Here is a 45,928-nt window from a genome sequence, read left to right on the forward strand (position 1 = left end):
GGCCCTATGAAGTAGGTAACACTTCGGGTCATTCGAACGCGACACGCCGTCCAGACACACATTTTGTCGTTTAACCCCGAAACGCCACGCCCGCGACCCCAGACGAATTCGTTGAGGGTGCGGTGCGTGGCGGGAAGGCGTGCGGGGTTACGGTCTTAGATGACCTTTTCCACCTGGTCGAAGTCGACATCGACCGGGGTCTCACGACCGAAGATGGACACCAGGACGCGCAGCTTGGCGTTTTCGACATCGACCTCGGAGATCGTGGCCGCAACACCAGCAAACGCGCCGGTGAGGATGGTGACGGCTTCGCCGGCCTCGAAGTCGACCTCGGGGGTGGCCTTCTTCTCCGTGAGCGGGGCGGCAACCACCTGCTCGCCGGTGGTGTTCTCCGCGGCGGCGGGGGTCGGGTTCTCCGGGGGCAGCAGGAACTTCGCCACATCGCGGTGCTTCACCGGGGTGGGGTGGCCCTCGTTACCGACGAAGGAGGTGACACCCGGGGTGTCGCGCACGACGGACCAGGAGCGGTCGTCGACCTCCATGCGGACGAGCACGTAGCCCGGCAGCAGCTTGCGCTTGACCTGCTTGCGCTTGCCGTCGCGGATCTCGGTGACTTCCTCGATCGGCACGACCACGTCGAAAATGCGATCCTCGACCTCAAGGGTCTGGGCGCGCATGTCCAGGTTGGTCTTCACCTTGTTCTCGTAGCCGGAGTAGCACTGGATGATGTACCAGGAGCCCGGCAGCTTCTTCAGGTCGACGATGAAGCGGCGCAGACGAGCCTTGTACTCGCGCAGGGCCTGCTCTTCCTCGCTGGAGAGCTCCACCTCAGCCTCGGCCTCAGCGGCCTCGACTGCGGCGGCAGCGGAACCGGCCTCCACGATCTCCTCCGCCACCTCGGCGGCAGCCTCAGTCACGGCAGCAGTCGCCGCAGACTCAGCGATCGCGGCATCAGCCTCCTGCGCGGTCTGCTCCACAGCTTCGTAAGCCTCGACGTTGTCCTCGCTCATGCGACTTGCTCCTTCTAACACGCACTGCCCACCACAGGATGTGGCGGAGAAAAATATTGTTGCCATCCAGCGACAGCTAGCCCCACTGAGCCTACCGGCACACCGCGACCAACACCCACCACACCACGGCCAGACGAGAGAAATCAGACAGCACGCATCCGGGTGGGCACAAAGCTAATCCCGCCCAACCCCAGGCAATATGCCCTGGATTGAGCGGGAAAAGTGTGTATGATTTTTCACGCTAGTCGCGGATGAGAATTTTCTCAACTCCGAGACCGGCCAAGAAATCAACACCTGCGACAAGAGCCGTCACGGCAATCAAGAAAGCCAGCACGATCGTGGTGTACACGACCATCTGCTTCGGAGTCGGCCAGATGACTTTCTTCATCTCGGAGGCCACTTCCGGAAGGAACGTGGCAACGCTCCCACCCGGGGTGGAATCCTCAGCCGGCTTCGCGACCTTCTTCTTCGCCTCGTACGCCTCGGCAGTGGTGGCGACACCAGTCACCTGACGCTTACCGGCCGGGCGGGCGGCGCCCACCTTCTCCGGCTGCTTTTCGTCGGCCACGGCACTCCTTAGCGCTAAACCTTTGTCGAGGGATTTGCAGGGGCGACAGGACTTGAACCTGCAACCTGCGGTTTTGGAGACCGCTGCTCTGCCAATTGAGCTACGCCCCTAGAGGGATGCACCAACAAGGGATCCTTGCGGCACCCGACCCACTATAGCACCGTCGCATGCGAACGCATCCAACCGGACCCAACAGCGAGTCGAAAATTTTTCATGCTGAGACACGAACGCAGCCGCGCCAGAAACCTGGTGCGGCTGGTCTTGTCTCAGTGGCGATGGAGAGAATTGAACTCTCGACACAACGATTATGAGTCGTTTGCTCTACCACTGAGCTACACCGCCGGTGCGCCATGCGCAGGAATTCACCCATGCATGAAACAGAGCCCCCTGACAGAATCGAACTGTCGACCTTTTCCTTACCATGGAAACGCTCTGCCGACTGAGCTAAGGGGGCACAGCCTCTGTGGGGCTGGTCTTTTCTGACCCGCTCCGTTGAAGCCTGAACTAGATTAACCTGACTGTTCCGCAGTTCACAAATTGGCAGGTCACACATTATTTTCGCGCTATTTTTCACCCACTTGCGCACGCACTGCACGCATCACCCACGCACAGCCCCACACCCTCGGCTCCCCGGGCACGCTCCGACAGCGGGAACCCGACTCTCTCTCCCACCACGACGCGGCGCACCCGGCCGCGTCCGCAGCGATCCTGTCCCGCTGCCCCACAGCGCAAGCACGCTTCCTACACCCCGTCCGCACCACCGTTGCCGCGGCCCAGAGTGCCCCTCGCCGGGCGCGCGGCGCGGCGCGTGGCCACTCGCGCACGAGCACTCCCAAGACTCGCGGGAGACATTCCCCCGACGAGTCGACGTGCGCAGCACTTCCCCGCACCCGGCACAGTCCGCACTGTCGTGTCCCACCCTGATCGTCCTGCTGTGCTGCCCCTCAAGCTGTGCGAGAACGTGCCCCTCAGCAGGTTCCGACGACCCTGCGCAGGCTCGGTGCCGTCCGCACATGGTTGGCGCTTGCCCCTGACCCACCCTTGCGCGCCCTTGAACCCCACCCCACACCCGCCACGGGAGTGCGGTTTCCCCGGGCATGTGAAAACCCCGCTCGCATGTCTGCGGGCGGGGTTTATTTGTGGTGCCAGGTGATGGATTCGAACCAACGTAGGCAATGCCGGCGGATTTACAGTCCGCTCCCTTTGGCCACTCGGGCAACCTGGCGTGTACCGGGGTACGGCGATTGATACTACTACGACTGCCACAGCCAAGCGCAAACTCGCTGCTGGTGGCAGGTTTCGTCGTGGCGCTGAAGATTTAGCCGACGCGGGCGACGGTGAAGCGCGCGAGGTCCAACAGGGCAGTGGTGGCGGGCCCGTCGGGCAGTTGCGCGAGGTCGTGCTCGGCGGCGTCGAGGTAGTGGCGGACGTCGGCGAGTGCCTTCTCCCGGCCGGTGGAGCGCTCCAAGAGGTCGAGGGCGCGGGCAACATCGGCGTCGTTGTCGATGGGCCCGGTGAGCAGCCCCCGCAGTTGCTCACCGACGGGGGTGTCTTCCTGCAGGGCGTAGAGCACCGGCAGGGTGAACACGCCTTCGCGCAGGTCGGTGCCGGGGACTTTTCCGGATTCTTCCGGGGAGGAGAAGATGTCGATGATGTCGTCGACGATCTGGAACACCATGCCGATGTTGTTGCCGAAGCTCTGCAGTGCCCGGGTGTGTTCTTCGCTGGCGCCGGAGTGCAGGGCACCCAGGTATCCCGCGGAGGCGATGAGCACACCGGTCTTTTCTTTGATGACGGCGGTGTAGTGGGCGACCGGGTCGCCGTCCTGGGCGCCGATGGTTTCCCGCATCTGCCCGGTGACGAGTTCGCCGAAGGTGTCGGCGAAGTGGGCGACGGTGTCGACGCCGAGTTCTGCCATGAGCCCGGAGGCTTTCGCGAGGAGGAAGTCGCCGGCGAGGATCGCCACGGAGTTGTTCCAGCGGGCGTTGGCCGAGGGCACGCCGCGGCGGCGGTCGGCTTCGTCCATGACGTCGTCGTGGTACAGCGTCGCCAGGTGGGTGATTTCCACGACGACGGCCGCTTTGATGACGTCCTCACTGCAGGGCCGCTGCCCGTAGCAGCTGGCCAGGAGGGCAAACATGGGGCGGAAGCGCTTCCCCCCGGCGTCCAGCAGGTGCAACACCTTATCGGTGACGAAGTCGGCGCCCTCAGCCAGCACGCTGCGGAGTTTCGCCTCCACGGCATCCATTCCGGAAGCAATGGAGGCGTTCAGGTGCTCGTCACCCAGTTCAACCCGGGGGGTGTGGCTCATGTCCGTGGGAATCCTTATGTTGCGTGACATCGCGGTCGGGATAGTTGTGCCGTTAACGGTAGCCCACATCCGCCGCCCCCTGCACCCCGGGGCGCGCACACTTTAGGGAACAATGGTGCCTATGCCCATCCAACCCCCGGTCGACCCCGCCGCACACCCCACGCCCGACTCCCCGCAGTCTCCTGCCCACACCGCCACGGGCACGGAAGCCCGTACCAGCGCCGATGCCGCAGCCATCCCCACAGCCGCCGGCGCCGGCGGGCATGTCCTCGTCGTCGGTGCGGGCCCGGCGGGCAGTGCGGCAGCCCTGCGGGCGGCGCGCGCAGGCTTCACTGTCACCCTGGTGGACCAGGCGGAGTTTCCTCGCGATAAAACCTGCGGGGATGGACTCACCCCCCGGGCGATGCACGCCCTGGAGGAGTTGGGGTTCGGCGCGGAGATCGGCGACGGGTTCCGCACCCAGGGGTTGAAACTGTTCGGCTTCGGCGGGGAGGTCACCTGCCCCTGGGGGGACAGCGCCTTTGGGGCGTATGGTTCGGCGATGCGCCGCACCCGCTTCGATGCACTCCTGGTGGAGCGCGCCGCCGCCCACCCGGCGGTGACATTCCTGCCGGGGCGCAAGGTCCTGCGCCCCGAGTTCGCCGGCGCCCGCATCAGTGCTCTCGTACTCCAGGAGCAGGATGGTGCGGAGCGCCGCCTGCCGGTCACCCACGTGTTGGTCGCCGATGGGGTGCGCAGCACCCTCGGCAAACAGCTGGGCAGGGTGTGGCACAAGGAGCACGTCTACGGCATTGCCGCCCGCTCCTATTGCCGCACGCCGCGGTCCGGGGAGCCCTGGATCCACTCCCACTTGGAGCTCCGGGACGCCGCCGGAGATACCCACCCCGGCTACGGGTGGGTGTTCCCCCTGGGCCCGTCTGAGGGCTACGCCAACGTTGGCTGCGGGGCCCTGTCGACCCTGGCCCGCCCCAGCCACATCAACACCAAGAAGGTGCTGGCCCACTACGCCTCCTCCCTGGCCGCCGACTGGGGTTTCAGCTCCCCGGAGCACGTCGCCAGCGCCCTGCTGCCCATGGGTGGTGCGGTGAGCAACGTGGCAGGGCCGAACTGGATGCTGCTGGGGGATGCGGCGGCGTGTGTGAACCCCCTCAACGGCGAAGGCATCGACTACGCCCTGGAGACCGCCCGCCACGCCGTCGACATTCTCGCCCAGCAGCCCCGCGCCGACTACACCCTGCTGTGGCCGGACGTGCTGCGCGCCCACTACGGGGCGGCGTTCAGCCTGGCGCGCAGCCTCGCCCGGCTGCTCACCGTGGACAGCTTCCTGCCCCGCACCGGACCCCTGGCGCTGCGGGGCCCGCAGGCCTCGATCGTCATGCCGGCCGCCGCCCGCCTCATGGGCAACCTCGTCACCGAGGAGGATCGGGATCTCGTGGCCCGCGCCTGGCGGGCCGCCGGCCACCGCACCGCCCGCGGCCCGCAGCTGTGGGACAGCACCGGGGCATAAAAAATCCCGGCCCCCGGCGACATCGCACACCCCTCCCCCACGGACGCAGACCACCCACGCCCGGGGTCTGGGCGTGGGTGGTGTGCGTAGGGATGTGCGTGGGTGGTGTGCGTGGGGATATGCGTGGGTGTGTGCGCTGTGGCGGCCCGGGGGTCTTGGAAGACCTCTCGGAGTGTTACTCCGCCGGCTTGGTGCCGCTGTGCAGGGCGGTAATGCCGAAGGTCATGTTCTGCCAGCCGACATCCACCCAGCCGCACTCCCGGATCGCGCGCGCCAGGTCCTCCTGGTTCGGCCAGGCGCGGATCGACTCCGCCAAGTACTCATAGGCCTCCGGGTTGGAGGACACCACGCGCGCCACCATCGGCAGCGCCCGCATGAGGTATTCCTTGTACACCAGGGAGAACACCGGCACGACCGGGGTGGAGAACTCCGCGATGACGAGCCGGCCGCCCGGCTTCGTCACCCGCAGCAGTTCTTTGAGACCCGCGCGGAAATCGTGGATGTTGCGCAGCCCGTAGCTGATCGTCACCGCGTCGAAGGTGTTGTCGCCGAACGGCAGGTGCATGCCATCGCCGACGACTTTGGGCACGTCGCGGTGCGCGCCAGCGGCGAGCATCCCCTGGGAGAAATCGCAGGCCACCACCCACGCCCCGGAGGTCGCGAGTTCCTCGGTGGACACGGCGGTTCCCGCCGCGAGGTCCAGCACCCGCTCCCCGGGGCGCAGGTGGAGACGCTCACGGGTGCGGCGCCGCCACACGCGGTCCTGCCCGAAGGACAGCACCGTGTTGGTCAGGTCGTAGTTTTTGCCCACCCCGTCAAACATGCGGGCGACATCAACGGGCTTTTTCTCCAGGTTTGCCTTCGACACGCTCACCCACGTTACACGCGGGTGGCGATGGCGTCCGCGTAGTGGCCGAGCAGTTCCTCAGTGATGTGCGCCCAGGTGCGGCCGGCGACCGCCGCGCGGGATGCCCGGCGCGCCTGCGCGCCGCGCGCGAGGAGCATGTCGACGCTGCCGGGCAGGTCGCGGGTGAAGGTGTCGATGTCGAGGAGTGCGCCGTCGACGCCGTGGCGGACCAGGTCGATGGGGCCGCCGGCCCGGGGTGCGATGGTGGGGGTGCCGGAAGCGTGGGCTTCTTGGATGGTTTGGCAGAAGGTCTCGAATTCGCCGGGGTGGACGAAGACGTCCATGGCGGCGTATGCGCGGGCCAGCTCCTCCCCGTGGAGGGCGCCGGTGAACACCGCATCGGGCAGCAGCTGCTGCAGGCGGGCACGTTCGGGGCCATCGCCGACGATAACGAGGGCGAGGTCGCGCCTGTCGGCGAGTGCGGCCAGCCGGTGGACGCCTTTTTCTGCGGCGAGTCTGCCGACGTAGCCGACGATGGGGGTGCCGTGAGGGATGCCCCACCGGGCGCGGGTGGTGTCGCTGCGTGCGTCTGGGTGGTAGAGCTCGGTATCCACTCCCCTGCCCCACAGGTGGATGTTGCGGATGCCATGGCGGTGGAGGGCCGCCGCGGCGGCGGTGCTGGGCGCCAGGGTGCGGGTGGCCGCGTTGTGCATGGCCCGCGTCCACGCCCAGGAGGCGCGGGTGAGTGCCTGCAGCCGGTAGCGCTGCGCGAAGCCCGCCACGTCCGTCTGGTACACCGCCACCACGGGCAGGCCGAGTGCGCGGGCGCGGAAGATGGCGCGCCCCGCGAGCGCGAACGGGGAGGCGACGTGCACCACGTCCGGGGCGTAGTCACGCATGATGCGTCCTGCTTCCCGGGTGGGCACCCCAATGGGCAGGGAGTTGATCCGCGGCATCATCACCGTGGGCACGCGGTGGATGTCGAATCCGGCGTACTGGGGTATTTCTTCCTGGAAGGGCCGGGCGCCGGGGGCGATGACGCAGGCCTCGTGGCCGGTGGCCCGGAGGTGCTCGAGCACGCGGCAGACGCTGGTGGTGACCCCGTTGACGTTGGGCAGGAATGATTCCGCGACGATGAGCACACGCATGGCAGTCGGGGTACTCCTTCCACTGCGGGCGGGAACGGGGACGGGCGCGACGGGCGGGGTGGTCAGGTGGCGTGGGCGGCGTCGCGGCGGCGCAGCCGCCACAACAGCAGGCCGGCCAGCACACTGCTGGTGGCGGCGACGGAGCCTGCGGGCAGCAGCGCGAGCCGCCAGGTGCGGCCCTCCACCTTGACGAGGTCGGGGTTGGCGGTGGAGTAGTTCACCCACACCAGCTGCCCGGGGCCCAGGTTGCCGGGGTAGAGCACCCCGCCGGGCGGGTTGTGGAATTGGCCGGCGGCGTCTTGGTATTCGATGGTGGTGCGCAGCGGGGTGACCGCGAGGACGCGCGCCAGGGCCCGGCCGTGGTGGGTGGCGATCTGCCGGTCGTTGAGGACGGGGCCGGCGATGAGGCAGGCGGCCACGATGAGGCTGAGGGTGTAGGTGGCCCACACCAGCTGTCGGGCGCGCCTGCGCCTGCGTGCACCTGTCATTTACAGCAGTTTCTCCGCGAGTGCCTGGTGCATCGCCCGCCGGGAGGCGCGGGTGATGCGCGCTTCGATGATGGTGACCCCGTCGCCGGCGTCGATGGTGTCGATGAGGGCCTCGATGAGTTCCTGGAGACTCTCCGCGCGGGCGTACGTCACGCCGAAGCCTGCGCACAGCGACTCGATGTCGGCGGCGTGGGGGGTGGCGAAGCACTGCTCGAAGGCGTCGCGCAGCCCCTCGTGGCCGACCTCCAAGGTTTCGAAGATGCCGCCGCCATCATCGTTGGCGATGACGATGGTGAGGTTCTCCGGGCGGCGGTTGCCCTGCGGGACCAGCAGGCCACCAATGTCGTGCAGGAAGGTGACGTCGCCGACCAGGGCGACGGTGCGCGGCGGGCGCAGCAGTTCCGGGTAGAGGGCCTGGGTGGCCAGCGCCACGCCGAAGGTTTGGCTCACGGTGCCGTCAATGCCGGCCGCGCCGCGGGGCGTGAACGTGTCCACCCCGTCGAAGGGCACGCCCACGAAGCTCATGTCCCGCACCGGATTCGACGCACCGACGACGAGGGTATCGCCGACGGCGAGGGTGTCCGCCACGGCGGCCGCGGCGTGCAGCCCGCTGAATCCGAACTCTTTGCTGTCGAGGACCTCCCGCACGGCCTCGGCGGCGAGCTCGCTCGCAGCCTCGCAGATCTTCAGCCACTGGGAGGGGATGCTGCCGGTGGCCCGCACCCGGGTGGCCACGGCCACGTCCCGCCCGCCGGGGCGGGTGACTTCCTCGCTGCGGGACAGCACCGTGACCGCAATGTCCGGGTCGGCGAGCAGCCGCAGCACCGCCCGATGCAGCGTCGGGTGGCCGACGATGATGATGTGCTCCGGTTTCGTGTCGACGACGTACTCGGCCTGCCCGTCACCGGGGGTGCTGATCTGTTCCTTGGCGAAGATGCCGGCGGCCAGCGGGTGCACCGGGTGATAGGGGGCGGGGGCGGAGGGTTCGGCGATAGTGGGCACGTCCTCCAGGCCGTCGACGCGCCAGGCGTCATCGCCGGCCACCACGAGGGTCTTGCGGCCCAGGTCCACGTCGACGACACCGTAGTCCCGCCCCGTGGCGGGCCGCGGCCGCGCGAGCGCCGGGAATTCGTTCGCTGCGGGCAGCGTCGTGCCGACGAGCGGGTCGTCGAATTCGACGTTGAGGTGAACCCGTTGTGCGCCCAGCACCTCGGCGGCGATCGCGGCCGCGGCCTCCGGGTCGGTGTCGGCGCCGATGGTGGTTTCCACCGCGTAGCCGCGGAACAGCTCGGCCTGCTCAATCGTCTGGGAGGCGCCCGTGTGGTGCAGGCGGGCCGGGCGGTCCGCGGACAACACGACGAGCGGCACGTTCGCGTAGTACGCCTCAATCATCGCCGGCACACAGTTCGCGACCGCCGTGCCGGAGGTCATGATGACGGCGACGGGGCGGCGCTGCACCCGCGCCATGCCGAGGGCGAGGAAACTCGCGGCACGCTCATCGATGCGGGTGTGCACGGTGAGCCCCGGGGCGCTCACCGCCGCCAGCGCGAGGGGGGCGTTGCGGGACCCGGGGCACAGCACCACGTCGCTGATGCCGGCCCGCAGCAGCTCCCCCACGACGGCGGTGGCGCGGGCTTGGGACAGGGGCTGCTGCGGGGTAGAGGTCATGCCTGCAATCGTAGACGCAGAGCCTGATACGACTGCCTTAGGTGCTCCACCCACCAGTTCTGGCGGGCATAGGGGGCCGCCAGGCCCGCCACCCGGGCCGGATCCGGTGTCACCGGCGCCGTCGACAGGCGGCCGCCGACGAGCCGGCGGGGGCGGGCGACGTCCTCGACGAAGAGTCCGCCGGTGCCCAGCCCGCACGCGACGGGCGGCAGGTGGCTCGCCGCCACCAACCCCGCCGACATGCCGACCGCGGTATCCAGGGCGCTGGCGACGGTGATCTCGAAAGGCAGGCGCTCCGCGAGCGCCAGCAGGCGCCGCACCCCACCCAAGGGGGCCACCTTGAGAACCGCGGCATCCACCGCCCCCGTCGCCGCGATCGCCAGGGGGTCCTCGGCCCGCCGGATCGACTCGTCGGCCGCCACCCGGGCGGCAATACCCGTCGCCCCCAGCCAGGCGCGCACCTGGCCGAGCTCCTCCACGCCGGCGACGGGCTGCTCCGCGTAGTCCAGTGGCGCGACCGCCCGGATGAGTGCCTGGGCGGCCGCCACCGAGAGGTTCCGGTTGCCGTCGATCCGGATCTTGGCCTCCGGCAGGAGTGCGCGCACCGCCGCCACCCGGGCCACATCCTGGGCGAAGGTCTGGCCCGGCTCCGCAACCTTCACTTTGACCGTCCGGCAGCCCGGGAAGCGGGCCAGCACGCCCGCGACATCCTCGGCGGGCACGGCCGGGACGGTGGCGTTGATCTCCACGTAGTCGCGGGCGGGGGCCGGCAGGCCCACGTAGGCGGCCTCGAGGGCGCTGGCCAGCCACCACGCCGCCTCCTCGGGCGAGTACTCCACGAAGGGGGCGAACTCGCCCCAGCCGGCCGGGCCGTCAATGAGGACCGCCTCCCGGGTCTCAATGCCCCGGAAGCGCACCCGCATCGGCAACGCCACCACGTGCGCCCGGTCGAGCAGCTCATCGAAATCCAGCCGCGCGATCGTCTCCCGCAGCTCTGCGGCAAGCAACCCCACCACGTGGGCCACGCCCCTTTCCTTCACACACTTCATTCACGCGTGCACGCATGCACCCGACGCCCAGCCCTCAGCGACCCCTCCGGCGGAGATCGACGCAATCGGTGTCGCGCGCCTGCTCCTGCCACACGGGCCAGGACAGCGGGGAGGGCGGTGGGAGTCTGCGCTTATTCCTTAGTCTCCATCCAAACAGGCCCACGGGTGCGGCGGCTAATCCGGCTGCTCGCCTACGCTGGGAGACTATGAGCAATCCTTTCGACCCCACCCAGTGGGCCCCAGTGCCCGGCTTCGACGACCTCACCGACATCACCTACCACCGGCACACAGGTGAGGGCCGCGCCAACGGTATTGTGCGCATCGCGTTCGACCGCCCCGAGGTGCGCAACGCGTTCCGCCCCCACACCGTCGACGAGCTCTACCGGGCCCTCGACCACGCGCGCCGCACCCCGGACGTCGGCACGGTGCTGCTCACCGGCAACGGGCCGAGCCCGAAGGACGGCGGCTGGGCGTTTTGCTCCGGCGGCGACCAGCGCATCCGGGGGCGCTCCGGGTACCGCTACGCCTCCGGGGAGACTGCCGACACCGTCGATACCGCCCGGGAGAAGGTCGAAGGCGGCCGGCTGCACATCCTGGAGGTGCAGCGACTCATCCGCACCATGCCGAAGGTCGTCATCGCGGTCGTGGGCGGCTGGGCGGCGGGCGGCGGGCACTCCCTGCATGTCGTGTGCGACCTGACGATCGCCTCCCGGGAGCACGCCCGCTTCAAGCAGACGGACGCCGATGTGGGCAGCTTCGACGCCGGCTACGGTTCCGCCTACCTGGCGAAGATGGTGGGACAGAAGTTCGCCCGCGAGATTTTCTTCCTGGGCCGCACCTACAGCGCCGAGGAGATGCAGCGGATGGGGGCGGTCAACATCGTCGCCGACCACGCGCAGCTGGAGGAGGAGGCCATCCAGGCCGCCCGGGAGATCAACAGCAAATCGCCGACGGCGCAGCGGATGCTCAAGTTCGCGTTCAACCTCACCGACGATGGGCTCATGGGGCAGCAGGTCTTCGCCGGGGAGGCGACCCGCCTGGCGTACATGACGGACGAGGCCGTGGAGGGCCGGGACAGTTTCCTGGAGAAGCGCGACCCGGACTGGTCCGAGTTCCCCTACTACTACTAAGCGAAAAAATTCACCTGCCGTTCACCTTGCCCGGTTGGGTCGCGCCCCATCATTGCTGGCCCGATCCAACTCACAGGGTTCGCACAGGAAACGGCAGGTGGATTGTGGGCCACAGCCCACCATCGGACGCGACCCAGCACACCCCGCCACCCCCATCCGGGGGAAGGTGGGGTGTCCGAATGTGACCGATTGCAAGCTCTGTGGAGTTTTTTGCCCTCAGCACATCCGGCATACTCGACAGATGTGACCGAGCTGATCATCCTCTCTATTGTCGTGGCCACCGCCCTGGCCTTCGACTTCACCAACGGCTTCCACGACACGGGCAACGCCATGGCAACCTCCATTGCCACCGGCGCACTCAAGCCCAAGGTGGCCGTCGGCCTGTCGGCGACGCTGAACCTCATCGGCGCGTTCCTCTCCGTCGAGGTCGCCACCACCGTCGCCAAAGGCGTCGTGGATCTCAAACGCTTCGACCTCCACATTGAGGCCGACGCCCACAAACTCCTCCTCGTCGTCTTCGCCGGCCTGGTCGGCGGCATCCTGTGGAACCTGCTGACCTGGCTGCTGGGTATCCCCTCGAGTTCCTCCCACGCCCTGTTCGGCGGCCTCATCGGCGCCACCTTCGCCTCCCTGGGCGCCTCGGGCGTGATGTGGGATGGCGTGCTCGCCAAGGTCGTGTTCCCGGCGCTGGCCTCCCCGGTCATCGCGGGCATCGTCGCCGCCGTCGGCACCAAGCTCGTCTACAGCTTCACCACCCGCGTGCAGGAGCAGGAAAAGAACCGCTACTTCCGCTGGGGCCAGGTCGGCTCCGCCTCCCTGGTGTCGCTGGCTCACGGCACCAACGACGCGCAGAAAACGATGGGCGTCATCTTCCTCGCGCTGGTGGCCACCGGCTACCTCTCCGAGGACGCCACCATCCCCTTCTGGGTGAAGGCCACCTGTGCGCTCGCGATCGCGTTCGGCACCTACATGGGCGGCTGGCGCGTCATCCGCACCCTCGGCAAGGGCCTCGTGGAGATCGACTCCCCGCAGGGCATGGCCGCCGAAACCTCCTCGGCCGCCATCATCTTGACCTCCTCCCACTTCGGCATGGCCCTGTCGACCACCCACGTCGCCACCGGCTCCATCATGGGCACCGGGCTCGGCCGCAAGGGCGCTGAGGTGCGCTGGGGCGTTGCCGGCCGCATGGCCGCCGCCTGGGTCATCACCCTGCCCTGTGCCGCCCTCGTCGGCCTGGCCACCTGGTGGGTCGCCCACCTCGTGGGCCTGGCCACCGGTGAGCTCGGCGGCGTGCTCGTCGCCTTCATCATCCTGCTGGCCGCCTCCGGGTACATGTTCCTGCAGTCCCGCAAGGCCCCCATTCACGCCGACAACGTGAACAACGACTGGGACGACGCCTCCGCCGTCGCCGCCGGATAAGGACATCCCCCCATGAACATCCCCGACATGCTGCACAACCTCGGCGAGGTGCTCCTCGCGGGCCTCGTCCTCGGCGCGGGCCTGCCCGCCCTGTTCGCCCTCGGCATCCGCTTTGCCGCCCCCGTCGACGAACTCGACGCCCAGGGCAACGTCATCGGCCACCACCAGCCCAACCCCGTAAGCAGGGCGCTCGGCTACGTGTTCTTCGCGATCATCGCGGCCGCCATCCTCATCGGCATCCTGTGGATCACCAAGGCCGTCATCTACGATTCCTTCGGCCTCGACATCTTCGGCACTGAGGTAGGCGGCGGCAGCCCCGGCCACTAGACTGAAACGTCGAGTACCCACCGCCCACCCTGAGCAGCGAAGGCACCCCGACATGCACGACCATCCCCACGGCAAGAACTACGTCGCCCGCTTCCTGGACTGGTTGCGGGAAGGCTATCCCCATGGGGTGCCGGACGCGGATGCCGGTGCCATCACCTATGTGCTCAAGCGGAACCTCAACGATGCGGACCGCCGCGCCATCGCCAAAGCGCTTATTGAGCAGCGCGGGCTCGCAAAAGCCGCGGAGGCCAGCGACGAGGAAATCCGGGAGCTCATCGAGCGCCTGGAGATGCAGACCCCGGAGCAAAAAGACATCGACCGCATCCAGGACCTGCTGGCGCACCTCTGCGAGCAGGACTAGCAACGCCGCCGCAGGACCGGCCGCAGACTCCGCTTCTCCCCCGGGTGCAGCCTCAGCTGCACCCACGCCCCGACTCCGCGTCGGGGCTTTTTTCATGCTCCGGGGCACTCGCGGGCGGGGGCAGCGCCTCCGGCGCGGCCGTGTCGAGTTGCACTCTCGCGAGAGGTGTGTACAATGGGGCCAACCAAATACTTGAGAAAGACCAACTAAACCGGTTACCCACCATTGGCCGTAACCCTACAGCTGGTCGTTAGAGTCTGAAAGGAGGCCGTTTACGATGGCTTCTTACGTTTCGAAGTTTGTTGCATGGTTCGGTTTCGAGCCCTTCGCCGCCGCCACCCCGCTGGCCGTCCTTGGTGAAGCCAACTAATCCGACTCGAGACACGCCCGCCCCCTTGCTGGGGCGGGCGTTTGTCATTGCTTACAGTGAGTGATTATGTCGCCCCGCCTGCACGCCACCACCTTCCACCCCGCACGGACTGATGCCACACTCGAGGCGCTGCGGGGCGCGCTCAGCGGGGTGGACACCATCCTGCCGCTGCCACCGGGGGACCCCCAGGGGCTGGCGCGGCTGCTGCGGGCGGGCGAGGACATCGACCCGGAGATCGCCGTCGTAGTGCCGACCTCGGGGTCGACGGGCACGCCGAAGGGGGCGCTACTCACCCCGGAAAACCTCATCTCCAGCGCGGACGCCACCCACCAGCGGCTTGGCGGGGAGGGGCAGTGGCTGCTCGCGCTGCCACCCCACCACATTGCCGGCATCCAGGTCCTCACCCGCAGCCTCGTGGCGGGGACTGAGCCTGTCGTGCTCGACGTCTCGGGCGGGTTCTCGGTGCGAGCGTTCGCCACGGCCGCCACGGCCGCTGCCGAGGCAGCCACTGCCTCCGGCACTGCCCTATACACGGCGCTCGTGCCCATGCAGCTCGCCAAGGCGATGGACACCCTCGAAGGTATTCGTGCGTTACGGCTCTTTGAGGCGATCCTCATCGGCGGCGGGCCGCTCGATAAGGACGTGCGGGCCAGCGCCGAGAAACTCGGCATCCGGGTGGTCGCCACCTACGGCTCCTCGGAGACCTCCGGCGGCTGCGTCTACGACGGCCTGCCGCTGCCCGGCGCGCGGGTCCGCATCACCGGCGGCCGCGTCTACCTCGGCGGCCCGATGGTGGCCGCCGGCTACCGCAACCCCATCACGCCCAACCCCTTCGCCGAGGGCTGGTACGCCACCAGCGACGCCGGCCGCATCACGGACGGCCGCCTGGAGATCACCGGCCGCATCGACGCCATCATCAACTCCGGCGGCATGAAAATCCAGCCCGAGGTCGTCGAGGCCACGCTGCGCACCCTTCCCGGGGTGCGGGACGCCTGCGCGGTCGGCCTGCCGGATGCGCGCCTCGGGCAGATGCTCGCGGCGGCGTACACGGGACCTGCGCGCGCCGCGGAAGTGCTGGCCGCCCTCGACGAGCAGCCCGCCTACCTCATCCCCAAGCGACTCCTGCGGCTCGACGAGCTGCCCACCACGGGGCCGGGGAAGGTGGACCGCGCAGCCGTCGCCCGACTGTTCTAAACCGCGGCTGCTCTAAAATGGGGCGTTATGACTGACACACTCGCCGCCTGGTACCAGGGCGCCCGCCCCCACACCTGGGCCAACGCTTTCGCCCCCGTGATCGCCGGCTCCGGGGCCGCCGCTGCTGCGGGCGGCTTCGATCTCGGGCGGGCACTCCTCGCGGCGATTGTGTCCTGGGCGCTCATCGTCGGGGTGAACTACGCCAACGACTACTCGGATGGGATTCGCGGCACCGACGACGAGCGCTCCGGGCCGCTGCGGCTCGTGGGCTCCGGCACCGCCACCCCGAGTGCCGTGAAACTCGCGGCCTTCGCCGCCTTCGGCGTCGCCGGTGCTGCCGGCATTCTGCTCAGCCTCCTCGCGGGCGCGCCCTGGCTCATCGCCGTCGGCGTCGTCTGCGTGCTGGCCGCGTGGTTCTACACCGGCGGCGACAACCCCTACGGCTACCGGGGTTTCGGGGAGCTCGCCGTCTTCGTGTTCTTCGGACTCGTCGCGGTCCTCGGCACCCAATACACCCAAGCCCACACCATCACCGGGGCCGGGGTGCTCTGCGCGGTGGCGGTCGGCTGCTTTAGCTCCGGGGTGAACCTCGCGAACAACATTCGCGACATCCCCTCCGACCGTGAGGCCGGGAAAATCACCCTCGCCGTCACCCTCGGGGACGGGCGCGCACGCACACTGTGGATGCTGCTCGCCGCGCTGCCTTTTGTGCTCACCACCGCGTTCGGGCCCGCCCACCCCGCAGCGTTGCTCGCGGTGGCGGCGCTGCCGCTCGCGGCGGCCGCCGGGCTGCCCATCTACCGGGGGGCGCAGGGCCCGGCACTCATCCCCGTGCTGGGGTTGCTGGGGCGGGCGATGCTCGTCTGGACGATCCTCACCGCCGTCGGCCTGGCCCTCTAGCGGCCCTCTAGCAGCCCTCTAGCGGCCTTCCAGCTGCTCCTTCACCCACGTCTTGTGAGCCTTGCGCTGCGCGTCCCACTCGGCGACCTCCCGGGTCACCCGCAGCCGCAGGGATTTGAAGACAAACATCGACAGCGGGAACGCCACCAGCAGCGCGAGCAGCGCGCTCATCACCAGCGGCACCTGGGCGCCCACCGCCCACGCCACCGCCTGAATCACCACGGTCAACACCACGAACAACAGCAGGCGTGCCGCCCCGTAGAGGGCGATATCGGTGCGGGCTTGGCGCCGCAGGGCGGGGTCTACAATCGGTTCAGTCACCCCCACCACGTTAGTCTGTAAAGCTATGGGACGCCTGATTCTCCTCCTGCTCATCCTCGCCACCGCCTACGCCCTGTGGGTGGCGTTCCGCCCGCGCCCGGTGCCGCCGGCCATCAAGGGACCGGACGATGATGAGGAATTCCTGTGGAAGTTGGAACGCGACGCCCGAAAGAAACGCCAAGAAGACAATTAAGGCTATCCTGTATGTATGTCGAATCTCATGGCCGACGTGCAGACACTCCCCCAAGGGCTCACCCAGCAGGCAGCTGACCTGTTTCGGGCGATCTCCGACCCGACGCGCCTGAAGCTGCTGTACGTAGTGGCGGGCCGCGGGGAGGAACACATCTGCTCCCACGAGCTCGCCGAGGCCCTCCGGCTCGCGCCGCCGACGGTGACGCACCACATGAAACGACTCGTGGCCGTGGGCCTGGTGCACCGCCACCAGCACGGCAAGTGGGCCCACTACCACGTCGACCCGCGCCGCTTCGCGCAGCTCAACGCGCTCATCCGCTCCCTGGCGGTGCCGTGCCGCTTCCTAGAGGACGCTGGCCACCGTGTTGAGGAACTTGAGCACATCCAACCCTAGGGCCTGCTGCACGTCCGTCATGAGTGCGATGAGCGGCCGCAACCGGTCGCCGTCCTGGCTGTCCACGGGGTAGATTTCGCCGGAGCGGTTGAGCTCCGTGAGCTGCTCCGCGTGCTCCTCATCCCAGCCGTAGCGGTAGACGTAGCCGAACCACAGGCGCAGCACATCGACGGCCTCGTGGCCGAAGATGGAGCGCACGAGCTCCATCCTTTGCTCGAAGGGGGTATCCCAGCTCGTCAACTGCTCCCGGACGGGCGCCCCAATCGCCGCCACATCCTCCCCGTCGGGCTGCACATACACCGCGGTGTAATTCTCCCGGGAGAGGTACTCATACCGCGCCGGCAGCGACTCCACCGTCTTGCCGTCGACCACGATGTCGAGGATCACCGGCCCCGCCGGCAGCAGCGGCATGAGCGCGGAGACACTCCCCGAACCTGCCGCGCGGATCGTCGAATGGCCCTGGCCGATGGCGATGCCCAGCATGTTGCGCACCACCACGTCGACGTTCTGCCGCTGCAACTCATCGCGCAGGCCCCGGGACAGCGTCATGTTGAACCAGCCCGGCCCCACCGCCACCTGAGGATTATCCGTAATCGGGGTGATCTGGGATCCCGGGTGCAGCGCCTGGCGCACATCCACATACAAGCAATCGAGGAACTGGGTGTAGTGGCCGCCGGCGGCCGCGCAGCGGGCGGTGAAATTGTCGTACAACACGTGGAGGGTCACCCCGCGCCACGCCTCCACCGAGCGGGTATCGCACACCAAATCCCCGGGCACGCAATAGTTGGAGAACTTCTCCGCATGCCGGTCGCGGTACACATCCAAGCTTGGCAGCACCAGGTCGTACTGCACGCCGGTCGTCACCGCCCGGGACACGCCACCCACCGGGTTCGTCGGCGCCATGCTCACCAGGGCGGCGTCGTTTTCCGGCCCGTAGGCGCGGCGGGAGGGATCCGCCAGCTGCACGAACTTCGCCACCGTGTCCACCAGGTGCGTGTCGCCTGAATCCACCGACTTCGAGATCGCAATGTTGATGACGTCCGAACCCTGCGAATATCCGGTGACCACAATGTGCGGCGGGTTCGCCCCGCAGGGCTCAATGAGGGTCCGCAGCGCGGCGAGGAGATGCTCCGCGCCGAGGGCTGCGGAGGCGTGGAAGTTATCCAGGGTCGGCGTGACCCCACCCTTGTAGCGGATCGCGGTCGCCGGGTACACCAGGGCCGCGATCTTGGCATCCCCCTGCGGCATGTACGCCAGCGCTGCTTCGCCCAAACGCCCCGAGCCCGTGGGGTCCTCCGCCAGGGGGCGGGCGAACAAATCATCGCCCTCCTGCTGGTAGGTCAGGGTGGTGGGCTGCTCCCCCTGGGGTGCCTCCGAGGAACCCCGGACGATGAGCAAAAGGTCCTCCCCGCAGTGCAGCGTTGCGGCCCGCGCGGCGGGCGCGGGCACAACGAGAGCGACGAGGAGCAGGCTGAGCACAAAACGAAGAGCAGGGCGCACGCCCACTAACTTAGCGTCTCGGAGGCCTCCGCGTTGGCAAGCGCCCACATGTCGCGCCAGGAGGAGATCGCCGCATCGACCTCGTCCTCACTCGCAGGGTCCCCCGCACCCGGGTCCTCCTCGCTGGAGAGCACCACGACCCGCCCCGCACCGCGGCACGCAATCGCGTGCCCCGGGGGCACGCACACAGCGCCTACAAATTCTTCGCCCCCGGCCGCCACCACCGCGCCGTCCAGCGGCAGCAGGATCCGCACCACCGGCACCGGCGGCGCCGGGAACTCACACGGCGCATCGACGATGTCGATGGCGGCGACATCCATGGGGAACCCGGTGGTCTCCGCAAAGGAGGAAAAACGATAGATGTGGGGCCCCGGGCCCAAGGAGAACGGCGCCAGCATTAGTTCAACCCCGCATAGGAGTGGAGGGAGGAGACGAAGAGGTTGATCGGCAGCAGGTTAAACAGCATCGCCACGAAGGCGATGACGTTGATCCACGCCGACGTCGTCTTCTTCCACCCCGTCGTCGCCCGGGCGTGCAGGTACGCGGCATAGAGCAGCCAGGTCACCAGGGCCATGACCTCCTTGGGGTCCCAGCCCCAGAAGCGACCCCACGCGGCCTCCGCCCACACCGCACCGAGGATGATGCCCAAACCGAACACCGGCAGCGTCGCCACCGCCGTGCGGTAGGCAATCGCATCAAGCCGCTCTGCCGGCGGCAGCGGCGCGCACCAGCGCTGCAGGCGCTCATTGCTGCTCGAGCGCAGGATGAACAGGATGCTCGCCACGGAGCTCACCAAGCCGAGGCCGGTGCCGATGGACACCACGGAGACGTGCACCGGCAGCCAGAAGCTCCGCAGCGCGGGCACCACGGGCGCAGACTCGGCGTAGAGTTTCGTGCCCCCGTAGAACATCAACACAATGACCGGGGCCAGCACCCACGACCACAGGATGCGGTAATCCGAGCGGGCAAAGATGAGTGCTGCGACCGCCATCGACAGCAGCATCGTCAGCGAAATGTACTCGTACAGGTTGCCCCACGGGAACCGGGACACCGACAACCCGCGCAACACCACGGAAGCGGCGTGCACGATGATGCCCAGCCACACGAGCGACTGCGTCATGCCCGCGAATTTCTTCGCACTCGCGGCCTGCGCGCGGGCGCTGCGCACATAGCCCACCGCGCTGAGCACGAGTGCGAGGGCGTAGATGGCGATGGCGGTGCGGTACGCCAAGTCGGAAAAGTTCGCCAAATTAGTGTCGACGGGCACGGGCGCGTCCTTTCAAAACAACAGGGAGACGATTCGTGGGACTCTACAGCAGGGCGGCGGAGATGCGCTGGAATTCCTCACCCCAGCCGGCCGCATCGGTGCGCGACAGGCCACCGACCTCCATGCGGCCATCCTTGACGCGGACGAAGATACGGCGGCGTTTCACCAGCACGCTCGTGACCAGTCCGCCGACCATCGCCACCGCGCTGACCAGCACCCAGATCTGAGTGGGGTCGTGGCTGATCTGGAGGTTGACGAACTCCTTGGCGCCATCGAAGGTCACCGTCGTGCCGTCGTCGAGGGTGACCGTCTCGCCGGCGGTGAGGTTGACCCGGTCGATCTTCTGCAGGGCACCCGAGTGCAGCTGGGCGGAATCCAGGGAGAAAATGTTCTGCCCCTTGCCGGAATCCAAGCCCACATCACCGCGATAAATATCGACGGCGAGCGCCGGGTTCGTCAGCGCCGGGTAGGCGCTCGTGAGCAAGGTGCCCTCGAAGTGGGCGGTGGGCGCGAACAGCCCCTGGATCGCCAGCTGGTGCTGGCGGCGCTCATAGGGGTCCGGGTACATGCCCGCCGGCGGGTCGAAGCGGAGCACACCACTGGACAGGAAGGTGGTGGCATCATCAGGCCGGAACTGGATGGTTTGGGTGCGCTGCTCCCCGCCGGGCCAGGTCACCGTCACCGTCGGGGCGAAACCATGCCCCTGGAGGTAGATCCGGTCCCCGCCGAGCCGCAGCGGGTGGTTGACCCGCAGGGTATACGTCGACCAGTCCTCCACGGGGGCGAACACACCCTCGCCTTCGGCGTAGGCGATGTGGGAGGTGAACTGCTCCGCCTGCCCGTTGGGCAGGTAGTCGGCGGTAAAGTCCTCGACCTGCACGCAGAAGGGGTTGAGCGTCGTGCCGTCGAACAGTGCCCCGCCGCGCATGTCGTCGAAGTTCGCCACCGCCGTATTGCAGAACTGGCTGCCATCGGCAATGACGATGACCTGCCCTTCGTAGGCGATGAGTTTGCCGAACCCCATGGAGGCCAAAATGCCGACGATCCCGAGGTGGAACACCAGGTTGCCCAGCTCCCGGGTGTAGCCCTTCTCCGCGGACAGCGACCAGCCGCCGGCGCGGTCCTGCTCAGGCGCCACGATGGTGGTTTTCCAGCCGCGGAACTGTGTAGCCGCGTCCCGCACCAGGCTTTCCGCATCGCCGTCCACGTCACCTGCGGCGTGGTGCGGCAGGCGGGCCAAGTTCTTCGGGGCGGCGACCGCGGGGCGGCGGTAGGCACGGTAGTGCTCCACCGAGCGGGGAATGATGCAGCCAATCAAGGAGATGAACAGCAGCACGTAGATCGCGGTGAACCACTGCGAGGAAAACACGTCGAACAGCTGCAGGCGGTCGTAGATTTCTGCGACCCGGCCGCCGGTGTCGAGGAACTCCTGCACCTTCGTCTGGTTGAGGGAGCGCTGCGGCAGCAGCGCACCCGGGATCGCGCCGAGGGCGAGGAGGAACAGCAGTACCAGCGCCGTCCGCATCGACGTCAACCAGCGCCACGCGAGCTTTACCCAACGAACAACCACAACACGTTTTCCTTCACGCAGCCGAGAAAACCGGCCTTTAATTCTTTCGCTTGGTCGCTTGGTCCAAGCTTGGTTTGTCTTTTTGTTTTATAGGGCTGTGGTGCCCGTGTACGCGAACTGGCGGGCCACATCGACGACGTGGCCCCACAGGCCCGTCACCAACGCGAGACCGACACAGATGAGCAACACACCACCGATGGTTTGCAGGGTGCGAGAGTGCCGCCCCAGCCAGTCGATGCCTTTGAGCGCCCGCGCGGAACCGACGGCGGCGAGCAGGAAGGGCACCCCGAGGCCCGCGCAGTAGGCGACGATGAGGAGCACCCCGCGGGCGGCCGTCATGCCGGTCGTGCCGGCAGAGATCGAAATAATCGCCGCGAGCGTCGGCCCCAGACACGGCGTCCACCCGAGCGCGAACACCGCGCCCAGCAGGGGCGCGCCAAGCCACGTCGACCATGCCTTCGGATGGAAGCGGGCTTCCTTCTGCAGGGCGGGGATGAAGCCCAAAAACACGACCCCCATGAGGATCGTGACCACACCGCCCAGCCGCATAAGCCACTCCCCGTTGAGGGTGAGCGCGCTGATCGCCCCGAAGACGGTGGCGGTGCCGAGGACGAAGATGACGGTGAAGCCAGCCACGAACAACCCCGCGGCAGCAACCACCCGGTAGCGGTGCCGGGAGACCACCGGCTGGCCGTCGCGGAACTCCACGCTGCCGCCGACGATCGACGCCAGGTAGGACACGTACCCGGGCACCAGGGGGATGACGCAGGGGGAGGCGAAACTCACCAGCCCGGCGGCCGCGGCCGCCAGCAGCGCCAGCAGCAGCGGGCCGTGGGCCGCGGTCTCGGCGAAGGCGTGGGCGCTCATAGCAGCGGCTCCACCGCGTCCAGCAGCTGCTGGGCGGTGATCTCCTGCAGGAACACCACCGCCGGGCGGTGCTGCCGGTCCAGCACAATGGTCGTCGGCACCACCGACGCCGGCACCCCGCCCAGAGCGGCCGCAGTCTTAAACGGCGGGTCGTAGATGTTCGGGTAGCTCAGGCCATTGTCCCGCACCCAGTCCTGCGGCTGGGAGATGTTGTAGTCGCGGACATTGATGCCGAGGATCGTGCCGCCGCGCGGCGCGATCTTTTCTTGTACTTCTTGCAGGTCGTCGCTTTCGGTGCGGCAGGGCCCGCACCACTGCCCCCAGGCGTTGAGGACCACGACCTGGTCCTCAAAGTCGGCGAGGCTGATGGTGTGGGTGTCGTCCATGAGGTCCGGCCCCTCAAACGCGCCGATGGGAGTGCGCTCGTCCTCCGGGTAGGTGATGACGGTCTGCCCGCCGGGGGCGTAGAACTGGAAGGTTGTCGCCTGGTTCTCCGGTGCCTGGCACCCGGCGAGAAGCACGCCTGCGGCCACGATGGCCAAGATTCCGCTGTGGCGCATAACTCCCTCACTGTTGACGAACACAAAACACCCACACACTATAGGGCCAACCTGTGGCCCGCCTGTGAGGGGCACCCGCCGCGGCGACAACCCACCACCCGGGTCTGCCACCCGCGCCCCTTTTAGACGACGTGGGCGATGCGTTCCCCGTCGAAGACGATGCTCACCAGCGGGCCCCGCCCGCCGAGGTGACGGCGGGCAATCCCCAGCGCCTGCGGGTGGGTGATGAGGACCGCTTCGTGGCCGTCGGCTTCGAGGTGGGCGCGCTCCACGGCGTCCATGAGCCGGCTGTAAACATCGGCGGAGGGTTCCTTGCGAGCGATGCGGCGCTGCCGCTGGCCTTCGTCCATGTCGCCGACCTCCAGCAGCCCCTCATCGACACCGATGGGCAGCCCGAGGACCCGGGAGAAAATCTGCGCCGTGTCCCGGGCGTGGCTGAGCGGGGATGCGGAGAGGTACACCACATCATGGTCGCTGAGCAGCGCCGCGATGCGTTGGGCGTGGGCGACACCGGTCTCGGTGAGCGGGAAGCCCATGTGCCAGCCGGGGGCGAGGCGGTGGGGGTTATCGACCTCGCCGACGGCGACGAGGTGGACGACCGTCCACGTCATGCCGGCGTCGCGGCCGCCGCGGCCTTCGCCGCAGGCACAAGTGCCCGCTCAATCTGGGCGAAGTCCTCGTCCGTGAGCGCGCTGGAGACAAACCAGGTTTCGAACACCGACGGGGAGACGAACACCCCGTTGTCGAGCAGCGCGTGGAAGAACGGCGGGAAGCGCCACGTGTCGGCGGCCTGCATGTCGGCGAAGTTGTGGCCCTCGCCCTCGGCGAAGCGCACGGAAAGCATGTTGGAGGCCCGCTGAATGTGGTGGGCCACGCCCTCGCGGTCAAGCGCGGAGCTCACAAGCCGGTGCAACCGGTCGGCGTTGGTATTGACGGCCGTGTAGACCGCCTCGTCGGCGAGCCGCAGGCTGGTGAGCCCGGCCGCGACGGCGACGGGGTTTCCGGACAGGGTGCCCGCCTGGTAAACGGGGCCGGTGGGTGACAGCATGCTCATGATGTCGCGGCGGCCACCGAAGGCGGCGGCGGGAAGCCCACCGGAGACCACCTTGCCGAAGGTGGTGAGATCGCCCGCAACCCCATCGACGCCGTACCACCCGGAGTACGAGGTGCGGAAGCCGGTCATGACCTCGTCGATGATGAGCAGCGCGCCGTGGCGGTGGGCGATGTCCTTGAGCTTGGCGTTGAAGTTGTCCTGCGGGGCGACGGTGCCCATGTTGCCGGCGGCCGCCTCGGTGATGATGCAGGCAATCTTGTCGCCGTGGGCGGCGAAGGCTTCCTCCACGGCCGTGATGTCGTTGTAGGGCACGACGAGGGTGTCGGCGGCGACCGCGCCGGTCACGCCGGGGCTGTTCGGCAGCGAGTAGGACGCCACCCCGGAGCCGGCGTCGACGAGGAGGGAGTCGACGTGGCCGTGGTAGCAGCCGGCGAACTTGAGCACCAGGGGGCGGCCGGTGAAACCGCGCGCCAGGCGCACGGCACTCATGGTGGCCTCGGTGCCAGAGTTGACGAGGCGGACTTCCTCCACGCTGGTGCGACCCACGATTTCCTGGGCGAGTTCCACCTCCCCCGTGGTCGGCGCGCCGTAGGACAGGCCGCGGGCGGCGGCCTGCTGGACGGCGTCGACGATGGCGGGGTGGGCGTGCCCCATGAGCATCGGCCCCCAGGAGCAGAACAGGTCGATGTAGGTGTTGCCATCGACGTCCACGAGGTGGGAGCCCGCCGCCTCCGCGATGAAGCGGGCTTGGCCGCCGACGCTGCCGAAGGCGCGGACGGGGGAATTCACCCCGCCGGGGGTGACGGTGCGGGCGGTGGCGAGCCAGTGGGCACTATTGCTGGTGTTCATGGGTTCCTAAGCCTAGCGAATGCGGGCGGCGGCGGCACGGGCCCCCGCGATGACGTCGGGCACACCGACACCACCATTCCAGGCGCCAATGGCCGCGAGATGGGGGGTGGATTCGAGGTGGCCGCGGATGCGCTCCACGCGGGCCAGGTGCTCGTGGTCGTAGCGCGGCAGGCCGCCGAACCAGCGCTGCACGTAAATGTCGGTGATGGTGTCCCGGTCGGGGGCGAATCCGGTGATGGTCTCCAGGTCGGCCAGGGCGGTATCGATGAGCTCTTCCTCCTCGGCGCGAGTGATCGCGTCGTCGCCGAAGCGACCGAAGCTCGCCCGCACGAGCGCCCCACCGCCGGCCGCGAGGTGCGGCCACTTGCGGGAGGAGAAGGTGAACGCCTTCGCGCTCAAGCCCGCGTCGGTGGCGACGAGGATGCCGGAGTTGTTCGGCAGCCCCTCGTCGGAGGCGAAGCGGAAACCGACGACGGCGCTACTGGCCAGGCGGATCTGGGCGAGTTCCGCGGCGGCCTCGGGGTTGGCCTGCCGCAGCAGGGCCGCGGCCGTCGGCGCGGGCACCGCGAGGATGACGCGGTCGAATTCCCGGCCCGCGACCTCGTAGCGGCCGGATGCTGTGGGGGTAATCGCGGTGATGAACTCCCCGAGGTAGATCTCCGCCCCGGAACGCTCCGCGAGAGTCTCGTACAGGTCCTTGTAGCCGCCGGGGAAGGTGCCGAAGATGGGGTTATCGGGGTTGCGGGGCGGGCGGGCGTCGAGCACGGCGCGCACCGCAGCACCCAGCCGCACCGGCCCTTCCTGGGCGTCCAAGGCGCCGGCGAGCGCCGGCACGGTGGCCCGCACCCCCAGGTCGTCGGCGAGGCAGGAGTACACCCCGCCGAGCAGCGGATCCACCAGGCGGGTCACCAGGTCCCGGCCGTAGGCTTCGGCGACGAGCTCCCCGAGGCTGCGATCGCCGCCGGCCTCCCACTGGACCTCCCGGTCCTCGTCAATGCGGCGGGCCGTCTCCTCGCTGACGAGGTGGGCCACCGCCTCCGAGGACGCCGGGATACCCATGATGGTGTCCGCCATCGGCAGCGCCTGCAGGGCGCCGAGCGCGTAGACGGCGGGGGTGGCCTGCGAGGGGTAGACGCGCGGCAGGTCGAGGGAGTCGAAGAACTCGCGGGCATCCGCCCGGTAGTTGAGGAACGCCTCCGCGCCCATGTCGACCGGACCGGCACTGAACGGCACGGTGTGCAGCTTGCCGCCGATGCGCTCGTCCGCCTCAAACACGGTGACGGTGTGGTCGGCGAGCTCGTAGGCGGCGGTCAGCCCGGCGAGGCCGGCGCCAATGATGGCGATATCCATATGGGGAGTCCTTGGGCGAAGTGAGTCTGCGTTAGTCTGCGGCGTGGACGAGTTCCACGGCGCGGGTGATGGCATCGGGGTCGGTGGTGGGCAGCACCCCGTGCCCCAGGTTGAAGATATGGCCGCGGGCGGTACCCTCCGCCACGGCACGCCGGGCCTCCGCGCGAATGCGGCCAATCTCCCGGGCGAGGGTGTCCTCGTCGGCAAAAAGCAGCGCCGGGTCGAGGTTGCCCTGCAGCACCAAGGGACGGCCGGCGCGGCGGGCGGCGAGATCCAGCGGGGTGCGCCAATCGACGCCGAGGATGTCGGGGCCGGCGTCCGCCATGAGCCCCAGCAGCTCCCCGGTCTGCACGCCGAAGTGGCTGCGCGGCACCTCAGCAACCGCGGCGAGGATCTCCGTCGAGTAGGGCAACACGTGCTCCGCGTAGTCGTGGGGCGCGAGGTAGCCCGCCCAGGAATCAAAGAGCTGCAAGGCATCGATGCCGGCGTCGATCTGCTGCCGCAAAAAGGCGATGACCGTCGGCGTGAGGCGCTCCATGAGGGCGTGCCAGGTGGCGGGGTCGGTGTGCATGAGCGCCTTCGTGCGCTCGTGGTTGCGGCTGGGCCCACCCTCGACGAGGTAGCTCGCCAGGGTGAAGGGGGCGCCCGCGAAGCCGATGAGCGCGGTGCGGTCATCCAGCTCGTCGAGGATCAAGCCAATGCCCTCCCCGAGGGCCGCGATCGTGTCGTCCAGCTGCGGCAGGGAGTCCACGTCGGCGCGGGTGCGGACGGGGTGAGCGATGACGGGCCCGGTGCCGGGGACGATATCGACGTCGACGCCGGCTGCTTTCAGCGGCACCACAATGTCGGAGAACAAAATCGCGGCGTCGACGCCGTGGCGCCGCACCGGCTGCAGGGTGATCTCGGCGAGGAGGTCCGGCATGAAGCAGGAGTCGAGCATCGCGACCCCTTCGCGCACTGTGCGGTATTCGGGCAGGGAGCGCCCGGCCTGGCGCATGAACCACACCGGGGTGTGGGTGGGTGTTTCGCCGCGGGCGGCCTGCACGTATGGCGCGTCGGGAATGTGGCGTCTCATGGTGGCCAATTATGCCCGAGGCTCATTCCTTAGCGAAAGACAGGGCCACCTTATGGCTCAGGAGTCGGTTCCATCTTTCGATGGAGAACGCAGCGTGGCCACGAGCGCCACGATGGCGCCCACACCGACAAGGATGCTGAGCACCCCCTCCACGTACACCGCCCACGGCGGCACAATCGGGTCCGCGGGCAGAAACACCGCCACCATCCGCAGCACATAGTAGGTGTAGAAGCCGACGACGACGCCGAGCCGCAGCCGCTGGGTGCGCTGCACACCGGCCGCGAGGACACCGACGCCGACGGCGAGGGCGCAACCAAGCACACCCATGACGACGGCGGCAATGGTCACGGAGGCGCGCAGCATGGTCTCCGTGGCGCCGGGCACCTCCCCCACCGCGGCGAGTTGCGCCTCGGGGTACAGCAGCATCGCCGCCGTGTGGACGATGACGCGCACGACCTCCACGGCGGCAACCGCGCCGACGAGTCCCTTAGAGCTGACGGGCAACATCGACGGCCGCGTAGGTGAGAATCTGGTTGGCGCCGGCCCGCTTGATGCTGAGCAGCGCTTCTTTCATGACGGCGTCGCCGTCGATCCACCCGTTGGCGGCCGCGGCTTTCACCATCGCGTACTCGCCGGACACGTGGTACGCCGCCACCGGCACCGGGGAGAACTCGGCGACCGCGTGCACCACGTCGAGGTACGCGAGCGCCGGCTTCACCATGACGAAGTCCGCGCCTTCGGCGATGTCGAGTTCGACTTCGCGCAGCGATTCCCGGAAGTTCGCCGGGTCCTGCTGGTAGGTGCGGCGGTCGCCGTGCAGGGAACTGCCGACTGCGTCGCGGAAGGGCCCGAAGAACGCCGAGGCGTATTTCGCCGAGTACGCCATGATCGCCACGTCCTCGTGGCCAGCGGCGTCGAGGGCCGCGCGGATGGCGGCGACCTGGCCGTCCATCATGCCCGAGGGGCTGACGATGTGCGCCCCGGCCTCGGCCTGGGAGACCGCCATCTGGCAGTACAACGGCAGCGTGGCATCGTTATCCACCCGGCCCTCGTCGTCGAGCGCCCCGCAGTGCCCGTGGGTGGTGAACTCATCCAGGCAGGTATCCGCCATGACGATGACCTCATCGCCAAAGCGTTCCCGCACCGCCCGGATACCCCGGTTCAAAATGCCATCCGCCGCCCACGCGACGGAGCCGAGCTCGTCTTTGTCCTCGTCCCGCGGCACGCCGAACAGGTCGATGCAGCGCACGCCCACGGCGAGCGCCTCGCCGACGGCGTCGACAAGGGAGTCCAGGGTGTGGCGGTAGACCCCCGGCATGGAGGGGATTTCTTCCGGGGCGTCGATGCCGTCGGCGACGAACATCGGCAAAATGAGGTCTTCTGGCCGCAGCACGGTCTCCGCGACCATGGCCCGCATCGCGGGCGTGGTGCGCAGCCGGCGGGGCCGCAGGGTGGGATGGTTCACGTCGTTACTCCTTGATGTGCCCGATGATAAGCCCGGATAAGCCCGGATAAGCCCGGTGGCGTCCGACATGCGTGCGCCGCGTGCGGTTGATGCGTGTCTTACGTCGAGCGGGTGTCGCGGCGGCGTTTCTTCTTCGGCGGCGGCAGCTGGTCGGCGGCCCGCAGGGCGGCCACGTGCGCGGCGAGCGCGTCCACGAGCGCCGGCACGGTCGCTTCCTCGGGCTGCACGTCCACCCGCAGGCCCGCATCGCGGGCCGCGGCGGCGGTCATAGGGCCGATCGCGGCGATGATGGTGCGGGCGTGCGGCTTGCCAGCGATGCCTACCAAGTTTTTCACGGTGGAGGCACTGGTGAAGCACACGGCGTCGAAGCCGCCGGTTTTAATCATGTCGCGAATCTCCGGGGCGGGCGGGGCGGCCCGCACCGTGCGGTAGGCGACAATGTCGTCGACCTCCCAGCCGAGCCCCTGCAGCCCCTGCACGAGCACATCGGTGGCGATGTCCGCCCGGGGCAGCAGCACCCGGCCCACGGGGTCGAGGTCCTCATCGAAGTCGGGGAACACCTCCACCAGGCCGGCGGCGTTCTGCTGGGTGCGGGCGGGCAGCAGCTCCGGGGTGAGCCCCAGGCCACGGATCGCCTCGGCGGTCTTCGTGCCGACGGCGGCAATGTGCACGCCCGCGAAGGAGCGGGCGTCGAGCCCGAACTCGGTCATCTTCTGCCACAGCGCGTTGACCGCGTTGACGCTCGTCAGCGCAATCCACTGGTAGCGGCCCTCCACGATGCCTTTGACGGCGCGTTCCATGGGGGCCGGGTTGCGGGGCGGCTCCACGGAGATCGTCGGCACCTCCATGGGGATCGCCCCGTGGGTCGCCAGCCGGGTCGACATCGGCGCCGCCTGCTCTTTGGCCCGCGGCACGAGCACCCGCCACCCGTAGAGGGCGCGGTTTTCCCACCAGGAGTACTTGGTGCGCTCCCCGACCTCCCGGCCGACGGTGACGACGAGCTCGCCCGGCAGGTCCGCGTCCAGCTTCGCCAGGGTGCCGATCGTGAGATCGTGGGTGCGCTGCAGGCGGGTCGTGCCGTGCACGGTCACGCTCACCGGGGTGGCGGCGGCCAGGCCCGCGTCCGTCAGCCCAGTAGCAATCCCCGCCAGGTGTTCACTGTCGGCGAGCAGCACGAGCGGCTGCGGGGCGGCGGCCAGCGCCTCCCAATCAACATCGCCACGGACGTCAGTTTCGGTGTAGGTGGAGCCCAGCCCGATGCCCGCGAAGGCGGGCACCGTCGACGGCACGCTCATGCCCGGCACCACCTGGAAGTGGTGGCCGGCCTGGGTGAGCAGATCAATTTCCTTGAGCACCGCATCACTGGTCAGCGGGTTGCCCGGCACGAGGCGAATGACGTCATCCCCGCCGGCGGCGAGCTCCACCAGCCGGGCCACGACGTCCGCCGCGGGCGCGTCGGTGATTTCGATGAGGGCGGCACTGGGTGCCGGCGGTTTCGGGGGGCGGCGGCGGACACCCGCGGCCTTGTGCTCCTCGCACAGGGCGGCGTAGTCGGCCTCCCACTGGGCGAGCTGTTCGGCGGTGACGTGGACGTCGCCGGCAATTTTCTCGCGCACACCGGCGTGCACCCGTGGATCGACCAGCGCGCGGCGGGTCCGGGCCATGACGTCGCGGGCGCGGACGGTCAGCAGGTCCGGGTTTCCCGGGCCTGCGCCGACGAAAATGACGGTGCCGGGGGCGGGGTGGGTCATGGTGGGGTGCTTCTTCACGTCGGGTCGTCTGGCGTACCAACACCCCGCGACGCAGTGCGCGGGGTGTAACCGTCTCAGCGTACGGGTTTGTCGCAGTTTTCGCTACTACTCGCCGCGGAGTGCGCCGGCAACCTCTGCGGCGAGGGCCCGCGGGTCGGTGCCGGTGGCCTCGTGGCGGCGCACCGTCTCGCCGAAGATGCCGCCGACCAGCCGCATGACGTCACCGTCGACGGTGGCGTGGGCGGCGATGGGGGCGGTGCAGCCGGCCTCCAGGATGGCGAGCACCTCACGCTCCGCGAGCGCGCAGGCGGTGGCCTCCGGGCAGGCGATCGCGTCGAGGGCGGCGACCAGCTCGGCATCCTCCACCCGGCATTCCACCGCCAGTGCCCCTTGGGCGGGGGCGGGGAGGAACACCTCCGGGTCGAGCACGCACTCAGGCTCCAGGCCGATGCGGCGCAGCCCCGCCGCCGCCAGGATCACGGCATCGAGGTCGCCATCGCTCACCCGCCGCATGCGGGAATCAATGTTGCCGCGCAGGGGCCGGATGTCGAGGTCCGGGCGCAGCCGCCGCAGCTGCCCCACCCGCCGCGGGGCACTCGTGCCGACGGTTGCCCCCTGCGGCAGGGTGTCCAGGGTGAGCCCATCGCGCGCGACGAGCGCGTCGCGGGCGTCCTCGCGCGGCGGCACCACGAGGTGGAAGCGGGGGTCGCGGGCCGTCGGCAGGTCCTTGAAGGAGTGCACGGCGATATCGCAACGCCCCTCGGCCATCGCCTCCCGCAGCGCCTGGGTGAACACGCCCACCCCGATGCGTTCCACCGGCGCCTGGGACAGGTCGCCGGGGGTGGTGATGATCTCCAGCTGGGTGTCCAAACCGTGGGAGCGCAGCATGTCCGCCACGTGCCCGGTCTGGGTGGTGGCGAGTTGGGAGCCGCGGGTACCGATGCGGGGGGTGTGCACGAGGAGGGTCCTTGGGGGTTAGTCGAGTCCGAAGAGTTCTTGCAGCGCCTGATCGTAGGAGACGCTCGCGGAGCGGGCGGCGAGGTCTTTGACGGCCACCGTCGGCTGGTGGAGCAGCTTGTCGACGACGCGGTGCAACGCCCGGTGGGTTTCCTCCCGCTCCTTGTCCCCCATGCCGGGGGTGCGGGCGTCGAGGCGCTCGAGTTCGGCGGCGACGATGTCGGCGGCGTGGCGCCGCAGGGCCGCCACGGCGGGCACCACATCGAGAACGCGTTGGGCGCTGGAGTAGGCGGCGAGCTCCGCGGCGACGATATCCTCGGCGGCCTGCTTGCCAGTGGCGTCATCGGCGCGGGCCTGGGTGTGCAGGTGCTCAATGTTGACGAGGATGACGCCGCCGTGGTCCTGGACGTTGTCGTCAATGTCGCGCGGCATCGACAGGTCAATCAGCGTCAGTTCGTGGCCGTGCGGCAGGTCGGCCGCCGCCACCGTGTGCGTATCCGCGCCCGTGGCGGAGACGATGACGTCGACGTCGCCGTACACGGCGGCACGGGCCGCGTAGTCCACGGCAGACGCCTGCGTGCCCGCGGCGAGGGCGTGCTCCACGAGGGAATCAGCGCGGCTGCGGGTGCGGTTCGCGTAGATGATGTGCTCGATCCCGCCCTTCGCCAGGTGGCTGCCCGCCAGCGAGGCCATGACACCCGCGCCCAAGATCAGTGCCCGCTTCCCGGCGAAGCTCTCCCACCCGCGCAGCCGCAGCGCCTCCGCGAGGGCGAAGGTCACCATCGACGGCCCCGCCTCGTTGAGGTCGGTCTCCGAGTGGACGCGCTTGCCGGTGTGCAGCGCCGCCTGCGACAGGGCGTGCAGGGCGGGGCCCACGGTGCCGACCTCGTGGGCGGCGGTGTACGCGCCGCGCACCTGGCCGATGATCTGCTGCTCCCCCATGACCATGGAATCCAGGCCCGCGGCCACCCGCAGCACGTGCTCGGCGGCGGCATCCGCGTAGCGGACGTAGAGGTGCTGGCGCAGGGTATCGACATCGACGCCACTGACGTCGTGGAGGGCGGCCACCACATCGCCCACCCCGGTGTGGAAGCTGTTGGTCACGGCGTAGACCTCCACCCGGTTACAGGTGGAGACGATCATCGCCTCGCTGAGCGAGGGGGCGGCCACGAGCGCCGTGGTCGTCGCTTTCGTGGTGTCCTCGTCCATGCTGACCCGTTCGAGGACATCGACGGGAGCGGAGCGGTGGGACATGCCCACGACCAGCACGCTCACTCCACACACGCTCCTTTGCGACGATGTTTGGCTTCAACTTGGCGGCCGACTGGTGGTGTCGGGCCCACGGCACGGGTGCCGGCGGTTAGCTTCTGGCTAACCCTAGCAAAGACCGGGTCCATCTTTGGTTGGATACGCGCGGTCACTTTAGATTCGTGTGATTCACCGTAGACGGGCGCCTGCGGGGCCTACAACAAAGCAGACACTAACCGCTCCTCGTCGACTTCCCAGGCCGCGATCTCCTCCCCATCGACGAGCACCACCGGCACCCGGTCACCAAAGTCGAAGCGGTAGTCCTCATCGTCGGCGATGTCGACGACCACCAGCCGCGCCCCGTGGGCGGCCACAATCGGGGCGATCTGCTCGTGCACCCGCACGCAACTGCCGCAGCCCTCGCGAACAATAAGTTCCACCTCATGTGTGCTCATGGGTCAGCCACCTTCTCTCCACGGCGTGTTTCCACCGGGGAGCTTATAACATGGGTGCCAGCCCCGCTCCCCCTTTTTTGTGTAGAAGGTCCCCACCCCTGTGAACATCCCGCCCCGCACCCCCGAGGAGTTTCTCGCCCACTGGGCGGCGTCCCACGGCAACCTGCGCCGATTCTTGGAAGACGTCGTCCTGCCCCCGATTGATGCCTCCACGCAGCGCGCCGCCGGCGAGGCCGCGGCCGCCGCCGCCGTGGAGCAGGCGTTCGGTATCGGGCTGGAGGATTTCACCTCCGGCATCGAGTCGGTGGCGGGCGCCTACCAGGCGGCCGGCGGGCAGCAGCTCACCAAACCCGACCCGGCGATTCAGCAGGAGCCGGGGGCGGCTGCCTTCTTCGACGTCGACAACACCCTCGTGCAGGGCGCCTCGATCGTCACCTTCGCCGTGGGGCTGTGGCGGCGGAAATACTTCCGCCTGCGCGACCTCGCACCGATCGCGTGGAAGCAGCTGAAGTTCCGGATCACCGGCTCCGAGAACGCCGACGACGTGGCCTCCGGGCGGGAGCAGGCCCTGGAGTTCATCCGGGGGCGCCGCGTCGACGAAATGGTCGCCCTGTGCGAGGAGATCGTCGACTCCCAAATGGTGGAGCGCATCTGGCCCGGCACGGCGGAGCTCGCCAACCAGCACATCGCCGCCGGGCAGCAGGTATGGCTCGTCACCGCCACCCCGGTGGAGCTCGCGCAGATCCTCGCCCGCCGCCTCGGATTCACCGGCGCCCTGGGCACCGTCAACGAGGTCCGCGACGGGGTGTTCACCGGCCGCCTCATCGGCGACATCCTCCACGGCCCCGGCAAGCAGCACGCCGTCGCCGCCCTGGCCGCCATCGAAGGCCTCGACTTGGAGCGCTGCACCGCCTACTCCGACTCCATCAACGACATGCCGATGCTCACCATGGTCGGCACCGCGGTCGCCATCAACCCCGACCGCCCCCTGCGGAAGGAAGCGCTCGCCCGCGGCTGGGAGATCCGCGACTTCCGCAACGTCCGCAAAGCCGTGAGCAAGTTCGGCCTGCCCGCACTCATCGCCGCCGCGTTCTCCATGGGCGGCTGGCGCGTGCTGCGCCGCTAGCAGCGCGGCAGGGGCGCCTGCGCCGCGGTCCTAGCGGCGCACTCCACGGCAGGCACCCCGCACCGGAGAGAAAAAAGAAACAAGCCACCCGAGGGAGAAACCCTGCGGGTGGCTTGTGTCGTGATGAGGCTTACTTGCCAAGCTTCCGTCGCTGGACGCGGGTGCGGCGAAGCATCTTGCGGTGCTTCTTCTTGGACATGCGCTTGCGGCGCTTCTTAATCACGGAACCCATGAGAAAACCTCACTTGTCGACTGCAGTTACTTTAAGCGGGTGCGCCGGCGACACCACTGCGCACCCACCACCACGCGGGAGGCGGGTACGGCACGGCGTGCACATCTCGGCCCGGGGCAAGCCCGGCAGCAGTGCTGGCGCAAATGCTCACAAAAGCTTAGCCCCACTGGTGGGGCGTAAACAAAAAGTTGTGGCGCGCGCACCCGGAGACGTCTCCGGGTGCGCGCTGGTGGGGTGGCGTTTAACCGACCTGGTAGGACGAGGCCTGCAGGTAGTCGTTGACGGCCTTCTCGTGGACGCGGAAGGAGCGTCCGACGCGCACTGCCGGCAGGTCGCCACTGTGGACGAGCCGGTAGACGGTCATCTTGGAGACGCGCATCATTTCAGCGACCTCGGCGACTGTCAGGAAGGTGCCATTTTCTTCGTGTGCCATGTTATTTATCTAACCCTTCAGCATGATGCGCGCCGCAGGCTTCCCCTCCTGCGAAAACGTCACGCACGTGCTTGAAATAGCCTACCGTGAATCCTGGGACTCAAGCGACTCGGGGGGAAAGTTTTTCCTCACAGTGCTGGTGGTGCTGGCGTTTCCCCTGTTGCGGCGGGGGGATTAGTGGGGGGTCTGGCAGCTCAGTTCGTTGCACCGGTCCGCGCAGGCGTGGGTGGCGCGGAAGACGGTGCCGCGCAGCGCCTCCTCCTCGAAGACCTGGAGGGCGGCGATGGTGGTGCCGGCGGGCGAGGTGACGTTCGCCTTGAGGGTGGCGGGCTCCTGGCCGGTCTCCTTGAGCATGGCGATGGCACCGGCGAAGGATTCTTCGACGAGGGTGCGGGAGGTCGCCCGGTCGAGGCCGAGGGCCACACCGGAGTCGATCATGGCCTCCACGAAGAGGTACATGTACGCCGGGGAGCTGCCCGCCACGGCGGTGACGGCGTCGAGCTGCTTTTCCGGGACGGGCACCACGGTGCCAACCATGCCCAGCAGCTTCGTGAGCTTGGCCTGCTGCTCGGCGTTGAGGTGGCGGCCCGGCGCGAGCGCGCACACGCCCTTGCGGATGAGCATCGGCGTGTTCGGCATGACGCGCGCCAGCGGGGTGCCGGCACTCAAGGTCTCTTCCATGGCGCGCAGCGGGTAGCCGGCCGCGAGCGAGCACACAATGGTGTCGTTGTCGTTGGCGTCGACGGCATCCTGGATGCTCTCCAGCACCGTGGAGATGTCGTGGGGTTTGACGCAGAGGAACACGACGTCGACCTGCCAGACGGCTTCCGCGGCGTCGGTGAACGTCTTCACCCCGTAGCGGGAGGACAGCTCACGGCCGCGTTCGGGGCGGCGGTTGACGACTTTCAAGTCGTGGGGGTGAATGCCGCCCGCGATGAGGCCCGCGAGGAGCGCTTCGCCGATTTTTCCGCCGCCAATGATTGCGCATGTGGTCATTTTTCACACCCTGCCAGATGGCGGTGAGGCGGCGCAACAGCGTCTTTAGAACCCGGTGATGAGTGCCGGGCCGAAGGTCATCGCCAGGCCGGCAATGCCGGCGAGGAACATGCTCAGCCCGTCGCGCTCGGTGCGCAGGGCGTGCACCACGCCCACCACACCGCAGGTCACGGCCAGGGCGAGGACGGCGACGATGATGCTGTTGAGCTGCAGCCACAGGGCCTCAAAGCCCTTGAACAACCCGGCGCCGATGAGCAGGCCGACCACGACCATGCCCAGCACCGCCAGCACGCTGACCTTCGCGGGGGTCTCCTCCACCTCGTCGACGGTGATGGCCTCCACGACGGGGGACTTCACAGCGGCGAATTCGCCGGTCGGCGCGGGCTTCGGCGCAGGCGCGGCGGCCACCGGGGCTGCCGCCGCGGCGGGGGTGGCGGGCTTCGGCTTGGTGGGGCGCGGCGTGACTTTTTTCACCGGGGCCGCGGCCTGCGGGCCGGGCTTCGGGGTGTCGGTCGTGAGCACGGCGCGCTGCGCGTCCGCGTCGACGACGCTGATGACGACGGTCTCCTCCGCGCTCGGGGGCGGGGTGACGGGAGCCTTCTTCACCGGCTGCGCGGGGGCCGCCGGCTGCGCCGGGACCTGCTGCTGCGGGTGTGCTGCGGGCGGGGCCTGCCGGGGCGCGGGCGGCGGGGTGACGACCTCGTGCTTGGAGGGCTTCGGCGCGGACTTCACGGCCGGGATGGATCCGGTCAGCTCGGCGACGGAGACGCCGCCCTCGTCCAGGCTGCGGCGCCGCCGGGGCTTCGCCTCCTGCTGGCCTTCCCGCTCCGCGCGGGCGAGCAGTTCAGCGACGGTGAGTTTCTTCTCGCTCATCAGTGGTTGTCCAATCCCTTATCGATCCGTCGCAGAATAACACCTTCGCGCAACGCCCACGGGCAGATCTGCAGCTGCTCGATCTTCAGGCTGCGCATCGCCGCCTCCGCGACCAGCGCGCCGGCGACGATCTGGTGGGAGCGGTCGGCGCTCACACCTTCCAATTCGGCGCGGTCCGCGGCCGTCATGCGGGAAATAAACGCAATGAGTTGCCGCAAACCATGGTGCGTGAGGGTGCGGGTCACCATCGGGCCCGCGGAGCTGGGCGCGGCACCCGTGAGCCGGGCGAGCGTCCGAAACGTCTTCGACGTGCCGACGGCCAGGTTTTCTTTCCCGCAGTTGCGCATGAGGCGGGCGGGTTCGGCGAGTTCGGCGTCAATGTAGTCGCGGAGAATGTTGATCTTCTTCCGCTCCGGCGGGTCCGTGTCGAACCACTGGTGGGTGAGCCGGCCGGCCCCTAGGTCGAGGCTGAACGCGGCATCGGGTTCTTCGTCGGTGCCGGTGGACATCTCCAGGGAGCCGCCGCCGATATCGAGGTTGGTGATCCGGCCGGCGGACCAGCCGTACCAGCGCCGTACCGCGAGGAACGTCAGCCGTGCTTCGTCCTTGCCGGAGAGGATCTCCAGCCGCACGCCCGTCTCCGCTTCCACGGTGTCGAGCACCGCATCCCCGTTGGTGGCGCTGCGGATCGCGGAAGTGGCAAAGGGCAGCATTTCGCTCGCACCCAGCTGGTCGGCGAGCTGCTTGGCTTCGCCGACTGCCTTGACGAGTTTGCGTACTCCCTTGTCGTCGATGTTGCCGTCGGCGTCGAGGTACTCGACGAGACGCATCGTGGTTTTCCAGTCTGACATCGGGGTGGGGTGGCCACCGGTGCGGGCGTCGACCGCCACCAAATGCACCGTGTTGCTCCCTACGTCCAAAACACCTAATCGCACGCCCCTAGGTTAGACGGAATAAGGTGTGTGGGTGTGAATCGCCCTGCCCCCTCGGAAGTGTTTCTCGGTTTCCCTGCCTCCTCCCCCGCCGCGGCCTCCATCCGCGCAGGGGCAGAGTTGGCCCCGGATTTTCCCCGCGAATTCTTCGAGTTCACCGACCCGACAGACCCGTTGCACCTGCTGAGGGTGGATTTGACGTGGGTGGAGTCCACCTACCGCTGCCGCTTCGGCACACCCGCCTGCCGGGGCATTGAGGCCAGCACCCCGCAGGTGGGGTGCTGTGTCCATGGGGCGTATCTCACGGACGACGAGGACCGGGAGCAGCTGCGCGACGCGGTGCAACGCATGCCGGAGGACCTGTGGGAACTCGCCCCGCCCCGGCAGGAACTGGAGCACGCCTGGGCGGAGCCCGATGTGCTGGAGCCCTACCTGGTGTGGGACGAACTCGACGACGAGGACGGTAACCCGGAGCCCGCGCTGAAGACCGTCATCGTCGATGGGGCGTGCATCTTCGCCAACCGCCGCACCCCGGGCTGCGCGATCCACCAGTGGGCGCTGGCCGCGGGCGAGGATCTCACGGTCGTCAAGCCGGAGGTGTGCTGGCAGCTGCCGCTGCGCCGCCTGGAGGAGTGGACCGACCGCGCCGACGGCAAGGAAGTTCTCGTCACCACGATCACCGAGTACGAGCGCCGCGGCTGGGGCGAAGGCGGGGAAGACTTCGACTGGTATTGCACCACCTCCCCCGACTGCCATGCCGGCGAGGAGCCGTTGTATCGCACCTGCGCCGAGGAACTCACCGCGCTCATGGGCGCGGAGGCCTACGCGGTGCTGCGGGCGCACTGCGATGCCCGCCGGGCGGCGGCGGAGACACTCCGCGCCGCGGGTGGGGATCCGGCGGCGCTGCTCACCACCCACCCGGCCACCCTGGCCGCTCAGGCGTCGAAGCGGTAGCCCACGCCCCGGACGGTGAGCAGGTGCCGCGGGGAGGACGGGTCCGCCTCAATCTTCGCCCGCAGCCTTTTCACATGCACATCCAGGGTTTTGGTGTCGCCGACGTAGTCCGCGCCCCAAATATCGCGGATGAGATCCGCCCGGCTCACCACCACCCCAGTGTTGCGCAGCAGCAACTCGAGCAGCTCGTATTCTTTGCGCGGCAGCTGCAACGGCTCCCCGTCGACGGTGACGATGTGCGCCTGGGTATCCATCGCCACCCGCGGCCCACCGAGAATGTCCTGAGTTTTGTCGCTGCGCCGCAGCACCGCCCGGATGCGGGCGATGAGCTCCCCGGAGGAATACGGCTTCGTCACATAGTCGTCGGCCCCGATATCCAGGCCGTGGATCTTGTCCAGTTCCGTATCGCGGGCGGTGACCATGATGACGGGCACGTGGCTGGTGGCCCGGATGTGGGTGCACACATCAATGCCGCTCATGCCGGGCAGCATGAGGTCGAGCAGCACAATGTCGATGTCGTGGTTGGCGAATTCGACAAGGGCCTGCGGCCCATCGCTGGCAATGATCGTGTCGAAGCCTTCCCTCCCGAGCAGGAATGCGAGCGGCTCGGCGAGGGAGTCCTCGTCCTCAACGATGAGGATGCGGGTGGACTGGGCGGGCGTGGAAGAAGAGCTCATGGGTGCCTCACAGGGGAAGAGAAGAATCAGCAGAATCAGCAGTCACGCGGGAGAAAACGGGACACGAGGGACAACGGAAACGTGGCGGGATCACGCGGAGGAACAACGCGAACGAATACAGGGACAAGCAGGGACGAGCAGGGACGACCAGCGGCACGCCACGGGCACGCGCGCTGCAGCACAGACCAGCCACGCAATCTCCAACAGCCACAGCACCCCCTATTCGTTTTGTGGCTCCCGCGGCAGGATCAGGGTGAACGTGGACCCCTCCCCCACCGCAGAGCTCACCGCCACCCGGCCGGCATGGTTCGCGGCCACATGTTTGACGATCGCCAACCCCAGCCCCGTGCCCCCGGTGGAACGACTACGGGCCTTGTCGACGCGGAAGAAACGCTCAAACACGCGGGCGTGGTGCTTCGGGGCGATGCCGATGCCGTGGTCGACGACGTCGATGCGCACGCTCGGCACCCCTGCCAGGTCCGGGTCGGATGCGTGTTCCGTCGCCCGCACCGTCACGCTGCTGCCGCCCGGGGAGTAGTTCACCGCGTTGCTGATGAGGTTCGCGACAGCGGTGATAAGCAGCTGCCGGTCGCCCTGAAGCACCGGCCCCCCGGCGACGAGCCCCTGGCCCACGAGCCGAATGCCGGCAGTATCGGCGGCAATCTGGTTGCGGGCGATCGCCTCGGCGATGACGCCGGGCACGTGGACCTCCGCCAGCTGTGGGAGGGAGGCCGCACCCTGCAGCTTCGACAAGCTGATGAGCTCGGTGATCATGTTGCCCATGCGCAGGGCTTCGGTGTGGATTTTCTGCCCGAAGTAGGTCACCGAGTCGGTGTCCTCCGGGGCCTCCAGGAGCGCCTCGCTGAGCAGCGCCAGGGCCCCGACGGGGGTTTTGAGTTCGTGGGAGACGTTGGCGACGAAGTCGCGGCGGGCGGACTCCATCCGCTTCGCATCCGAGGCATCGGACAGGTACAGCACCACCTGCTCGTCGTCGGCCGCGAGCCGCTGGGCGCGGGCAGCAATGGCGAGTTTTTGGCCGCCGCGCCGCACCCGCACCGACCCGTGGGCGGGGTGGGTGTCCTCCAGGGCGCACTGGGCGAGCGCCTGCAGGTCGTCGGCGTAGCGGGGCACGAGCCCGCCGTCACGGACGAGGCCGAAGGCTTCGGCCTGCGGGTTGGCGAGCACCACGCCGCCCGCGGCGTCGAGGACGATGACGCCGAAGGGCGCGTGGTGGATGATGTCGGCGTTAATCACGGCTCACCTGCACAACCAAAACCACAACCAAAACACAGCACACAACACAACAAGCCAAGGGCAGCACGACGAAGAGGAAGGAAGAGGGCAACGACTGCAGTCTCGCATCGGATCTGCGTCGCGTCTGCCTCAGACCGGCGCCTTGCGGGACCACCCTGGTGGTCTTTCGTCCAGGGTATGCCAACACCCCGCCGCCCGCAGGAAAAATCCGTGCGCGCGGCGGGGTGGGGGCAATAACAGGGGGTGCGTCAGTCCCGCGACGGGCTTACTTGGCGCCCTGGGCGGCGACGGCGGCCGCACCGGCGGCTGCTGCCTCCGGGTCGAGGTAGGTGCCGCCCGGGTTGAGGACCTTGCCCTCGGCGTCGAGCTCGTAAACGAGCGGGATGCCGGTGGGGATGTTCAGCTCAGCGATGTCGGCGTCGGAGATGCCGTCGAGGTGCTTGACGAGGGCACGCAGGGAGTTGCCGTGGGCGGCCACGAGGACGGTCTCGCCACGCAGGACGCGCGGGAGGATCTCAGCCTCGTAGTAGGGCACGAAGCGCTCGACGACGTCCTTGAGGCACTCGGTGTCCGGCACGGTCTCCAGGTTGGCGTAGCGCACATCGTGGGCCTGGGAGTACTCGGCGTCGGCGGCGAGCGGCGGCGGCGGGGTGTCGTAGGAGCGGCGCCATGCCATGAACTGGTCGTCGCCGTACTTCTCCTTGGTTTCGGCCTTGTTCAGGCCCTGCAGGGCGCCGTAGTGGCGCTCGTTGAGACGCCAGTCGCGGACGACGGGGATCCACAGGCGGTCGGCGGCATCCAGTGCGAGGTGCGCGGTGTTGATCGCGCGACGCAGCAGGGAGGTGTAGACCACGTCGGGGAGGATGTTGTTTTCCTTGAGCAGCTCGCCACCGCGAGCAGCTTCCTTCTCACCCTTCTCGGTGAGGGCGACATCGACCCAGCCAGTGAACTGGTTGGACTCGTTCCAGCGGCTCTGGCCGTGGCGGAGGAGAATCAGTTTTCCGGTACTCATGCTTGCCATTGTGCCACCACCGGGCGGTAGACGTCACCCACCTGCGCCCGTTGAGAGCATCCACACAGCCCCCACCCGCACCCCGCGGCCACCACAGGTAGGGGTGTTTGCGCAGCCCACGCGCCCGCACACACCCCACCCCCAATCCCACACAACCGGGCATGATTTTTCCCACACAATCGGGCATGCCCGTGTGAGGGCGTTCGCGCACACCCCGCCAGCGACCCACCGGCGATCCGAGAGCGGCGTGAGCGACTGCGACTTTTAGCGGCGACGCGCCGCAGCCTGCAGCAGCACCCCCACCACGAGCGCCACCCCCAGCGCCACCGTGAGCACCCGGGCCGCCAGTGCGGAATCCCCCTGGGAGACCGCGCGTACCCACCACACCAACGCCACCCCGTGGGCGACGAGGCACACGACCGCCAGCCCCATGCCGCCCACCCGGTAGGCGGCGGGATAGATCCCCAGGCTGAGCAGCATGAGCAGCAGCAGAGCGAACACCATGCGCGTGTGAGCCCCCTTGTTCTTCCGTGTGCAGTGAGAGTGATCCGCGGGTCGGCGATGTGGCTGCGGCGTGCGCGGCACGCGCACGCTGTGTGCGGTAGGCGATGTGCGGTGTGTGCGCCGCGCGCCGTGCCTTAGGCGCCCTTCGCGTGCCGCGGCCGGCAGGGCTGCAGCGGGGTAGCGGCGGCCGCAGTAAACACGCGCTGCAGGCCCTCGGCGGTGGCCGCCCAGGAAAACTCCTGCGCGCGCACCGTCGCCTGCTCCCCCATGCGGATGCGGCGCGCATCATCGCTCAACAGCTCCCCCAGCGCCCGGGCCCACAGCTCCGGGTCGTGCCCGTCCACGAGCAGTCCTGTTTGCCCGTCCTCCACGGCGATCGGCAGACCGCCGACGCGGGCCGCCACAACCGGCGTGCCGGAGGCCTGCGCCTCCATCGCCACCAGGCCGAAAGACTCGTTGAAGCTCGGCACCGCCACAATGTCCGCCGCCCGGTACAGGGTGACCAGTTCGGCGGCGGGCCGCGGGGGCAGGAAGCGCACCGCACGCGCAATCCCCAGCTGCTCCGCGAGATCCTGGTACTGCTCCGGGGCGGTATGCGCCCCGGAGGCGCCGCCACAAATCAGCACCCGCAAGTCGTAGTCGAGGGGCTGCTGCAACAGCTCGTGCGCCGCCTGCAGCAGCACCTGCGGTCCCTTGAACGCCTGCAGGCGGCCAATGAACGCCACCACCTTCGCATGCATCGGCACCCCCAACTCGCGGCGGGCACGCTCCGTCGCCCGATCATTGCCCGGGGTAAACAGGCCCACATTGACCCCCGGCGCGACGATGCGGATTTTCTCCCGCGTCGCGTCGTAGTGGCGGACCAGGTTGTCCTCCTCCTCGGCGGTGTTCACCACGAGCACGTCCGCGTTGTCGACGATCTGCTGCTCACAAATACGGCGTGCCTCCGACTCGGCACCATCGTGCAGGTTCTTCACCACTGCCAGCGTGTGCGCCGTGTGCACGAGCGGCACCTCCCACAGGTCCCGCAGTAGCCAGCCGACCTGACCGGACAGCCAGTAGTGGGAGTGGATGACGTCGTAGGCGTAGCCCTCGCAGCGCTGCTGGTGGATGATGCCCCCGGCGAACGCCGCCAGTTGGGTGGGCAGTTCCTCCTTGCTCAAGCCCTCGTAGGGGCCGGCCACGATGTTGATGACCCGGTAGCCGGGGGCCACCTCAACGATGTCGCCCTGGGAGGGGCGGGTGGCGCGGGTGAACACGTCGACCGCGATACCTAAGGCCGCGAGTTCGCGGGCCACGGAGTCGATGTAGACGTTCATGCCGCCGGCGTCCCCGCTGCCGGGCTGCTGCAGGGGCGAGGTGTGCATGGAGATCATAGCGACGCGCACGGGAGGGGACATCTCCTTGGAAAAAGGGGCGGGGGCGGACAAAACGACAACAACAAAGAAGCACGAAGAGAGAAGAGAAACGAAAAAGGACGAAGCAGAACGAAGCAGAACACAGACACGCGGACGAGGCCCACCGCGTCTGGCAGGCCGACCGTGGGGGCCGCGAAACGCTGGCGGGCTTCCGCGCGACACAACCGTGTGAGCATGTGAGACCGCGTCCTCGTGCGGCTTCGCGCTGCGGCCACTGTAACAACAAACCACTACCCCCTTCTGCTCCGCCACCGCCGAGTGCGTCCCCGCGCTTGCTATGCTGGGGAGCTGACCTACGTCTGCGTAGCTTCCCCATCTGCGGGGTGGCGCGCTGTTGTTCCCCCACCCACCCAAGGACTTCCCGTGTCTGCATTTGAATCCCGCGCTTGGCTGAAGAAGTACGCCGAGTGGACGCCCCACTCGCTCACCTATGGTGACACCACCCTGCTGGACATCTACGACAACAACCTGGCGATCAATGCGGACAAGCCGGCCGTGACGTTCTTCGGCCGCACCATGAACTACGCGGAGCTCGACCGGCAGGTCCGCCGCGCGGCCGCCGGCCTGCGGGCCTTCGGCGTGCGCCCGGGCGACCGGGTGGCGATCCTGCTGCCGAACTGCCCCCAGCACCTGGTGGCGTTCTACGCGATCCTGAAACTCGGCGCGACCGTGGTGGAGCACAACCCCCTCTACACCGCCCACGAGCTCACCCCGCCGTTCAAGGACCACGGGGCGCGTGTCGCGATCGCCTGGGATAAGGCGGCGCCGACCCTGGAGAAGCTGCGCGGGGTGACCTCCCTGGAGACCATCGTCAGTGTCAACATGACGGAAGCGATGCCGACCTGGCAGCGCAGCCTGCTGAAGCTGCCGGTGCCGATGATCCGGAAGCAGCGCAGCAAGCTCACCGCGCCCGCCCCGAACACGGTGCCCTTCGAGGTGCTGTTGGGGCACGCCATTGGCGGCGACGGGCGGGACATCACCACCCCCGATCACGTCACCAAGGACACCATCGCGCTGATCCTGTATACCTCCGGCACGACGGGCACCCCGAAGGGGGCGCAGCTGTCCCACGGCAACCTGTTCGCCAACATTCACCAGGGCAAGGCGTGGGTGCCGGGCCTGGGCGACACGGATGAGAAGCTGCTGGCGGCGCTGCCGATGTTCCACGCCTACGGGTTGACGATGACCGCCACCCTGGGCGTGTACATCGGCGGGGAGATCATCATGCTGCCCGCCCCCGACTTGAAGCTCATCATGAAGGTGATGCAGAAGAACACCCCGACGTGGCTGCCGGGCGTGCCGACCTTGTACGAGAAGATCGTCGACGCCGCCGAACAGGCGGGCGTCGATATAGGGGGTGTGCGCAACAGCTTCTCTGGGGCGTCGTCCCTGCCGGTGTCGACGGTCCAGCGCTGGGAGAAGTACACCGGCGGCCGCCTCGTGGAGGGCTACGGCCTGACGGAAACCTCCCCGATCATCGTCGGCAACCCGATGAACGGCGACCGCCGCCCCGGCTATGTGGGCGTGCCCTTCCCCGATACTCTTGTGCGGATCGCGAACCCCGACAACCTGGACGAAACCCAGCCCGACGGCGTCGAAGGCGAGGTGCTCGTCAAGGGCCCGCAGGTGTTCCAGGGCTACCTCAACCAGCCGGAAGCGACCGCCGCCTCCTTCCACGATGGCTGGTACCGCACCGGCGACGTCGGCGTCATGGAGGCCGACGGGTTCATCCGCCTCGTGGCCCGCATTAAGGAAGTCATCATCACCGGCGGGTTCAACGTCTACCCCGCCGAGGTGGAGGAAGTCCTCAAGGCCCACCCGGACGTGGAAGACGCCACCGTGGTGGGCATGCCCCGACCCGACGGCAGTGAAAACGTCGTCGCGGCAATCTCCCTCGCGGAGGGCGCAGCCATGGACCCGGAGCGCCTGAAGGACTACTGCCGGGAGCAGCTGACCCGCTACAAGGTGCCGCGCACCTTCTACCACTTCGATGAGATGCCGCGCGACCAGCTGGGCAAGATCCGCCGCCGCGACGTCCAGGCCCAGTTGCTGGAGCGCTACGGCACGAAGAAGTAACCAACGGGCACCTCGCCCGAGGCCCACAACCCGAGGCCCACAGCCAAAGGTCCGGTTCCTGCAGCCACGAGCACCCACGGGCGTGGACACACGACGGCGCCGCCGGAGAATCATCTCCAGCGGCGCCGTCGTCGTTGTGTCAGGCGGGGTGCGGCTCGCGGGCGACCGCACTGCCGCGCCCCGCCTGGTGGCTTACATGTCGTTGAGTGCGTCCATCGACTCGGGCAGCAGCTGGCCGCCGTCGACGATGATCTCCTGGCCGGTGATGT

Annotated in this window: 48 protein-coding genes and 4 tRNA genes; 13 read left to right on the plus strand and 39 right to left on the minus strand. The window is 68.5% G+C overall.

What is annotated here, in order from left to right:
- Positions 1-155: 155 nt before the first annotated feature.
- The 7 genes from nusG to C1Y63_RS10175 form a co-directional block, all read right to left on the minus strand.
- On the minus strand, positions 156-1,010 hold the full coding sequence (gene nusG, locus C1Y63_RS10145) for a transcription termination/antitermination protein NusG (RefSeq protein WP_106016342.1): 855 nt from the start codon (positions 1,008-1,010) through the stop codon (positions 156-158).
- Between the two features lie 241 nt (positions 1,011-1,251).
- Entirely contained in the window at positions 1,252-1,578 is a 327-nt protein-coding gene (gene secE, locus C1Y63_RS10150) for a preprotein translocase subunit SecE (RefSeq protein ID WP_106016343.1), read from the minus strand.
- Positions 1,579-1,615: 37 nt separating this feature from the next.
- Positions 1,616-1,688 (minus strand) — tRNA-Trp (locus C1Y63_RS10155).
- A 160-nt stretch (positions 1,689-1,848) separates the two neighbouring features.
- Positions 1,849-1,920 (minus strand) — tRNA-Met (locus C1Y63_RS10160).
- 39 nt (positions 1,921-1,959) lie between these two features.
- Positions 1,960-2,032 (minus strand) — tRNA-Thr (locus tag C1Y63_RS10165).
- A gap of 686 nt (positions 2,033-2,718) precedes the next feature.
- Positions 2,719-2,803 (minus strand) — tRNA-Tyr (locus C1Y63_RS10170).
- A gap of 93 nt (positions 2,804-2,896) precedes the next feature.
- Complete coding sequence (locus C1Y63_RS10175) at positions 2,897-3,889, minus strand: polyprenyl synthetase family protein (RefSeq protein ID WP_106016344.1); 993 nt, start codon at positions 3,887-3,889, stop codon at positions 2,897-2,899.
- A gap of 121 nt (positions 3,890-4,010) precedes the next feature.
- Here C1Y63_RS10175 and C1Y63_RS10180 point away from each other — a divergent pair, with 121 nt between their 5' ends.
- Positions 4,011-5,396 (plus strand): geranylgeranyl reductase family protein, encoded by a 1,386-nt coding sequence (locus C1Y63_RS10180; protein ID WP_233195681.1) that lies wholly within the window; start codon positions 4,011-4,013, stop codon positions 5,394-5,396.
- 175 nt (positions 5,397-5,571) lie between these two features.
- Here C1Y63_RS10180 and C1Y63_RS10185 read toward each other — a convergent pair whose 3' ends face one another.
- The 5 genes from C1Y63_RS10185 to C1Y63_RS10205 form a co-directional block, all read right to left on the minus strand.
- A complete protein-coding gene (locus C1Y63_RS10185; RefSeq protein WP_106016346.1) occupies positions 5,572-6,264 on the minus strand; it encodes a demethylmenaquinone methyltransferase in 693 nt (230 codons plus the stop codon).
- Positions 6,265-6,275: 11 nt separating this feature from the next.
- Entirely contained in the window at positions 6,276-7,391 is a 1,116-nt protein-coding gene (locus C1Y63_RS10190; RefSeq protein ID WP_106016347.1) for a glycosyltransferase family 1 protein, read from the minus strand.
- Between the two features lie 62 nt (positions 7,392-7,453).
- A complete protein-coding gene (locus C1Y63_RS10195; RefSeq protein WP_106016348.1) occupies positions 7,454-7,879 on the minus strand; it encodes a DUF3592 domain-containing protein in 426 nt (141 codons plus the stop codon).
- Entirely contained in the window at positions 7,880-9,547 is a 1,668-nt protein-coding gene (gene menD / locus C1Y63_RS10200; RefSeq protein ID WP_106016349.1) for a 2-succinyl-5-enolpyruvyl-6-hydroxy-3-cyclohexene-1-carboxylic-acid synthase, read from the minus strand.
- Complete coding sequence (locus C1Y63_RS10205; RefSeq protein ID WP_369831045.1) at positions 9,544-10,527, minus strand: o-succinylbenzoate synthase; 984 nt, start codon at positions 10,525-10,527, stop codon at positions 9,544-9,546. The genes menD and C1Y63_RS10205 overlap by 4 nt, the downstream gene beginning before the upstream one ends.
- A 275-nt stretch (positions 10,528-10,802) precedes the next feature.
- Here C1Y63_RS10205 and C1Y63_RS10210 point away from each other — a divergent pair, with 275 nt between their 5' ends.
- The 6 genes from C1Y63_RS10210 to C1Y63_RS10235 all read left to right on the plus strand — a co-directional run bounded on the left by C1Y63_RS10210 (position 10,803) and on the right by C1Y63_RS10235 (position 16,297).
- Positions 10,803-11,726, plus strand: coding sequence for a 1,4-dihydroxy-2-naphthoyl-CoA synthase (locus tag C1Y63_RS10210; protein ID WP_106016351.1), 924 nt, complete (start codon positions 10,803-10,805; stop codon positions 11,724-11,726).
- Between the two features lie 243 nt (positions 11,727-11,969).
- Positions 11,970-13,145, plus strand: coding sequence for an inorganic phosphate transporter (locus tag C1Y63_RS10215; protein ID WP_106016352.1), 1,176 nt, complete (start codon positions 11,970-11,972; stop codon positions 13,143-13,145).
- A 12-nt stretch (positions 13,146-13,157) separates the two neighbouring features.
- Positions 13,158-13,472 carry a hypothetical protein gene (locus tag C1Y63_RS10220; RefSeq protein ID WP_106016353.1) on the plus strand — a complete coding sequence of 105 codons (315 nt, stop codon included), beginning with the start codon at positions 13,158-13,160 and terminating at the stop codon, positions 13,470-13,472.
- Between the two features lie 52 nt (positions 13,473-13,524).
- Positions 13,525-13,833: a DUF3349 domain-containing protein gene (locus C1Y63_RS10225; RefSeq protein WP_106016354.1), complete on the plus strand. Its 309-nt coding sequence runs from the start codon at positions 13,525-13,527 to the stop codon at positions 13,831-13,833.
- Between the two features lie 436 nt (positions 13,834-14,269).
- Positions 14,270-15,397, plus strand: a complete 1,128-nt coding sequence (gene menE / locus C1Y63_RS10230) for an o-succinylbenzoate--CoA ligase (RefSeq protein WP_106016355.1) — start codon at positions 14,270-14,272, stop codon at positions 15,395-15,397.
- 27 nt (positions 15,398-15,424) lie between these two features.
- Complete coding sequence (locus tag C1Y63_RS10235) at positions 15,425-16,297, plus strand: 1,4-dihydroxy-2-naphthoate polyprenyltransferase (protein ID WP_106016356.1); 873 nt, start codon at positions 15,425-15,427, stop codon at positions 16,295-16,297.
- Positions 16,298-16,315: 18 nt separating this feature from the next.
- On the opposite strand, the gene C1Y63_RS10240 is transcribed toward C1Y63_RS10235, so the two are convergent.
- Positions 16,316-16,618: a DUF4229 domain-containing protein gene (locus C1Y63_RS10240; protein WP_369831044.1), complete on the minus strand. Its 303-nt coding sequence runs from the start codon at positions 16,616-16,618 to the stop codon at positions 16,316-16,318.
- 25 nt (positions 16,619-16,643) lie between these two features.
- Between C1Y63_RS10240 and C1Y63_RS12870 the strand changes: the two genes are divergently transcribed.
- Both C1Y63_RS12870 and C1Y63_RS10245 read left to right on the plus strand, forming a co-directional pair.
- The gene (locus tag C1Y63_RS12870; protein ID WP_199189108.1) at positions 16,644-16,811 is read left to right on the plus strand and encodes a hypothetical protein; all 168 of its coding nucleotides are present in this window, start codon (positions 16,644-16,646) and stop codon (positions 16,809-16,811) included.
- A 15-nt stretch (positions 16,812-16,826) separates the two neighbouring features.
- A complete protein-coding gene (locus C1Y63_RS10245; RefSeq protein WP_233195683.1) occupies positions 16,827-17,204 on the plus strand; it encodes a helix-turn-helix transcriptional regulator in 378 nt (125 codons plus the stop codon).
- On the opposite strand, the gene C1Y63_RS10250 is transcribed toward C1Y63_RS10245, so the two are convergent.
- From C1Y63_RS10250 to C1Y63_RS10325, 16 genes are all read right to left on the minus strand, one after another.
- Positions 17,154-18,704, minus strand: a complete 1,551-nt coding sequence (locus C1Y63_RS10250) for a cutinase family protein (protein WP_158256150.1) — start codon at positions 18,702-18,704, stop codon at positions 17,154-17,156. The two genes, C1Y63_RS10245 and C1Y63_RS10250, sit on opposite strands and share 51 nt — an antisense overlap.
- A gap of 5 nt (positions 18,705-18,709) precedes the next feature.
- Positions 18,710-19,102 (minus strand): hypothetical protein, encoded by a 393-nt coding sequence (locus C1Y63_RS10255; protein WP_106016359.1) that lies wholly within the window; start codon positions 19,100-19,102, stop codon positions 18,710-18,712.
- Positions 19,102-19,971 carry a c-type cytochrome biogenesis protein CcsB gene (gene ccsB, locus C1Y63_RS10260; RefSeq protein ID WP_106016360.1) on the minus strand — a complete coding sequence of 290 codons (870 nt, stop codon included), beginning with the start codon at positions 19,969-19,971 and terminating at the stop codon, positions 19,102-19,104. The genes C1Y63_RS10255 and ccsB overlap by 1 nt, the downstream gene beginning before the upstream one ends.
- 43 nt (positions 19,972-20,014) lie before the next feature.
- On the minus strand, positions 20,015-21,496 hold the full coding sequence (locus tag C1Y63_RS10265) for a cytochrome c biogenesis protein ResB (protein WP_106016361.1): 1,482 nt from the start codon (positions 21,494-21,496) through the stop codon (positions 20,015-20,017).
- A 132-nt stretch (positions 21,497-21,628) separates the two neighbouring features.
- The gene (locus C1Y63_RS10270) at positions 21,629-22,408 is read right to left on the minus strand and encodes a cytochrome c biogenesis CcdA family protein (protein ID WP_106016362.1); all 780 of its coding nucleotides are present in this window, start codon (positions 22,406-22,408) and stop codon (positions 21,629-21,631) included.
- Positions 22,405-22,968, minus strand: a complete 564-nt coding sequence (locus C1Y63_RS10275; RefSeq protein ID WP_106016363.1) for a TlpA disulfide reductase family protein — start codon at positions 22,966-22,968, stop codon at positions 22,405-22,407. Before C1Y63_RS10275 ends, C1Y63_RS10270 begins: the two co-directional genes overlap by 4 nt.
- A 122-nt stretch (positions 22,969-23,090) precedes the next feature.
- The gene (locus C1Y63_RS10280; RefSeq protein WP_106016364.1) at positions 23,091-23,579 is read right to left on the minus strand and encodes a histidine phosphatase family protein; all 489 of its coding nucleotides are present in this window, start codon (positions 23,577-23,579) and stop codon (positions 23,091-23,093) included.
- Positions 23,576-24,871 carry a glutamate-1-semialdehyde 2,1-aminomutase gene (gene hemL, locus C1Y63_RS10285; protein WP_106016365.1) on the minus strand — a complete coding sequence of 432 codons (1,296 nt, stop codon included), beginning with the start codon at positions 24,869-24,871 and terminating at the stop codon, positions 23,576-23,578. The genes C1Y63_RS10280 and hemL overlap by 4 nt, the downstream gene beginning before the upstream one ends.
- A gap of 12 nt (positions 24,872-24,883) precedes the next feature.
- Positions 24,884-26,221, minus strand: a complete 1,338-nt coding sequence (locus C1Y63_RS10290; protein WP_106016366.1) for an FAD-dependent oxidoreductase — start codon at positions 26,219-26,221, stop codon at positions 24,884-24,886.
- A gap of 31 nt (positions 26,222-26,252) precedes the next feature.
- Positions 26,253-27,296, minus strand: coding sequence for a uroporphyrinogen decarboxylase (gene hemE, locus C1Y63_RS10295; protein WP_106016367.1), 1,044 nt, complete (start codon positions 27,294-27,296; stop codon positions 26,253-26,255).
- Positions 27,297-27,353: 57 nt separating this feature from the next.
- Entirely contained in the window at positions 27,354-27,803 is a 450-nt protein-coding gene (locus C1Y63_RS10300; protein ID WP_146128933.1) for a hypothetical protein, read from the minus strand.
- The gene (hemB, locus tag C1Y63_RS10305) at positions 27,784-28,713 is read right to left on the minus strand and encodes a porphobilinogen synthase (protein ID WP_369831046.1); all 930 of its coding nucleotides are present in this window, start codon (positions 28,711-28,713) and stop codon (positions 27,784-27,786) included. The genes C1Y63_RS10300 and hemB overlap by 20 nt, the downstream gene beginning before the upstream one ends.
- Before the next feature lie 146 nt (positions 28,714-28,859).
- A complete protein-coding gene (locus C1Y63_RS10310) occupies positions 28,860-30,512 on the minus strand; it encodes a uroporphyrinogen-III synthase (protein ID WP_106016370.1) in 1,653 nt (550 codons plus the stop codon).
- Between the two features lie 105 nt (positions 30,513-30,617).
- A complete protein-coding gene (gene hemC, locus C1Y63_RS10315; RefSeq protein ID WP_106016371.1) occupies positions 30,618-31,469 on the minus strand; it encodes a hydroxymethylbilane synthase in 852 nt (283 codons plus the stop codon).
- A gap of 18 nt (positions 31,470-31,487) precedes the next feature.
- On the minus strand, positions 31,488-32,744 hold the full coding sequence (locus C1Y63_RS10320; RefSeq protein ID WP_106016372.1) for a glutamyl-tRNA reductase: 1,257 nt from the start codon (positions 32,742-32,744) through the stop codon (positions 31,488-31,490).
- A gap of 188 nt (positions 32,745-32,932) precedes the next feature.
- Entirely contained in the window at positions 32,933-33,172 is a 240-nt protein-coding gene (locus tag C1Y63_RS10325) for a glutaredoxin family protein (RefSeq protein ID WP_106016373.1), read from the minus strand.
- A gap of 100 nt (positions 33,173-33,272) precedes the next feature.
- Here C1Y63_RS10325 and C1Y63_RS10330 point away from each other — a divergent pair, with 100 nt between their 5' ends.
- Complete coding sequence (locus C1Y63_RS10330) at positions 33,273-34,298, plus strand: HAD family phosphatase (protein ID WP_106016374.1); 1,026 nt, start codon at positions 33,273-33,275, stop codon at positions 34,296-34,298.
- Positions 34,299-34,428: 130 nt separating this feature from the next.
- Here C1Y63_RS10330 and C1Y63_RS10335 read toward each other — a convergent pair whose 3' ends face one another.
- The 5 genes from C1Y63_RS10335 to C1Y63_RS10355 all read right to left on the minus strand — a co-directional run bounded on the left by C1Y63_RS10335 (position 34,429) and on the right by C1Y63_RS10355 (position 37,767).
- Complete coding sequence (locus C1Y63_RS10335; protein ID WP_003855542.1) at positions 34,429-34,530, minus strand: 30S ribosomal protein bS22; 102 nt, start codon at positions 34,528-34,530, stop codon at positions 34,429-34,431.
- Between the two features lie 241 nt (positions 34,531-34,771).
- Positions 34,772-34,963 (minus strand): helix-turn-helix domain-containing protein, encoded by a 192-nt coding sequence (locus C1Y63_RS10340; protein ID WP_106016375.1) that lies wholly within the window; start codon positions 34,961-34,963, stop codon positions 34,772-34,774.
- Between the two features lie 174 nt (positions 34,964-35,137).
- On the minus strand, positions 35,138-35,959 hold the full coding sequence (proC, locus tag C1Y63_RS10345) for a pyrroline-5-carboxylate reductase (RefSeq protein ID WP_106016376.1): 822 nt from the start codon (positions 35,957-35,959) through the stop codon (positions 35,138-35,140).
- A gap of 45 nt (positions 35,960-36,004) precedes the next feature.
- On the minus strand, positions 36,005-36,832 hold the full coding sequence (locus C1Y63_RS10350; RefSeq protein WP_106016377.1) for a hypothetical protein: 828 nt from the start codon (positions 36,830-36,832) through the stop codon (positions 36,005-36,007).
- The gene (locus C1Y63_RS10355) at positions 36,832-37,767 is read right to left on the minus strand and encodes a Ppx/GppA phosphatase family protein (protein ID WP_106016378.1); all 936 of its coding nucleotides are present in this window, start codon (positions 37,765-37,767) and stop codon (positions 36,832-36,834) included. The genes C1Y63_RS10350 and C1Y63_RS10355 overlap by 1 nt, the downstream gene beginning before the upstream one ends.
- A gap of 33 nt (positions 37,768-37,800) precedes the next feature.
- On the opposite strand from C1Y63_RS10355, the gene C1Y63_RS10360 reads away from it, so the two are divergent.
- Positions 37,801-38,718 (plus strand): hypothetical protein, encoded by a 918-nt coding sequence (locus tag C1Y63_RS10360; protein ID WP_233195684.1) that lies wholly within the window; start codon positions 37,801-37,803, stop codon positions 38,716-38,718.
- On the opposite strand, the gene C1Y63_RS10365 is transcribed toward C1Y63_RS10360, so the two are convergent.
- The 5 genes from C1Y63_RS10365 to mshA form a co-directional block, all read right to left on the minus strand.
- On the minus strand, positions 38,700-39,395 hold the full coding sequence (locus C1Y63_RS10365; RefSeq protein WP_106016379.1) for a response regulator transcription factor: 696 nt from the start codon (positions 39,393-39,395) through the stop codon (positions 38,700-38,702). The genes C1Y63_RS10360 and C1Y63_RS10365 overlap by 19 nt on opposite strands.
- A gap of 219 nt (positions 39,396-39,614) precedes the next feature.
- Positions 39,615-40,649: a cell wall metabolism sensor histidine kinase WalK gene (locus C1Y63_RS10370; RefSeq protein ID WP_106016380.1), complete on the minus strand. Its 1,035-nt coding sequence runs from the start codon at positions 40,647-40,649 to the stop codon at positions 39,615-39,617.
- A gap of 265 nt (positions 40,650-40,914) precedes the next feature.
- Entirely contained in the window at positions 40,915-41,661 is a 747-nt protein-coding gene (locus C1Y63_RS10375) for a phosphoglyceromutase (RefSeq protein WP_106016381.1), read from the minus strand.
- Between the two features lie 264 nt (positions 41,662-41,925).
- Positions 41,926-42,165, minus strand: coding sequence for a hypothetical protein (locus C1Y63_RS12745; RefSeq protein WP_158256151.1), 240 nt, complete (start codon positions 42,163-42,165; stop codon positions 41,926-41,928).
- Between the two features lie 134 nt (positions 42,166-42,299).
- Positions 42,300-43,565, minus strand: a complete 1,266-nt coding sequence (gene mshA / locus C1Y63_RS10380) for a D-inositol-3-phosphate glycosyltransferase (RefSeq protein ID WP_233195685.1) — start codon at positions 43,563-43,565, stop codon at positions 42,300-42,302.
- Between the two features lie 381 nt (positions 43,566-43,946).
- Between mshA and C1Y63_RS10385 the strand changes: the two genes are divergently transcribed.
- Both C1Y63_RS10385 and C1Y63_RS12570 read left to right on the plus strand, forming a co-directional pair.
- Positions 43,947-45,659, plus strand: a complete 1,713-nt coding sequence (locus C1Y63_RS10385) for a long-chain-fatty-acid--CoA ligase (RefSeq protein WP_106016383.1) — start codon at positions 43,947-43,949, stop codon at positions 45,657-45,659.
- An 82-nt stretch (positions 45,660-45,741) separates the two neighbouring features.
- A partial coding sequence (locus C1Y63_RS12570) for a hypothetical protein (RefSeq protein WP_146128934.1) occupies positions 45,742-45,928 on the plus strand: 187 nt, incomplete at its 3' end.

The sequence above is a fragment of the Corynebacterium sp. 13CS0277 genome (assembly GCF_002994655.1).
Lineage (GTDB): Bacteria > Actinomycetota > Actinomycetes > Mycobacteriales > Mycobacteriaceae > Corynebacterium.

Excerpts from the sequence above, each read along its gene's own strand:
- proC (WP_106016376.1), bottom strand. The coding sequence starts at position 35,959 with ATGACCACATGCGCAATCATTGGCGGCGGAAAAATCGGCGAAGCGCTC.
- C1Y63_RS10335 (WP_003855542.1), bottom strand. The coding sequence starts at position 34,530 with ATGGGTTCCGTGATTAAGAAGCGCCGCAAGCGCATGTCCAAGAAGAAG.
- mshA (WP_233195685.1), bottom strand. The coding sequence starts at position 43,565 with ATGTCCCCTCCCGTGCGCGTCGCTATGATCTCCATGCACACCTCGCCC.
- C1Y63_RS10350 (WP_106016377.1), bottom strand. The coding sequence starts at position 36,832 with ATGAGCGAGAAGAAACTCACCGTCGCTGAACTGCTCGCCCGCGCGGAG.
- C1Y63_RS10310 (WP_106016370.1), bottom strand. The coding sequence starts at position 30,512 with ATGACCCACCCCGCCCCCGGCACCGTCATTTTCGTCGGCGCAGGCCCG.
- C1Y63_RS10195 (WP_106016348.1), bottom strand. The coding sequence starts at position 7,879 with ATGACAGGTGCACGCAGGCGCAGGCGCGCCCGACAGCTGGTGTGGGCC.
- C1Y63_RS10270 (WP_106016362.1), bottom strand. The coding sequence starts at position 22,408 with ATGAGCGCCCACGCCTTCGCCGAGACCGCGGCCCACGGCCCGCTGCTG.
- C1Y63_RS10245 (WP_233195683.1), top strand. The coding sequence starts at position 16,827 with ATGTCGAATCTCATGGCCGACGTGCAGACACTCCCCCAAGGGCTCACC.
- C1Y63_RS10325 (WP_106016373.1), bottom strand. The coding sequence starts at position 33,172 with ATGAGCACACATGAGGTGGAACTTATTGTTCGCGAGGGCTGCGGCAGT.
- C1Y63_RS10265 (WP_106016361.1), bottom strand. The coding sequence starts at position 21,496 with ATGCGGACGGCGCTGGTACTGCTGTTCCTCCTCGCCCTCGGCGCGATC.
- C1Y63_RS12745 (WP_158256151.1), bottom strand. The coding sequence starts at position 42,165 with ATGGTGTTCGCTCTGCTGCTGCTCATGCTGCTCAGCCTGGGGATCTAT.
- C1Y63_RS10210 (WP_106016351.1), top strand. The coding sequence starts at position 10,803 with ATGAGCAATCCTTTCGACCCCACCCAGTGGGCCCCAGTGCCCGGCTTC.
- C1Y63_RS10375 (WP_106016381.1), bottom strand. The coding sequence starts at position 41,661 with ATGAGTACCGGAAAACTGATTCTCCTCCGCCACGGCCAGAGCCGCTGG.
- C1Y63_RS10290 (WP_106016366.1), bottom strand. The coding sequence starts at position 26,221 with ATGGATATCGCCATCATTGGCGCCGGCCTCGCCGGGCTGACCGCCGCC.
- C1Y63_RS10220 (WP_106016353.1), top strand. The coding sequence starts at position 13,158 with ATGAACATCCCCGACATGCTGCACAACCTCGGCGAGGTGCTCCTCGCG.
- C1Y63_RS10235 (WP_106016356.1), top strand. The coding sequence starts at position 15,425 with ATGACTGACACACTCGCCGCCTGGTACCAGGGCGCCCGCCCCCACACC.
- C1Y63_RS10300 (WP_146128933.1), bottom strand. The coding sequence starts at position 27,803 with ATGTTGCCCGTCAGCTCTAAGGGACTCGTCGGCGCGGTTGCCGCCGTG.
- menD (WP_106016349.1), bottom strand. The coding sequence starts at position 9,547 with ATGACCTCTACCCCGCAGCAGCCCCTGTCCCAAGCCCGCGCCACCGCC.
- C1Y63_RS10340 (WP_106016375.1), bottom strand. The coding sequence starts at position 34,963 with ATGGCACACGAAGAAAATGGCACCTTCCTGACAGTCGCCGAGGTCGCT.
- C1Y63_RS12870 (WP_199189108.1), top strand. The coding sequence starts at position 16,644 with ATGGGACGCCTGATTCTCCTCCTGCTCATCCTCGCCACCGCCTACGCC.
- C1Y63_RS10180 (WP_233195681.1), top strand. The coding sequence starts at position 4,011 with ATGCCCATCCAACCCCCGGTCGACCCCGCCGCACACCCCACGCCCGAC.
- C1Y63_RS10175 (WP_106016344.1), bottom strand. The coding sequence starts at position 3,889 with ATGAGCCACACCCCCCGGGTTGAACTGGGTGACGAGCACCTGAACGCC.
- C1Y63_RS10280 (WP_106016364.1), bottom strand. The coding sequence starts at position 23,579 with ATGACGTGGACGGTCGTCCACCTCGTCGCCGTCGGCGAGGTCGATAAC.
- C1Y63_RS10225 (WP_106016354.1), top strand. The coding sequence starts at position 13,525 with ATGCACGACCATCCCCACGGCAAGAACTACGTCGCCCGCTTCCTGGAC.
- hemE (WP_106016367.1), bottom strand. The coding sequence starts at position 27,296 with ATGAGACGCCACATTCCCGACGCGCCATACGTGCAGGCCGCCCGCGGC.
- C1Y63_RS10365 (WP_106016379.1), bottom strand. The coding sequence starts at position 39,395 with ATGAGCTCTTCTTCCACGCCCGCCCAGTCCACCCGCATCCTCATCGTT.
- nusG (WP_106016342.1), bottom strand. The coding sequence starts at position 1,010 with ATGAGCGAGGACAACGTCGAGGCTTACGAAGCTGTGGAGCAGACCGCG.
- hemL (WP_106016365.1), bottom strand. The coding sequence starts at position 24,871 with ATGAACACCAGCAATAGTGCCCACTGGCTCGCCACCGCCCGCACCGTC.
- C1Y63_RS10275 (WP_106016363.1), bottom strand. The coding sequence starts at position 22,968 with ATGCGCCACAGCGGAATCTTGGCCATCGTGGCCGCAGGCGTGCTTCTC.
- hemB (WP_369831046.1), bottom strand. The coding sequence starts at position 28,713 with ATGCGGGCCATGGTCGCGGAGACCGTGCTGCGGCCAGAAGACCTCATT.
- menE (WP_106016355.1), top strand. The coding sequence starts at position 14,270 with ATGTCGCCCCGCCTGCACGCCACCACCTTCCACCCCGCACGGACTGAT.
- C1Y63_RS10190 (WP_106016347.1), bottom strand. The coding sequence starts at position 7,391 with ATGCGTGTGCTCATCGTCGCGGAATCATTCCTGCCCAACGTCAACGGG.
- C1Y63_RS10255 (WP_106016359.1), bottom strand. The coding sequence starts at position 19,102 with ATGCTGGCGCCGTTCTCCTTGGGCCCGGGGCCCCACATCTATCGTTTT.